Consider the following 46728-nt stretch of genomic DNA (forward strand, 5'->3'; position numbering starts at 1 on the left):
TAGAGAAGTGTCTCAGGTTGCATTTCCGCTTCGGGTGGAGGCCGTGTTGAAACGCGAAGCGACGTTAGCGCTTAGAATTTCGTTCTCCGAGGATACTGCTGACGGTGCAATCGGCGACCTGGCCACCGGTCAAAAGGAAAGCGATCGGGCGGCATAGGCCGTCGGTCAGGGCGTGGATTTTCGTGGTTCGCCCACCACGCGATCGGCCGATCGCCTGATTTTGTTCCCCCCCCTTGCCGCCTGAGGCGCAGCGATGCGCCTTCACCGCCGAGGAGTCGATGAGCACCTCCGCCGGTGTTCCGCCAGCCGAGACCAGGGCATGGAAGATGTCGACCCAGATGCCCTTGGCTGCCCATCGGACGAAGCGGTTGTAGAGCGTCTTGCGCGGGCCGTAGGCATCTGGTGCGTCGACCCAACGACCGCCTGATTTCAGGACATCCACGATGCCGCTGATTACCCGGTGATCATCAACCCGCCGCTTGCAGCGTGTGTCAGTTGCAACAGCGCCGCGAGTCGCCCGAACTGCTCCTCGGTCAGCCAGAAATAATTGCGATTCAACCTTGTAGTCTCCCGTTGCGGCGAAATCCCCGTTGATTCCGTGCCTCCTTTGGACCACTGTCCCTAAATCGGGCAAAAGGCCGCGCCCGGATGAAGGACTCAGGGGGAGCGCAATGCCCAACGCCTTCACCACTCTCGTCGGCATGGAAATTCCGATTGTCCAGGCGCCCATGGGTGGAGCTACTTCTCCGCAATTCGCCGCCGCGGTGAGCAATGCAGGCGGTCTCGGGATGCTCGCCCTCGGCTGGAGTCCGCCTGAAGCGGTACGCGCAGAAATTCGGGCCACCAAGGCCCTGACCAAACGGCCGTTCGGCGTCAATCTCGTGTTGACTTATCCGCAGGAGGAGCGCCTCGCGATCTGCTTGGAAGAAGGCGTGCCGGTAGTCTCATTTTTCTGGGGCCAGGCAGGTTCGCTGACGGCTGCGGCGCATCGTGGCGGGGCAAAGGTCCTGCATACGGCAGGAGGCGCCGAACAGGCTCGGATATCAGCCGCAGATGGTGCCGACGCAATCGTCGCGCAGGGCTGGGAGGCGGGTGGCCACGTTTACGGTACAGTTGCCACGATGGCGTTGGTTCCGGCGGTTGTTGACCAGGTCGCGCCAGTCCCCGTTCTTGCTGCCGGTGGCATTGCGGATGGACGCGGTCTAGCCGCGGTGATGGCACTTGGTGCCGCGGGCGCTTGGATCGGTACCCGCTTTCTCGCGAGCATCGAAGCCCCAATCCACCCGCGCTATCGCGACCGCATCCTCACAGCCAAGGAGACGGACACAGAATACGGGACTGTTTTCGATGTCGGCTGGCCCGACGCTCCGCACCGTAGCCTCCGCAACAAAACGATTGAAGCTTGGGAGGCAGCCGGACGCCCGCCGGCGGGTGGGCGTCCCCACGAAGGCGTGGTCGTTGCAAAGTCGCCATATGGCGACGTGGTTGCATACCAATCTCATACGCCGGGATCGGGTGACGAGGGCGATATCGACGCCCTTGCCCTATGGTCGGGCCAAGGCGTCAGCCTCGTCCGCCGCGTCCAGCCGGCCGCCGAGATCGTCCGCGAAATCAGCGACGAGGCGCGGGCAATCCTCGCACGGCTTGGGAACGATCCATCTTTCTAAGGCATGTGTGGGAAGTACCGCCGATCTCAATCGCGAACTTATGGGTCCGGATCCTTAAAAATTGGCGAGGCTGGATCACGGGCAGGAGTGCCACATTCCATTGGACCCATAGTAACTCGGGTTTACGGCATCAAACGAGCAGTAAGCAGCATCGGTATCGTAGTTCCACCAAGGCTGGTAGTGATAGCCTGGATCGCTAAGAAAAACCTTGCGGTGCTGGTGGTCTCGCTGTCGGTTGCCAATGCCGCCACCGCTAAAGTCTAGGACATGGCCGTCACTCCCGCCGCCGCGCGCCATGGAGATCGTCGCCGAGCCGGTCGCCAGCATTGCGCCCAAAACGAACGTCGCCAGAATTGTTGTTGATCGTCTCATAATACACTCCTAAAGGTTGACGCTTCCGGATTTGTCGAAAGCTATATCTAGATAGGTACAGCAGATACATCTCAGAATAATACACCTGGCTGAGATACATATACCTTCCCGCGGCAGTGCCGATGATGCGCTTTCAAAATCCCGATCACGCCACAGTTCGGCAGGCGTGCAAGCAAAGCCTTCGAGGTTCGAATCCGGGCCCCACTCGTGCTGTGAGCCCGGATTCGATGAGGCTATGGCGGATCACGGACAATATGGGAAAAGCCCGACGTATCCATGGTATGGGTACGGATAACCGCAGTAGCCGTCGTCATAGAAATCACTGCCGTAACCGCGGCCCCTTCTGAACCTATGACCGCCGACATGACTGCCGCTGACATGGACGCCGCCGACATGGACGCCACTGCCGATGCCTGCGTTATGGCTGCCAAAGCCTACGCCGCGGCCACCGCCAAAGTCGCCGCCCATGCTTGCGGCATGGCCGCCCCCGCCAAAGCCTCCGCCGTGGCCACCGCCAAAGCCGCCGCCCATGCTTGCGGCATGGCCGCCCCCGCCAAAACCTCCGCCGTGGCCACCGCCGCCACCACCACCGCCACCGCCACCGCCGTGCGCCATCGAGACCGACGCGGAGCCGGTTGCCAGCATTGCACCCAAAGCGATCGTCGCTAAGATTGTTGTTGATCTTTTCATACTACACTCCTATTGTTGAAGCTTTCTTGGTCATTGAAAGCAATTGTTATGTAGAGACAGGGCGCTTTTCTCAGTATAATACGCTTGGTTAATATGATTATATCTTATAAGGACAAATATTTACTTGTTGATTGAATGGCGCTGCCAGCAAATGCGCCTACGGGCGAGCCGCGATCGGGATCTGAGATGGAAGGCAAGGCCTCTGCAGCGCCCCGCATTCGCGGCATCCGGCGAGCCCCGGGTCATTAAGCTTGCAGGTTTCGATGAGTGGGTAGATGACGGCGCTCGCACCGTCACGCGGCGCCTAGGCCCTCCCAGGCACCGAGGATGACGTGGGATCACACGCCTTGATGCAAGCGCCCAAGGCAGTCCGCGATGAATGTCAGAATCTGATATCCTCTGCCTGAATAAGGCGCAGGATCGCCGCAGTTCAAAATCCCGGTCTCCAATTCACGCTGACAGCGGCCTGGGTTCGTCCCGTTTCGCGTAGACGACCTTCACTGCATGTTGTAATTTTTCGAAGGCGCGCATCTCAATCTGGCGCACACGCTCGCGCGAAACGCCGAATTCGCTCGAAAGATCTCCCAAACTCCTTGGGTTATCCGCAAGCCGACGCGCCTCAAGAATGCGCCGTTCGCGTGCATTGAGCACGCCAAGCGAGTCGATCAGCGCTCTATGCCGGCTGGAGGCCTCCTCGACCTGAACGAGCTTGTACTCCTGGTTGTCCTCGTCTTCGACCAGCAAATCCTGCCATTCGCCTTCGGCGTGACCTCGCAGGGGCGCGTTGAGCGAGGTGTCCCCGCCCATGCGGCCATTCATATAAACCACCTCCTGCTCGGTCACGCCAAGGCTGCTTGCGATCAGTCCCACCTGATCTGGATGCAGGTCACCATCGTCAAGCGCCGAGATGCGGGCCTTGAGTCGCCGCAAATTGAAGAACAGCTTCTTTTGATTGGGCGTCGTGCCCATCTTCACCAGCGACCAGGAGCGCAGAACATATTCCCGAATGGACGCCTTGGTCCACCACATCGCATAGGTGGCCAGACGCAGGCCGCGCTCCGGTTCGAAGCGATCGACCGCCTTGATCAGACCGATGCTGCCCTCCGAGATTACCTCCGACATCGGCAACCCGTACCCGCGGTAACGCATAGCAATCTTGGCAACGAGGCGAAGATGCGAGACCACCAGTTGGTGAGCGGCCTCCGCGTCATTATGCTCACGCCAGCGTCTTGCCAGTGCTTGTTCCTGCTCCGGCGTCAGCATGGGGAGATGTTTGATCCTTTCGAGATAGCGGCTAAGCCCGCCTTCGCTTGTCAAACTTGTTGCTGCTGCGCGTGCCATGAACACTCCTTACTTACGTCGCACGGATCAGTTGTTTTCCGACGCTTATCGATAGTCGATATTTCTCTGTTCGAGGCGCTAGGTCTTCCCGAGCGCCGCGTCGATGCATCTGATCATGGCCTGGCTATCGAAAGGCTTGCCGAGGAAGCCGATGACGCCCGTTTCCAGAGCGCGCTTCCGAACACGCCCCTCAGGGAAGGCGGTGATCAAAATGGTTGGTATCTGATAGCCGTTTGCGATCAGATGATCCTGTAACTCTATTCCTGTCATGCCGGGCATCTGGATATCGCAGATCAAGCATGACGTATTTTCCAGATGAGATGACCTCAGGAAATCCTCCGCCGACTCGAATGCAGTTGCGATGAAACCTAGCGATCTAGCGAGGCCTGCAATTGCAAGTCGAACGGATTCATCGTCGTCGACGATGGAGATCATCGTGTTGCGGATCAATGGACTGTTCCTTGGTACTAGCCGATGATCCAAGAATTGCTGTTTCAACGACTGTTTCTAGGCGATATATTGTGCCTATGATCGTGAAAGCAAAGTTATACAGAGGTGTAACAAATCTATTTATTGGGAGCACTTATCCCTAGGGCGGATGCCATTCTCACCAGGTCGGCTAGAGTTCTGGCGCCCATTTTTTTCATCAGACGACCCCGGTGGATTTTCACCGTGATTTCGCTGAGCTGCAGCTCGCCAGCGATTTGCTTGTTCATCAATCCGGTCGCGACAAACGCCATCACCTGGCGCTCCCGAGGAGTCAGGTTGCGCACAAGGGTCTGGAGCTCCGACAGCGCCCGGTCTCTCTCTCGCCGTTGCCTGTCGCGATCCAGAGCGCCGTTGACGGCATCCAGAATATCCTGGTCTCGAAAGGGTTTGGTGAGGAAATCGACCGCGCCGGCTTTCATGGCTCTCACGGACATAGGAATGTCGCCATGACCGGTCATGAAAATGATCGGAAGATGAATGCCTGCGTTTCCCAACTGCGTTTGAAATTCAAGTCCGCTCACCTCAGGCAGCCGGATGTCTAGCACAAGGCAGCTTGGACCGTCGGGAAGCTGGCCGTTCAGCAACTCGGGAGCAGAACCGAAAAGCTGGGCACGCATACCAACAGATCGGAAGAGGCTGCTTAAGGCTTCGCGCAACAACGGATCGTCTTCCACAACCAGGACAGTCGGAGGCACGGTGCTGCTCTTGACTTGTTGCTGGGAGGCGGGGCCTCGGGTCATGACTCGGCATCCTTTTCAAGGCGTGGCAGGGAAAACTGGAATATTGCGCCGCGACCCGGATTGGGCACGACCCATACACGGCCTCCATGTGCCTCAATGATCGACCGGCAGATCGACAATCCCATCCCTATTCCGTCCGCCTTGGTGGTAAAGAAGGCGTTGAACAACTGGCGCGCATTGTCGGGATCGATGCCCGGTCCCGAATCCTGGACCCTAACGTTCACTTGGTCCGAATCATCGACCGACGTCGCAACGATAATTTCACGTAACGCGTTGTCGGCGGTGGCCATTGCCTGAATTCCGTTAAGCAAGAGATTGATCAGCAGCTGTTGAAGCTGGACACGGTCGCCAAGTACGGGCAGCCGCCGGTTGGTCAGTTTCAGTTTTAGGGTGATGCGATTTGCAACGAGTTCACGCTGCAATAGCACGAGGGATTCATTGACGATCTCGTTCACTTCGATAAGAGTCATCTGGAGATCTCCCTTTTTGGACAACGACCGGATCCGACGGACGATATCGCTGGCGCGTTGCGCGTCAGCGATACTCCGCTTGACCGCGCTGCGGACCTCATCCAGATCTGGGTTGTCGCGATCGATCCACCGCAGGCACGCCTCGCCGTTCAAAACGATGCCGGCCAGTGGCTGATTCACCTCGTGCGCGATCGAGGCCGTCAATTCGCCCAATGTGGTGAGGCGTGTCACATGGGCGAGTTCGGCCTGTGCCTTCAGGACCTCGGCTTCTGCTTGCCTGCGCTCTGATATGTCTGTATTCGTTTCGAGAACCGCCAGCGGCTTGCCTTCGGCATCCGTCTTCAGCGCCCAGCGGCTGGCAACGACAACGGCGGATCCGTCTCGCTTCGTGTGCACGATTTCGCCTTCCCACCGGCCGGACCTGAACAGTTCCTGATTGATCTCATCCAGCGAAGTCGGAAAGACCGTCTGCAAGAGCTGATGGGTGGACTTCCCGGCTGCGTGTTCGGCTGACCAGCCGTAAATGGCTTCAGCACCACGATTCCAATAGGTGATCTGCTCGTCCGTACCGCGTACGAAGATCGAATCATGCGTCAAATCGAGCAGTTCGGCCTTTTCGGATAGATCGGTCGAGGTCGACTGATTTTTGAGGACAAGAAGGGTTGTAATGACAATGGCCGCGATGCTCATGAGGCAGCGGCTGAGCGCCCCCCAGTTGGCCCCGGTCCCATGAACAAGCCAGAAGCTCAATAGGGTGAGCGCTACACAGGCGAGTGAAGACAAGACAATGCCACGCCTGCGCAAGGCACCTGCTGCGAGCAGAGGAACGACCACATAGAGGACCGAGACAGCTCCAGAAAATGCATCGAGCGTATCGACAGCGAATATCCCGGCAGCCAGGAGGACGGCCAAAGGCCCCAGAAGCCGCGAGTTGCCGGATGCTCCCGGGGATAATCTATGCTGCATACGCTCTCTGTTCATTTTCCTGGTTGACGCTTGCGCTGCTGGTCGACTCTCCGTGTCACGCCGGTGTCCAGGTCCAACCTAAGCAACAAATCCTTTTCTGCTTGTTCGAAATTGCGGTCGTCGGCGTCTGATTGCACCTTTGTCACAGCAACACCTCGTCGAGACCCCAATCTTCAGAGATTGCCTTGGAGAACCAGGCGCTCCCGTCCAGCGGCTATGTCGAGATGATCGCCTCGTCGACCCTTTTCAACCGGATTGGGCCGCAACTCGCACAGGACGCTTGACCTCACCGATGAGAAATGAGGATGCCGATCAGCCGTCGCAGTACGATCCGCGGATCACGCTGCAGAAATTCCCACGGCGGAAATGCGGATCCTCGTCCGCAAGGACGTCGGCCTTGACATTGCCGAATGTGGTCGTCGGCCGCTCGCGGCATGCGGACGCAAAACCGCGACAATCGCAGCAACAGGGCTCAAGTCATTTCCACCCCTATTGATTAGGCTTTTTGGTCCCGTGTTCTGGCCAATACACTTCGGTTGAGGGCGACGCTGGGAGAACAAGGGTGACGCTGCCGCAGGCGGTCGCGTTGCTGGATTTCGATGTCCCACAGGAGACTATTTATGACCGACCGCGTCCCGCCAATGACCCATGCCACTGGTTCGCCCGTGGTGGACAACACCAACATTCAAACGGCGGGCCCGAGGGGCCCGGCTCTGCTCCAGGACATCTGGCTGATCGAGAAGCTCGCACATTTCGACCGTGAGGTGATTCCCGAACGCCGCATGCATGCAAAGGGTTGGGGCGCCCATGGCACCTTCACCGTCACCAAGGATATCACCCGCTACACCAAGGCGAAAATCTTCTCCGAGGTCGGCAAGCAGACGCCGATGCTCGTCCGCTTCTCGACTGTGGCCGGCGAGCGCGGCGCGGCGGATGCCGAACGCGATATCCGCGGCACTGCCCTGAAGTTCTATACCGAGGAGGGCAACTGGGACATCGTCGGCAACAATACGCCCGTCTTCTTCTTTCGCGACCCGCTGCGCTTTTCGGACCTGAATCACGCGATCAAGCGCGATCCGCGCACCGGTCTGCGCTCGGCCGACAACAACTGGGACTTCTGGTCGCTCCTGCCGGAGGCGCTGCACCAGGTGACCGTTGTGATGTCCGACCGTGGCATTCCGCGAAGCTTCCGTCACATGCATCTCTTCGGCAGCCACACCTTCTCGATGATCAACGCCGCCAATGAGCGTATCTGGGTCAAATTCCACTTCCGCTCGCAGCAGGGCATCGAGAACCTCACCGACGAGGAGGCGGCCGCGCTGGTCGCCAACGATCGCGAGAGCCACGGACGCGATCTGCTCAACGCGATCGACAGCGGCAATTTTCCGCGATGGACGCTGTCGATCCAGGTGATGAGCGAGGAGCAGGCCCGGATCCACAAGCACAGTCCATTCGACCTGACCAAGGTGTGGCCGAAGGCCGACTATCCGCTGATCGAGGTCGGGGTGATGGAGCTCAACCGCTATCCCGATAACTTCTTTGCGGAAATAGAACAGGCGGCCTTCTCGCCGGCCAACATCGTTCCCGGCATCGGCTTCTCGCCGGACAAGATGCTGCAGGGCCGGCTCTTCTCCTACGGCGATACCCAGCGATACCGGCTGGGGGTCAATTTCAACCACATCCCGGTAAATGCGCCGAAATGCCCGTTCCAGAGCTACCACCGCGATGGCGCGATGCGGACCGACGGCAATCTTGGTGCGACACCGACATATTGGCCCAACAGCAAGGGCTCGTGGATCGACCGCAACGAGGCCCTGATCGATCCACCGCTGCCGATCGAGGGTAGCGCGACCTATTGGGACCATCGCGTCGATGACGACCACTATGAGCAGCCCGGCAACCTGTTCAGGAAGATGAGCCCCGAGCAGCAGCGGCTTCTGTTCGAGAACACCGCCCGCGCCATGGGCGACGCGCGCCTCGAGGTCAAACAGCGCCATATTGCCAACTGCGCCAAAGCCGATCCCAAATACGGCGCCGGCGTTGCGAAGGCGCTGGGCGTACCTTTCAACCCGCAGACGATGGCCGCCGAGTAACCTCGCTCGCTTCCACGGCCGGCGGCCGCTCCTCCCGGGCCGCCGGCTATTCCCAGACAACTCAATACGAGCGCTGCACGCCAATGCGAGCGCTGCACGCTCGTCTCCGGAGATCAACCATGTCCAACCATATTGCACCCAAGCTCCTTGCCGAGTTCATCGGCACCTTCTCGTTCGTGTTCATCGGCGCCGGCGCCGCGGCCGTGGTCGGCAGCGGTGTCGGCCTGGCCGGCATCGCCGCGATTGCCTTCGCCCACGGCCTGGCCATCATGGCCTTCGCTTTCGCCTACGGCCCGGTGTCGGGGGGGCATTTTAACCCCGCCGTCACCGTAGGCGTGCTCCTCGCCGGCGCGATGCGCACTGGCGAGGCTGTCGGCTACATCGTCAGCCAGCTGGTTGGCGGTGTCATCGGCGCGCTCCTGTTGCGGGTTGTGCTGGGCGGTGCGTCGACCGGCCTCGGCACGCCCGCGCTCGCGCACGACCTCCATCTGGGCGCCACGATCCTCACGGTCACGCCCTCGGCCGGCTTCGTGATCGAGGCAGCGCTCGCCTTTTTCCTGGTCACGGTCGTGCTAAGCACGGCGGTCGCTGGCCGCGCCGGTAACCTCGCGCCGCTGGCGATCGGTATGACCCTGACTCTCAACATCATCATGGGTGGTGCCCTCACGGGCGCCCCCTTCAACCCGGCACGGGCACTAGGCCCAATGGTCGCGACGGGCAATTTCAATGATGCCTGGCTTTACGTGATAGCGCCGATCGTTGGCGCCATCATCGCCGCCATCGTGCATACGGGCCTCGCTCGGCTCGCCCACGAGCCGGCGACGGGGGGCGCTCATGCCCCGACCCCAGCCGAATGATCTTGGCTGCAACTCAGAGCCGACGGCGCCACTCCGCACTAAAGGATGCGGCGGACAAAAGCGCGGTCGGCCTGGCGCGGCAACAAGAGGCCATTCGCTTACGGATGGCCTCAAATATCAGGGGGCGATTTGCGGGCTGCCTTCGAGGCGTGCGCAGGAGAAGCGCGATGAGCAGTTCGAACGCTAGCCAGACAGCGATGGAGACACTGATGACCACGAAGACGCTCGTTCCGGCCAACCCGCTATCGCCACCGCCGGAGCACGTCGCCTGGGCCGGGCCGGGACAGGCAATCGACCCGGCGCACTGTCCGATCGACCACGCGCTCGGCGACCCACCACCCAACTATCTGAGTGCCAAGCCGACCGTTCCGTCGCATCTCCCGGACGGAACAATGAACTACGAGGGCTTCTTCCGGCAGCAGCTGCATGATCTCCATATGCAGGGCAACTACCGGGTGTTTTGCGATCTCGAACGCCAGGCGGGGAATTTCCCGCGCGCGACCCACTTCAACGGCCGGGTCCAGTCGACGGTGACGGTCTGGTGCTCAAACGACTATCTGGGCATGGGGCAGCATCCGTGCGTGCTGGCGGCGATGCGCGAAGCGGTCGACCGGTGCGGCGCTGGGGCCGGCGGCACCCGGAACATCTCGGGCACCACCCACTATCATGTGCTGCTGGAGCGGGAACTGGCGGATCTGCACAACAAGGAAGCGGCCCTGCTGTTTACCTCCGGCTACGTGTCGAACTGGGCGGCTCTCGGTACGCTTGCGTCCCGACTGCCGGGCTGTGTCGTCCTCTCCGACGAGGGCAATCATGCCTCGATGATCGAGGGCATCCGGCACAGCCGGGCGGAAAAGCAGATCTGGCAGCATAACGATCCGGAGGATTTGAACCGCAGGCTGGCGGCGCTCGATCCCGGACGGCCGAAGCTGGTGGCGTTCGAGTCGGTCTATTCGATGGACGGCGACATCGCCCCGATCGCGGAACTGTGCGATGTCGCGGACGGCCACGGCGCCATGACCTATCTCGACGAGGTCCATGCCGTCGGACTCTATGGCGCGCGCGGTGGCGGGATCGCCGAACGTGAAGGGCTCAGCCATCGCCTGACCGTCATCGAGGGCACGCTTGCCAAGGGTTTCGGTGTGGTGGGCGGCTATATCACCGGCAGCATGGCACTGTGCGATTTCGTGCGGAGCTTCTCGTCCGGCTTCATCTTCACCAGCGCGCTGCCGCCGTCGGTTGCGGCCGCCGCACTCGCGAGTATCCGGCATCTGAAGACGAGTGCCAGCGAGCGCCAGCATCATCAGGCGGTGGTCGCTTCGCTTCGCAAGCGATTGGACGCGGCTGGACTGCCCCACATGGCCAATCCGAGCCACATTGTCCCGCTGATGGTCGGCGACCCCGTACTGTGCAAGCGAGTCAGCGACGTTCTGCTCAGCGATTACGGAATCTACGTGCAGCCGATTAACTATCCGACGGTGCCGCCCGGCACCGAGCGTTTGCGAATTACGCCGTCACCGCTGCATACCGCACAGGATATCGACCATCTAGTACAGGCGCTCTCGGCAATCTGGTCGGAACTCCGGCTCAAACGGGCGGCGTGAGTCTCCGGAGTCCGCGACTGGAGCGCGCAGTAGCTCGAGAATCAAAGTGGGAACTCGGCGCTGACGCCAAGCCTCTATGCTGCGCCTTTATGCCGCCCTGGCCGAGAAGGAGCGCCACATGATCTCGGAACGCATCAAGGCGCCGGCTGATGTGGATCAGCGCGTCGCGAGATGGCTAACAGACCCGGCCGCGGCCGTCGGCTTGAACATACGTGGTGTAGCCATGGGGCCTTGCTTGCTCTCGCCGAGGCGACGGAGCGCTCTTCAGAAGCCCGCAGCCTGATTCTCCACGTCCGACTCGACCTCCAGATATGATCTCGTCGATGGCAGCGTCCAGCGCCGCCTCCGGCCAGTTTGTATGACAACCAGGAGACTCTTGCAGCGAGAAGACCGAAGGCGGTCCATAATTTTTTTCGAAGCGACGAGCCTCGCATTCCTCCGTTGCCACGCGTTCAAGTTGCCTAATGTCCTTCAGCCATGACGTGACGTCAATCATTGGGGCTGAATTCGGATCTGGCCTCTTGCAGGAGGGAGATGAGGTGACCGGCGAGAAGCATCGCGGTCTGGAGCTCGCATGCATCCAGGTGCGCGCGTCCGGAGTTGAGCTTTTGGTTGAAGCGATGCGAGCCTTCGTCCCGGTAAACAAATCGTGGATGATCCGCCCCCGGAGCAGTGCGATCGAAGCCACGCGCCGCTCCCCGAGCGTGCTGCGGCACGGAGCGGCAGCGTGAACAGCGATCCTTGAGCCGCGCTCACTTCTGGCAGCCCAATCATCGTGCGGTTCAGTCAAAGGGCGTGTCAACGCGAAAGACGTCGTCTGCGCCAGATCGATATCGTGTGGGCTGTGCGACAGGAGGACGCTCATGCGGTTCACTCTCGTTACGCGGTTCAGAGCGGCCTAGCCAATTTGCACCGTTTGAAAGCGCCCCACGGCAAGGAGTAAAAACGACATGGGTATTGTCTCCAACAAGTTGTCACGTCGAAGCATGCTGGTTGGGACGGCGGCCGGCGGGTTGCTCACGGCAGCGACACTTGCCCAGGCGCAGAAAGGTGACCCGATTGCCAACGGCCGCGGCGGCACCAATCCTGGTCCGATGAATCCTGCGCGGATTGACCAGAATCCGGACTTGATGGTCCCACCAGTCACCGACAGTGGCACGCTTCCGAACCTGCGTTTCTCGTTTGACGATGCCCATATGCGACTGACAGCGGGCGGTTGGACGCGGCAGGTCACGGTGCGCGAACTCGGCATCTCCACGACCATCGCCGGCGTGAACATGCGTCTGAATGCCGGCAGCGTGCGCGAGTTGCATTGGCACAAAGCTGCCGAATGGGCGTACATGCTCTCTGGCACAGCGCGCATCACCGCGATCGATGCCAATGGCCGCAATTTCGTCAACGACGTTGGCGTCGGCGATCTATGGTATTTCCCGCCGGGCATTCCGCACTCGATCCAGGGACTTGATCCGGACGGGACGGAATTCCTGCTGGTGTTCGACGACGGCGATTTCGATGAGGACAACACGTTCCTGCTGACCGACTTCATGAAACACATGCCACCGGAGGTACTCGCCAAGAATTTCGGCGTCCCGGCTTCGAGCTTTGCCAGCGTTCCAGAGCCCAGCCAGATGTACATCTTTCCAGCGCCGGTTCCGGGACCGCTCGGCGCAGACAAAATCGCGGGCGCGGTCGAAGTCCCGCAGAGCTTCAGCCACCGCATGATGGCGCAGACTCCGATCAAGATGAAACACGGCTCGGTGCGGATTACCGACAGCAAGGTGTTTCCGGTTTCCAAGACTATCGCGGCGGCGCTCGTCGAAGTCGAGCCGGGCGGGATGCGCGAGCTGCATTGGCATCCGAACGCGGACGAATGGCAGTATTACATTTCGGGTCAGGCCCGCATGGGCGTGTTCGGGGCGTCTGGCCAGGCCCGCACATTCGATTATCAGGCCAACGATGTTGGCTACGTGCCCTTCGCCATGGGGCACTACATCGAGAACACGGGCGACACGACGCTGCGATTCCTGGAAATTTTCAAGAGCGATTACTTTGCCGATGTCTCGCTGAATCAATGGCTGGCTCTCACGCCGCCTGAGCTGGTCCGCGTGAGCTTGCACGCCGACCCGCAGCTTTTGCATGCCTTCAACAAGGTGAAGTCGCCGGTGGTGCCGGCCTGAACTTCCATCGACAAAGACCTTGGCCGCATGACTGCCGCTCGCACCGAACCCATCTGACTGGGGTCGAATTGGTTGCCTGGAAATGGAGGATGCCGCGATGCTTAAACCTGCGTGGCACATTACGGTGCCCGGCTTAGTACTCGTGGTTGCGCCATGTTCGGAAGCGTCGGCCGCCTATGTCGGTGACCGCTTCTTTCCCTCGACCCTGGCAACCGGACACGCGCGAGTACGACTTCCCCTTCACCTACAGCAAGCTCATTACCAAGGACTGGTCGGTGTTTTTCACGGAGACCTTGCGCGTAATTGATGCTGCGAACGGAGACACGCGTGCGCGCTTCGAGAATTTGGTGATCGGCACCCAATATGCCCTCTATACCAATCCCGAACACCAGTTCACCTTCACGGTCGGCGGTACGGCGGCGTTGGGCGGCACCGGATCGTCCGAGATCGCCTCCTCGTATTCCACGCTGACGCCGATCATTTACATGGGCAAAGGCCTTGGCGACTTGCCGGATTCGGTGGCGTGGCTCCAGCCGGTCAACATCACTGCCAACCTCGGCGTCGCCCTGCCGACGGAAAAGACGACGGCCACCGGCGCGACCATCCCGGACGTCCTGAATTGGAGCTTCGCGGTGGAATATACCATGCTCAAGGACAACTATACGTCGGCTGGTCACCGCTATCCCACGGGGTGGGTTCCGTTGGTGGAAGTCGCACTGACGACGCCGCTCGACGGGCCGGACGCGGGATTTACCACAGGGACCATCAATCCGGGCGTCATCTGGGTGGGAGAGCAATTCCAGTTCGGGCTGGAGGGGATCGTGCCGGTCAACTCGCGCTCGGGCGAGGGTCTTGGCGTGCGTGCCCAGATCCACTTCTACCTCGGCAATATCTTTCCCAACAACATCATGGGCAAGCCGATCTTCGACTGAGAAACATGGCGAAATCAATCAACCGACATGTCTCGGTTGGGCAGCCTATCGCTTTTCTCAAAGAGGTTCTCGAAGCATGAAGAGCACGGGCGAGACGGCGGTCGAGATCGCTCGGATGGCGACAGCGGCCCTGGACTGGTTCGCTCCCAGCATAGCGACAGGGATCGGATTGGTTGCGTTCGATCTCCATACCGCGCCACCCCTTTGTTGCCCGCGGATCCCTTCCGAGTGAGTATCCAACTTGTTGCTTACGGCAGCCTTCGGTTTCGATAGCCATGCTCCAGCGCAAACCGGCACCAATCACCGCAAACCCGACAAAGCGTTTGCTCCTCTCCACAAGTAGCGTCGCTACATTGATGAGCCCGCAGCACCTGCAGGGTGTTCGCAAGGGTGAGGAGTGCGGCGATGTCCACCAGACCAGACGGACTGCCAGACGGGCCTTGTCATCGGTCTGCGAGCGCCAAGGCGGCGCGCTGTGCCGTTTTCGTGGCACCAATCATCCTGACGGCATGTCAACCGGCCGTGCTCGATCCGAAAGGGGTCGTCGGGATTGCCGAAAAGACGATCCTGATAGATTCGCTGGCCATCATGCTGGCCATCGTCGTGCCGACAATCGCCGCTACCTTCGCCTTTGCATGGTGGTTTCGAGCCTCCAACACGAGAGCGACCTATCTGCCGGATTGGGAGTATTCGGGCCGTATCGAGCTTATCGTCTGGTCCATTCCCCTCCTTGTGATCATGCTCCTCGGCGGTGTGGCCTGGATCGGATCCCACGAGCTCGATCCGGCGAAACCGTTGGCGTCCAACACGCCACCGCTGGAGGTCCAGGCGGTGGCGCTGGATTGGAAATGGCTCTTCATTTACCCGGATCAGCGCGTCGCGAGCGTCAACCAGCTTGTGGTTCCCGCCGGCACACCCATTCATTTCTCGTTGACGTCCGCAAGCGTGATGAATGCGTTCTTCGTACCGCGGCTCGGCAGCATGATCTACACGATGAACGGCATGACAACGCAGTTGAATCTGCGCGCGGATGCTCCAGGCACTTTCCGCGGCCTTTCAAGCCACTATAGTGGCGATGGTTTCTCGGACATGCATTTCGACGTGCAGGCGGTGCCGGCGGAGCGGTTCGCCGCCTGGATCGATGCCACGCGCAACTCGGGCCCCAGCCTCGACGCCGAGAGCTACGCTGCCTTGGCCAGGCAAAGCGTGAACACCACTCCTTTCACCTTCCGTGCGGCCGATCCTGACCTCTTCCAGCAGATCGTCACACAGCAACTGCCGCCTGGACCTGGCCCGCAGACCGGCCGGCCCGACCCGAGCGTATCCCCACGGACGGAGCATTAGCATGTTAGGCAAACTCAGCTGGGCTGCCATTCCCTTCGACCAGCCGATCCCGCTGTTTACGGCCGCTCTCGTGGGTGTGGCGATTATCTGCGTCCTCGCGTGGGTGACGCTGAAGGGTTGGCTTCCGTATCTTTGGCGCGAATGGATCACCAGTGTCGACCACAAGCGGATCGGGATCATGTACATTCTGCTTGCGATGGTGATGCTGCTGCGCGGTTTTGCCGATGCAATCATGATGCGGTCGCAACAGGCTCTGGCGTTCCAGTCCGAGGGCTATCTGCCACCCGAACACTACGACCAGATTTTCTCGGCCCACGGCACGCTGATGATCTTCTTCGTTGCCATGCCCTTCGTGATCGGGCTGATGAACTTCGTCATGCCGCTGCAGCTTGGGATCCGTGATGTGGCGTTTCCGACTCTCAATTCGGTCAGCTTTTGGCTCACCGCCACTGGCGCGTTGCTCGTCAACATTTCCCTCGTCGTGGGCGAGTTCGCGCGCACCGGGTGGCTGCCCTATCCCCCGCTGTCAGAGCTGACCTACTCGCCCGGTGTCGGCGTCGACTATTATCTTTGGTCTCTGCAGATCTCGGGTGTGGGGACCTTGCTGACCGGCGTCAATTTCGTCACGACGGTCCTGAAGATTCGTGCACCCGGCATGACCTTGATGCGGATGCCGATGTTCTGCTGGACGACGCTCGCCTCCAACCTGCTGATCGTCGCGGCATTTCCCATCCTTACGGCGACTTTGGCGATGCTGCTGCTGGATCGCTACCTAGGCTTCCACTTCTTCACTAACGAAGCTGGCGGCAACCTGATGATGTTCATGAACCTGATCTGGGCGTGGGGACATCCTGAAGTTTACATCCTGATCCTGCCCGCCTTCGGCATATTTTCGGAAGTCATCTCGACCTTTTCCGGCAAGCCGCTGTTCGGTTACCGGTCGATGGTCATGGCGACGATGGCAATCTGCGTGCTTTCCTTCACTGTGTGGTTGCACCACTTCTTCACCATGGGCGCCGGTGCCGACGTCAACGCCATTTTCGGCATCGCTTCAATGATCATCGCGGTGCCCACAGGCGTGAAGGTCTTCAACTGGCTTTTCACGATGTATGGTGGCCGGGTCGTCTATTCCCCACCGATGTTGTGGTCGATCGGCTTCATGGTCACATTTGTCATCGGCGGGATGACCGGTGTCCTGATGGCGGTGCCACCGGCGGACTTCGTTCTCCACAACAGCCTTTTCCTTGTGGCCCATTTCCACAACGTCATCATTGGAGGCGTGCTCTTCGGCGCGTTCGCCGGCTACACTTATTGGTTTCCGAAAGCCTTCGGCTTCCGGCTGCACGATGGGCTCGGCAGAGCGTCGTTCTGGTGCTGGATCGTCGGATTCTACGTCGCCTTCATGCCGCTCTATGTCGTAGGCCTCATGGGTATGACGCGTCGAATGCAGCACTACGACGTCCCCGAATGGCGTCCCTGGCTGCTGATCGCGGCTGGCGGCGCGGCCATCATCCTGGTCGGAATAATCTTGCAGATCGCGCAACTCGTCGTCAGCATTCGCCGGCGTGAGGAACTTCGCGACGAGACCGGCGATCCCTGGAATGGACGCTCCCTCGAATGGGCGACACCTTCTCCGCCACCAGCCTTCAATTTCGCGGTGCTCCCGAGCGTCGAGGGCGACGAGGCTTACTGGGGCATCAAGCAGCGCACGCGCCAGCAGGCCAGGTTGGGCGAGGAACCCTCCTATGCGGACATCGAGATACCGAGGAATAGTCCAACGGGTTTCACCTGCGCCTTCTTCGCCACCTTCATGGGCTTCGCACTGATCTGGCATATCTGGTGGATAGTGGCCCTGGCCGCATTGGGCGCGTTCGCAACCTTTGTTATCTTCGCCTGGCGGGACGAAGTCGAGTACGTGATTCCGGCTGACGCGGTCGCACGCATCGATCGGGACAACCGAACCGCGCGCGGCGAGTTCGCCCTATCGGGGGCGGTGTCATGAGCGCGTTCGACGCGGCCGTCGGCCAGGAGGTCTCGAACCGTCTTGAGCGCGCCCAAGGTCACATAGCGAGGCATGCGGCCGGTGCGCTAGCGTCGAAGCGCATCATCGCAGGCTACGGCTTCTGGATTTTCCTGCTGAGCGACATCGTCATGTTCTCCGCCTTCTTCGCGGCCTACGCGGTGCTGGTCGACGCGACGGCCGGCGGGCCGAGCGGGCAGTCGCTGTTCAACCTGGGCAATGTCGGCATCGAGACGACCTGTCTTCTCCTGTCGAGCTTCACCTGCGGCCTCGCAAGCATCGGCGCCCGGACGCACAACGGATTCTGGTTCTATGGCGCGATGGCAGCAACCTTCATACTGGGGGCTACATTCGTCGGCATCGAGATACGCGAGTTCACCGGCATGATTGCGCTCGGGGCAGGCCCAACGCGAAGCGCGTTCCTATCGGCCTTTTTCACATTGGTCGGCTGCCATGGCCTGCATGTGACCATCGGCTTGCTATGGCTGCTTACGATGATGGCGCAAGTGTTCGCCAAGGGCTACCGGGCCGACATTCTCCGGCGCCTGCTTTGCTTCAGCCTGTTCTGGCACGCTCTTGATATTATTTGGGTTGGGTTGTTCACAATGGTGTATTTGATGGGAGTCGCGCAATGAGCCACACCGAACAGGATAAACACTCGCATTACGCGGACACCGCCCCGGGCGACGAGAGCCTCGACGGATACGAGGCTGCCGAAGATGTCGGGACTTATCTGATCGGGCTAGGGCTGGCAACGCTGCTTACCCTGGTGTCCTTCTTCATCTCGCGCACCACGCTGGTTTGGGAACCGAGCATTCCTGTCGCACTGGCCGTCCTCGCGATCGCCCAGATGGGCGTTCACCTCGTCTTTTTCCTCCACATCACGACCGGCCCCGACAACGTCAACAACGTCCTGGCGCTTGCCTTTGGTGTGTTGATCGTTCTGCTGGTCATCGTCGGTTCGCTCTGGATTATGGCACATATGAACCACAACATGATGCCCATGGATCAGATCATGCAGATGCAGAGCTGACCCCGAGCGAGACCGAGGCGATCGATCGCGACGAGCTACAGGATGCCAGAGCGCGCAGCTGTGCGTCGTCGGAATAATTGTCTCAGCTCGCCCTTCGTCATCTTCTCATGACATTGCAGCGGCGTTCGCCCTCTGAGAAAAGCCGAGCCTCGCGAGCCCGGCCCGGGTCTCCGGACAGCTCATGAACAGGCGCCACAGGAGCCCGCTCCGGTAGTTCTCGATCATGGCTACGATCGGGCCCTGATCAATGGCGAGGTAGGAGTCCGCGTACCAATCCATTGCCGGACTGAATGCGTCCCTGAAGCCATATTCCCCCCAGAGCCGGTCGCCTCGCGAAGCGAAGTGGCGTAGCGCCCGTTTGCTCTCCGCCGGGGCGTAGGGAAAGCAGCCGAGGGCACCGGTCGGAGCGATCACGCCGCAGTCCCGATCGGGAGCGTGCGCGACGTAGCCGTGGATACTATCGCTCGCGGTCAGACCCCAACACTCGGCGCTATAACCGTCGAATTTCTCGGGATTGCGGATGCAGTGCGCCTGGTTGATGCGCGTAAAGGCGACGTTCTGCTGCCAATAGTCGGCGTAGCAGTCCCGAAGCCGCCTTGGATCGAGGCCCAGGAACGAATAGTGCCCAAAGAAAAGGGGCCCTCCGTGATCGGGTCCGAGGGGGAGCGTGACGCCATCGAAGCTTCGGCCGTTGGCGAAGGCTTGGCCTGCCGTCCAGCCGCAGTGATAGACACTCGGCGCGATTGGATACCGTGGCGCCGCCGCCGCGAGGACGAATGTGATCAGGCACTCGTTCCAGCCGTTGATCGGGTGTTCCATCGCCCATCCGTGCACCGGGCTCCAATGCCAAAAGAGCGAGTCGGAGCCGCGGGCGAACCAGTCCCATTCGACATCCTGCCACAGTGCATTGATAAGACTGCGCAAGAAACACTCCTTGGCTTCCGTGCCTCGGAAATATTGCCGCGCTGAAAGAAGCCCCACCATCAAATATGCTGTCTCAACAATGTCGCCACCGTCGTCGTGGTGACTGAACGGTATGGTTCGGCCGCTGTCGCCATCCATCCAGTGAGGAAAGGCACCGTGGTGGCGCTCGGCCTCGCAGAGAAAGCATACCATTGTAGTCAGGCGATCCAGAGCAGCTTGCCGGTCGATCCATCCGCGCTCCACGCCAGCAAGTATCGCCATGATGCCGAAGCCGGAACCACCGGTCGTGACGATATGCGGTGTCGCATTGCTCCGCTCTCTCGCGAGGCCGCTCGTCGGATGGCCAAAATCCCAGAAATATCGGAGCGTCTGTTGCTGCACGATGTCGAGGAGTTCGTCCAGACGCGCGTCCGGGTGGGGGGTACCGGTATGCTTGCGGCCGATGGAAATCCTGGGCAGTGTTTCGGTCCTGACCACAACATGCGCGCCTCTGCCGCCAACGCCGCGGGCGAGGGAGCTCGGTCCTTGATCGGGAGACAGCCACTCGCTCTTCGCGCTGAGCGCACGCAATGCCGTGTTCGGCAAGCGGCCGTGTGGTGTTGATGTCCTGCCCTTGAACACGTTGCCAGGAGTTTCGAAGAGCGCGAACGGGTCAGTGTTTGTCAGGAGCGACTTCGTCAACATGGTTTCGCACCGTCAGATTTTCGCTCCTCCGCCCGTTATCGGGCGACCGGCTCCTCTTTTGATGTCAGTGTAGTTCCCCGGTGACGAACCACTCCATCGTACGTGGGTAGGCGGGGATCGTACGTGCGTAGGAGGGGATAAAGTGTTGGTCTGGAAGGCTCATACCTTGGTGTGACGCCGACGCCGCGCGGGAATGCCGCTGCCACCTCCAACTAGGCGTCTGGTTGATCGACTACATTGCTGCCGCGACTGATCGCGCTATCTTTCTATCGATGATTACGAAATCCCATAGGAAGGAGCAGTGCTGGTGCTAATGCTGGCCATTCATAAGTTGGCTTGATGGATCGAGACTCCCGCATGACCATCGGGAAAACACCCGGCTTGACCGTTTGATCACCGGAGTACTTTAGGAACGCATGCTGGTAGGGAATTTGACGATCACCGCCAGGCCGGGGTGGCGGTCTCCCAGCGCAATGGATGCCCCGTGCAGATCGGCGATCGCATGGACAAGGCTAAGACCAAGACCGCTCCCGGGCGTCGAGCGGCTGTTGTCCAGCCGATACAGCCGTTGAAATACCTTCTCGCGCTCCTCGGCTGGAATCCCTGGGCCATTATCGCCGACTTCGGCAACGATGCGGTTGCCCTGCCGGGTCACCGACAAGTCGATGGCGGTGCCCGGCGGACAATGCCGCAGGGCATTTTCCACCAGGTTGGCGAACATCTGCGTCAGCAGTTCCCAATCGCCATGGATTTGGCATTCCGCGCCCTGAAAGATCTTTGCCGAGAGCGACATTCCGTCATCTTCGGCGACGCTCGCATAGATTTCGGCAATGGTTTTGACAACGCCATTGACGTCCAGATCGATGAAGCGCGCCTTCCGTGCTCCGGCCTCGATCTGGGCGATGCGCAGAAGGGCATCGAACGTCTCGTTGATTTGAAGTCCCTCGGCGCGCGCTTCCGCCAGTTCATCGGAAACGTCCTGGCCTGATGCGATCTTGTCGGCGGCGCCCTCCAAAATCATCTGCAGGCGGTTCAGCGGCGTCTTCAAATCATGTGCAATGTTGGAACTAACCTGTTTCATGCCTTCGACAAGCGCCGACAGCCGATCGAGCGCGGCATTCACCTGGGCAGAGACCTCATCGATATCGTCCCCGTTGCCAATGAGGGGAATGCGGGCGTCAAGCCGCCCATGGGAGACGTCGACCATCGTAGCGGCGATTCCGTCGAGGCGACGCTGGACGCGGGAGGCGAGCAAGGCGCCGCCGGTTACCGCCAAGCCAGCAATAATGAAGGTTGCCCAACCGAAGCTCATCAGGATGATGGTTTCCAGTTCCTCGGTTTCGGACAGGCTGAACGCAACCGTAAGATTGTTTCCCCCAACCGAACCGGAATAGGCCCGATACATGGTATCGGCAGGTACACCCGGCAGTGCGGCATTGAACATCGAAAAGCCGTCGGGAAGGCCTGCCGCAGTGACGTTTCCGGCCAGATGATCGCCAGCCGGACCGGTCAGCGAGAACAGCTGCTCTTTTTTCGTGCTGAGCTTGGAATGGCTGTCGACCGCGGCAACCAGGTCCTCCAGATCGTGTTCGGCGTACGTCGCCGCCACGACCGAAAAAGTGTCCCTGACGGATTCATCGAGCCGCTCGGCAAGATCGGCGCTCATCAGCTGATAGGCAATGGCGCCCGACAGGACAAAGGCAAGCACGAACAGGAAGGCGAAGGTCAATGCGAGTCGGAAAGGCGTGCTGCGAAGCAGGTTGAAACGCGGTCTAAAGCGGCGCATGCAAACTGTAGCCAGTGTTGCGGACAGTGTGGATAAGCTGGGTTTCGAACGGCTTGTCGATCTTGGCCCGCAGCCGGCTAATATGGGTCTCGACCACGCTGGTCTTGGGATCGAAATGGAAGTCCCAGACGCGTTCAAGCAGCATGGTTCGGGTGATGACGCGCCCTTCGCCGCGCATCAGGACTTCGAGGAGGCTGAATTCCCGCGGCTGGAGGTCGATCGCCTGGCCCTGCCGCGTAACACGGCGCATGATCAGATCCATTTCGAGATCGGAGACCCGCAAAGTGGTCTTCTGCTCCTGTGCAGCAGGCCGGCGGCCAAGGGCGTTGATGCGGGCGAGCAACTCGGAAAAGGCGAATGGCTTGACGAGATAGTCGTCGCCGCCGGCCTCAAGGCCTTCGACCCGGTCGTCGACGCCGCCGACCGAGGTCAAGAAGATCGCCGGTGTCCGCACCCCGGCGGCGCGGACCGCCTTGATCATCGACAGGCCGTCCAGGCCGGGGATCATTCGATCCGCAACGATCACGTCATAGGCGCCGCGTGTCGCCGCGAAAAGCCCGTCATGCCCATCGCGCAGCAGATCGCAAACATGCCCGGCCTCGGTCAATCCCTTGACGACATAGTCGGCCGTCCGTCGGTCGTCCTCAACAAGCAGAAGTCGCATCGTTGTTCCGGTCTGTTGCCGAGACTTTATCATAGCACGCTACCACCGGCGGCGATCTGTTCCTAGAATGTACGGAATCACGAGCCGAGAAACCCCAGCAACCTCCGCGTCGTACCATGGCTGACCGGGCGTTTCGCAGCGCAAATTGATGATCGTGGCAATGTGGTACTTGTTGCGGTAGGCCCTGATCTCGTCTGCCGACGGCTGAGCCGATCGATAGACCTCACTGGCAACGATCGCGTGAAATTGTTGCTCAGGTGAGACGCCGGCCAGGGCGCAACCGGCAAAAGCAAGCACGCAAACCAGAGCCACCACCCAAGCTTTGATCGAAACTCGCCGCGAACTTGTCATTGGCTGCCTTTCCGTCACGGCTTGATGCCTTTGCATATGGTCCGAATTCATCTGGCCGGATCTCGCGCGGGGATGAGCATCTTGCGCAGCACGGCGTCCTTCAGAACAAAATGATGGAAGAGTGCGGCACCGGCATGAACGCAGATCAGGACGATGAACACCGGCTTTGCCCAGCCATGAATATCGCCCATCCAGCCCCAGACATAGAAGGCCAGAAGCCCGGAAACGGGGACGGCGACAAGAAGGCAATAGAAGAGCACATGCGTTGTGCGTGAGGCGAAAGCCATCCATTTCGGCATTGTCGATTGGGCCTTGGGCGCGCCGACGAAGAGCCGGACGGCCGGACGCACGAAGACCAGCAACAGGATCGACAAGCCGACCCAGTAGTGGGCGGATTCCATAGTCTGCTCGTAGGACGACAGTTGGCGCACGTCCGCCGCCGCATCGACATAAGTCGTCATGCTTTCCCCGAACAGGAGCTGGAACAGGACAAGCACGGCTATCGTCCAATGCAGGCCAATCTGGAGACCGCTATAACCGGATTTCTCGGAATTCATTTCTTATGTCCATGAGGGGAGTGCAATCGCCACCAATGGCAACGCCAAGGCAGGGGGCGGTTGGAGTTTTGGCGCGTTCTCATTGCGTGCGGCCACTCAAGTGGACTTCGTCGACCCCGCCGGCGTTCTTCTTCAGGGTCATGTAGAGGACAAGAGCGACGATGCAGCCCAGGAAGATCGTGCTGGTCAAGGTGGTGCCAAAGCCCAGCCCGCCATATTCGGCCGGTTGCGAGAGAAGGTCGCCGAACGAGGCGCCAAGCGGCCGGGTCAGGATGTAGGCGAGCCAGAAGGCGAGGATGCCGTCCAGCTTGAGCACATAGTAGGCAAAGGCGATGAGCGCGATCACGCCGCCAAACAACAGGCCGGTGGTCAGGTAACCCATGTCGAAGGTTTCAGCGGCCAGATCCCCTGCCGCGGTTCCCAGCGAGAAGGTGAAGAGGATGGCCAGCCAGTAGAAGATCTCACGCTTCGTCGTGAAGATGGTGTGGATCGACAGGGTTCTTTCGCTGGCGTACCAGACCGCGAATGTCGCGGCGAGCGCAACGCTGAACGCGATCGTCGTCGTTTGCAGCCGCACACCGAAATTGTCGACGAGATTGTCGCTAATCAGCGTGCCGACCACGCTGATTAGCACGACCGCCAGCCAATACGCCCACGGCACGTAGCGTTTCCGCGCGAACTGCAGGATGAGGACGACGATCAGGATGCCGGTCATGATCAGCGACGTGGCCGTCAAGCCGAGGCCGAGATTGACGGCGAGATAGTCGGCCGCCGTTTCGCCCATGGTCACCGCCATTAGCTTGATTAGCCAGAAATCGACGGTGACATCAGGCACCCTGTTGAGGGCTGGGGGAACCCTGTTGAGAGCAGGTGCGGCACGTTGGATGGTTGGCGAGAGCATCGCGGTATCCTGTCATTGAGGGGCGGACTTACTTGCCCATGACCTTCATGGCCTGAGCGAAAAAGTCGTCGTCGGCGTTGCAGCGCTCGATGCCCTTGGTCTCCAGCTCGGAAACCTCTGTCTTATCCGCATCACTGAGTTTCGCCGCGGCCTCTGCTGCGCGCAGGCTCTTGAGCGTATCTTCGCAGGGCGCCGTGGCGGCGGACGCAGATGAAATCGGGTTGGCGATGCAACCGCACCGAGCGCGAGGGCGAAAACCAGTCTGTTCATGTGATGTTTTCCCTGTTTGGCGCCGGTCTGCCGGCAGCTCGATCAAGCTCCGACCGGCATCAGGACGGTAGGGATGCGATTTCACCGGCATCTGTCCGGTGTCTTACATCTTTGTAAGAATGGGCAAATCCGTAAGAATGGGCGCGGAGGCGACAAAATCCCGACGAACGCCTCGTCATGAACTCGCCATGAATCGGCAGAAAGGATTGTGGCTTGCAATGGGCAACAACGTCCCTGCCGAATTCACAGGCTTGCCGGAGTGAGGGAAAACGCTAATGGCCAATGTTTTTCCCAACCCAGCACTAAAGGCGTTCGACCAGCGCAAACGCCTGATCGTCGTTCGGATCGTCGCAGTCGTGGCCATAGCCCTGCTGCTCTTTGGAAAGCCCCTCTTGACCGAGGGATCGGAAGGACACGAGCTCATTGAACAGCTCGGTTTCATCCTCATCCTGATCTGCGTCGGCGGGCGCCTGTGGAGCATTCTCTACGTCGGTGGCAAGAAGAACGACGAGCTGATTTCCGTGGGGCCATTTTCGATGACCCAGAACCCGCTATATTTCTTCTCCACGATCGGCGCGGTGGGCATCGGATTGATGTTCGGATCCGTGTTGGCGGCCGTCGCATTGGGCTTGGCCAGCTACATCGTTTTTCGGGTGACTGCGCGCAAGGAAGCCGACTATCTCCTGGGGAAATTCGGCATCGCCTATGGTGCCCATGCAGAGCGGACGCCACGGTTTTGGCCGAACCCGTTTCTGTTTCGCGACCAGGCCGAATGGCAGTTCTCAACCCATGCGTTGAAGCGGACATTCTATGACGGGCTCTATTTCCTCGCCGTCTTCCCGGCGATCGAAGTGATCGAGTACTTCAGGGCCAGCGGCATTCTGCCGACATTGTTCACCCTCTATTGATGAGAGCCTGACCGGGTTCCACCTCTCGTTTACGCGGACTTCGGGGTCATGGTCTAGCGTCCGCGCGTCGCGCGGCGGACGCTGTGGGCTAAGATAGCGAGGCAGCCGACCAGCAGCAGGATGCCACCAAGCAATGGCGGTATGGCAAGAAACTTTACCGCCAATGTCACCGCCGCAGTCAGGATCAGCGTTAGCGATGCCAGATTGCCGTCGTCGACGAACATGCCGACGACTTCCTTGATGGCCAGCCTGGCAACGTTCATCGGGCAAACCCTCCGGTGGGTGCGGTGCTGCGCAGCCAGCGGATGAAGGCAAAGGACGCAAGCGAGACGACAGCGAAGATGGCCAGCAGAGCCAGATCGGCGCCCGGCCAGTCGGCACCGATGCCCTCGCCGGTCCAGAAGATGCCGAAGCTGGTCAGCATCAGCCCGACCACGAATTTGAGCGCATTTTCCGGCACGCGCGCCAGTGGCCGGTGCACCGCCAGACCGATCAGCATCACCAGGATGAACGCCGCCAGGGCGCCCAGGCTGGCGTAAAGCGTCTGCCCATGGGCAGCACCCACCGCAATGACGATGAACACCACCTCGACACCTTCGAGCAGCACCGCCTTGAACGACGCCACTCCCGCCAGATAGTCGGCCCGGCGGTCGTTGGCCTGCTGGTGCAGGGCGGTGGTTTCCCTGGAAAAGGCCGCCTCCTCGTCATGCAGCGCAAGGACGCCGACGGCGCGCAGAATGGCCTTGCGCAGCCAGCGCATGCCGAACAGGATCAGCAGCACACCGACGACGAATTGCAAAATGGTAATTGGAACCAGCGCCAGCAGCGGTCCGAATGCCAGCACAAGTGCGGCCAGCAGCACCAGCGCCAGCGCCGCGCCAATGAGGGCCGGCCGCCAGCTGCGCGTCACCCCCACCGCGAGCACGATGGTGAAGGCTTCGACGACCTCGACGAAAGAAGCCAGAAAGGCGGCGATGATGGTCGAGAGTATCGGTGTCAGACTGTGCATCAGGCATCCTGTGTTCCTTGACTGCGGGATCCCACGTAGGCACGGTCAAACTGGAATTTGCCGACCAATTTCGACAAGCCGGTCGTTGGGCACTTTCAGATAATCGCTCATCTGCGCTGAATTACGACTCATGGCGGCGAATGGCTCCCTTTGCCATGATGGCAGGCCTTGGCCATCCTCGCGGGGTACAATGCTCGTGCGGCCGACGTAGTAGGTGACGTCGGTCAGATCGATTGCGCGGTCCGCCGTCATGCAGGATGCAAGAAGCTTTGGAACATCCGGCATTTCCATAAAACCATACCTGGCTTCGACAATCCAAAAATTGGGAATTTTCTGCGCGATAGTGAAGCGATCTGCTTCTGCAACCCGTGGCACGGGTAGAATAGACCAGCGCAGTACGAAGACGCGTTCTTGCAGGGCGCGATTAAGTCCCACATGCCAGACCATGACGGGTGGCACACCTTTGTCCGAAAGCGTCAAGAATACCGCCGTACCAGGCACGCGCGCCACCGTGCCGGATTGTAGTTCCGTGAGGAATCTGTCGGTCGGAATCAGCGTTTTCTGGACGCTGTTGTGCATGGCTTTCGTACCGCGGTGCCAAATCCACATGATTGCATAGACCGCTATCGCCATCGCAAGTGGTACATAACCGCCCTGGAAAAACTTTGTCATATTGGCTGCAAAAAATGCGCTGTCGACGATCAAAAACAGTCCAGCGACGGCGCTAGCGGTGACGATGGTCCACTGCCAGATCTCGCGCATGGCGATGAACAACAAAACGGAGGTCATCAGCATTGTCATCGACACGGCAATGCCATAGGCAGCGGCGAGATTGTCGGATTTGCCGAAGCCTATGGTAAGGGCCACGGTGGTAATCATCAGCAACCAATTCACAGCGCCGACATAGATCTGGCCAAAACCTTCAGCCGATGTCTGCCTGATGTTGAAGCGCGGCATCCACCCGAGCTGAATCGCCTGGCGTGTCATGGAAAAGGCACCAGTGATGATCGATTGGCTGGCAATGATCGTTGCGACGGTTGCCAGGACAATCAGAGGCGCCAGCAGCACTGGCGGGCAGAGACGATAGAAAATACTGCCCTCTGTTGGCGAGCCATTCAAAACAATGGCGGCTTGGCCGATATAGTTGAGGATGAGGCTTGGAAAAACCACGAAGTTCCAGGCGAGCCGGATCGGCGCGGGACCAAAATGGCCCATATCGGCGTAAAGCGCTTCGGCACCTGTGACGCAAAGAAACACGCCGCCAAGAACGAGGAAGCCCGCCAATCCACCTGAAGCGAGATACTTCAGCCCGTAGCAGGGATTGATTGCGACGAGAACGCCTGGATATTGCAAGATGCCGTAGATACCCATGGCGGCCATCACACAAAACCAGATCAGCATGACCGACCCAAAGCTCTTGCCAATCCGAGTTGTCCCCAACGGCTGAAGGGCGAACAAGGCGACCAAGATGGCAACCGCGCCACAAATCACCCATGGCGTTAGACTGGGCATTACCTGTTCAACGCCTTCAAGCGCCGAGAGAACCGAAATGGCTGGCGTGATCGCACCGTCACCGTAGATCAGCGCTGCGCCAAACAGGCCTGCTCCGACGATGACAGGGCGGTTCTGCTTCTTCAGGCCGAGCAACGACATCAAAGCCAGGATGCCGCCTTCACCATCGTTGTCGACGCGCATAGCGAAATTGACGTATTTGACGGTGGTAATGATGATGAGTGTCCAAAGGATCAAGGAAACCGACCCCAGGACGTCGGGCTTGCCACCTGTCAGGGCAAGGACGGTCTTGAACGTATAAAGCGGGCTGGTTCCGATATCACCGAAAACGATGCCCAGAGCCGCAAGACCGAGTACTGGGATGCCTTCTTGGGCGGTGACCTTTTCGGACAATGAACATCCCTTCCGTGGTCATAATACCCCTTTGCCCAGAGGTATTTGGTAATTGCTTTGAACTCCTCGATCGGCGCCGTTGCCGCTTGTGAATGCCGTCAGCCGGAATTTGCGTAGTGGAAACCGGCGCCGCGGTGTCTTGCTCAGGCGAGCGGAGAGTTCTTCCAGAGATGTTGCCCCGAGCGGCAGCAGGGATGCCCCGGTCGCGGTCGCCATCCCAGAACGCAGCGCGGCAAGGCCGGCCGCACCGACGGTAACACCGACTACCATCGTCATGAGCGCTAGGCGACGGCCGGGCAATGTATCCATGATACTTTCTCCAGAGATACGGCTTTCGCGTATGGGTTGAAGCCGGCCGGCTTTGCTCGCAGCATCTGGCACGATCAAAGCTGTTCCTGCTTGTCCGAAATTGCTGTCGTTGCTGTCGCTTGCGCCTTTTGCGACAGCAGCACGCAAGAGAGCGTTGGGAGCGGCAAGGAAACTTGCGCGACTGCGGTGAAGCAGATGCAACAGGATCTGCCACCAACAGGATCGCCTACATTTCCTGCGTCCCTTTCGAGAATGCTGATCACGTCGTCCGCCAGTAACTCGGCCAGACGCGAGCCGACTATTCACGCCATCCAGCACGGCAAGGGTGGGTTTGCAGGCTGAGCTGCGCGCTTTGCCACGGGGATCTTGCCGACCGGAGTTAGTTGCAGGCAGGGCCGGCAATCCTAGACGCAGTGCCGCCGCAAAACCATTGTGATCGGCAGTGTGCAGGCGTTCATTGCTGGTGCGATCGTTCTGGCGTGGCTTGGCCCTGCGCTCTACAGCACCGGCAGCGCTACCAGGGCGAGTTCACCTTCCTCGCACGACTGGAAAAGCCGCTCGCGATCGTTGAGCCGCCCAAGCTCAAAGAATGGCTCCAAAACCACCCTTCAGGATATTCCATGACCAAGGCGATACGATATCCCGACAACACCCGAAGCGTTGCGCCCAACCAACTTGTCAAGAATGGCTACCTTGTCGTTCTAAGTGGCAACCACCCGGCGAAGGTCAGCATGCGATGGCCCGTCCTGCGCGATGGATATTCATCCACTATATCAGCCCGCCGAGTTCGTGCGAAAGCTTAGTCGTGTGTCGCATGGCTATATCGCGGAGCGCCTCCAGCTTATCGAGATCAAAGCGGCTGGCGGGGCCGGAGATGGCGATGCCGCCCGGCACCTCGCCGCCATTCTCGAAGACGGGCAACGCTACACAGCGCATGTCGGGCGCGAATTCGAGATCGTCGAAGGCGCAGCCCTCGGCACGAATGCGGGCGAGCGAACGGCGCAATTCGTCCGGATCGGTGATGGTGTTGGGCGCGACCTTGGTCAGCCCGGCGGCGATGACCGCCTCGGTGGCGCGCACATCCCGGAAGGCGAGCAGCACCTTGCCGATCGAGCTGCAATGCAGTGGCGAACGGTCGCCGATCTGGAAATCGACGGCAACCCGTTGCGTGCCCTTGGCGCGATATACAAGTACGGCCGCGTCGCGTTCCAGCACCGAGTAGTGCACCGTCTCGCCGGTTTCTTCGGAGATGGCGCGCAGGCAGCCGAGGATGCGGCCGGCGCGCTCATCCTCGCCGACCAGATGGCGGGCGAGAGACAGCACCTTGAAAGTCAGTCTGTAGTGCTTGGCGTCGGCGGCCTTCTGCACATAGCCGGACTGAACCAGCGTCATCAGCATGCGGTAGGCCGTGGCCCGGTCGGCGCCGATTCCGGACGCGACCTCTGCGACGGTGACCGGCCGGCGTTGCTCGCCGACGAAATCGAGTACGTTCAGCGCCTTGAGCGCGGTGGCGCTAATGTTAGTGTCGAGTTCGCGCATTTGGCAGGGCCCGATTGTTCAATATTCGTATATCTATCCGAAATTCTACCGGCAAGTTCAAATATCGTTGACGCACTTCTATTTCTGAACTACGCCTGCCTCCATAACGATACGCGGCGCGGCTGCGCATCGACGGGAGGATTCTCATGGACATGCTGATCGACGGCGGCTGGACGGGCGCATCCGACGGGTCGGTCGACTCGGTGCTCAATCCCGCGACCAACGACCAGATCGACACCGTGCCGCGCGCGACCACTGCCGATGTCGCGCGCGCCGTCTCCGCTGCACAGCACGGCAAAGTCGCTATGGCGGCGATGCCCGCGTGGCGGCGCTACGAAATTCTTGAGGCCGTCGCCCGGCGCATCGAGGAAAACCAGACCGAACTTGGAAAGCTGCTCTGTCGGGAGAACGGCAAGCGCATCGGCGAGACGACCAGCGAGGTCGGCGTCGCCGCGCGCATCTTCCGCAGTTATGCGGAAGAGGCGAAGCGTATCTTCGGCCGCTCGGTGCCGCTGAACTCCATACCCGGCCGCGAGAAGTCGCTGGCGATCACAACGCGCGAACCGCTCGGCGTCGTCGCGGCGATCGTGCCGTTCAACTATCCGGTGGAACTCTGGAGCCACAAGGTCGCCGGCGGCCTTGCGGCGGGCAACGCCGTCATCACCAAGACGCCGGAAGACTGCCCGCTCGCCGTCATCGAGATCAGCCGCTACCTGGAGGACACTGGCCTGCCGCGCGGCGCGCATCAGCTGCTGACCGGTGGGCGCGAGGTAGGCGAGGCGCTGGTCAGGGCCGAAGGCGTTCAGATGATCGCCATGACCGGCTCGATCGCAGCCGGCAAACGCATCCTCGAAGTCGCCGCGCAGACCCTGAAGAAGGTGCATCTGGAGCTCGGCGGCAACGACGCGACGATCGTCTGCGGTGACGCCGTTGTCGAAGCCACCGCCGACGCGCTGATTGGCGGACGCTTCACCTCCGGCAACGGCCAGATATGCTGCGCGGTGAAGCGCGTCCTGGTCGAGAAGCCGATCTATCAGAAGCTGCTCGAGGCGGTTTCTGACCGGGCGAGAAAGCTCAAAGTTGGTGATCCCATAGACCCTGCGACCGATGTCGGTCCGTTGATCAACCGGCGCGGCGCAGAACGAGTCGAGGCGCAGGTGCGCCAGGCCGTCGCCGATGGCGCGGCAATCGTTACCGGCGGCAAGCGCCGCGACAACTTTTTCGAGCCGACCATCCTCACCGGGCTCACGCCGGGCACGCCGGTCTTCGCCGACGAGACCTTCGGGCCTGTCCTGCCGCTCATTCCCTATGAGCGGTTCGAGGATGCGCTGGCGCTGGCCAACGACAGCCCGTTCGGTTTGCAGGCGGCGATCTTTACGCATGATCTGCGCAAGGTGATGCGCGCCTATCAAGCGCTCGACGTCGGCACTGTAGTCGTCAACCACACGACGGCGGTGCGGGTCGAAACCTTGCCCTTCGGCGGCAACAAGGGCAGCGGCAACGGCCGCGAAGGCATCCACGACACGCTGCACGAGATGAGCAAGGAAAAGACTCTGCTGCTGCACGAAGTGTTCGGAGCGGTCGTCTGATGCCCCGTCTCGCGGTCAGCCATATCGCCAAGAGCTACGACGGCAATCCGGCCGTGCGCGACATCTCGTTCGAGGTCGCAGCGGGCAGGGTGTTGGCGCTCTGCGGAGAGAACGGCGCCGGCAAGTCGACGCTGATGAAAGTGCTGTCCGGCGCGACGCGTCTCGACAGTGGCGAAATTCTGCTCGATGGCAAGGCGGTCGCGATCGGCGGACCATCCGACGCGATGGCGCTCGGCATCTGCACCGTCTACCAGGAACTGAGCCTCCTGCCGCATCTCAGCGTCGCAGAGAACATGCTGCTGGGCAGCATGCCGACGCGCGCGCTTCCGTTCGTGGTCGACTGGCCGCAAGCGAACCGCATCGCAGCGCGTGTGCTCGCCGATTTCGGTTTCCCTGAGATCGATCCGGCAGCGCTTGTCAGCTCGCTCAGCGTCGCCCGCCAGCAGATCGTCGAGATCGCCAAGGCGCTGGTCGCCGAACCTCAAATCTTGATCCTCGACGAGCCGACGGCGGTGATCTCGGCCGCCGAAGCCACAAAGCTGTTCGACAAGGTGCGCAGCCTCGCCGCCTCCGGCACCACGGTGCTGTACATCTCGCACCGGCTGGAGGAGATCTACGCCATCGCAGACGAGATCGTGGTGCTGAAGGACGGGCGTAGCGTGCTTGCAGGCCCCGCCGCCGAGCTCGACCAAGGTCGCCTGATCCACGCAATGGTCGGCCGTCCGCTTTCGGCGATCTTCCCGGACCGCAAGGGCGAGGCCGGCAAGCCGGTGCTCGAGGTGGAAAACCTTGCGCTTGGCGACGTCTTCGAAGATGTCAGTTTCAGCGTCAGGGCCGGCGAGATTGTCGGCATGTTCGGCCTTGTCGGCAGCGGCCGCACCGAGATCGCCAAGGCGATCTTCGGCGCAAGGCCCGCCGACGGCGGCACGGTCCGGCTGAACGGCGTCGCCGCCGATTTCGCGACACCGTTCCATGCGGTACATGCGCATGTCGCCATGCTGACCGAAGATCGCCAGGGCGACGGCCTAGCGCTCGACGCCAGCGTCATCGACAACGCCGGTTTGGCCAGCTTTCCGCGGTACGCGCCAAACGGCGTCATCGACGGCGCCAAACGCCGCCAGCTTGTGGGCACGAAGATCCGTGAACTGTCGATCCGGCTTGCCGATCCGGCGCAACCGGTGCGCCAGCTTTCAGGCGGCAACCAGCAGAAGGTCGTTCTGGCAAAATGGCTGCTGGTCGAGAACATCCAGCTCTTCATCTTCGACGAGCCGACCCGCGGCATCGACATCGCCACCAAGGTCGAGATTTACCAGATGATCCGCGACCTCGCCGACAGCGGTGTCGCGGTGCTGCTGATTTCCTCGGAAATGCCGGAGGTGCTTGGCATGGCCGATCGTCTACTTGTCGTGCGTGACGGCCGTATCGTCGCCGAATTCGTCCGTGAAGCGTTCCGGCCGGAAACCGTATTCGCACATGCGGCCGGCCTGGCCTCCCAGGATGCACGTCCGGAGCAACTGCATTGACCGAGACTGTGACAGCGACTCCCCATGCGCAGTCTGCCATACTCCAGCGCTTTAGCCGCGCCGATCTGCTGTTCGCGGCTGCGATCCTGCTGCTTGTCATCTTCGCGGCGATAGCCTCCGATGCTTTCCTGACCCAGCGCAACATCGTCAACATCTCGCGCCAGATCGTCACCAACGGATTTCTGAGCCTCGGCATGCTGATGGTGATCCGCACAGGCGGCATCGATCTGTCGGTTGGCTCGGTTCTGGCGCTAGCCGGGCTTCTGGCCACCGGCCTGCAGGAGCAGATGCATTTCTCCGCGGCGATCGCGGTCGCATTGGCGATGGGTGCGGCTGTCGGCTTCCTCAACGGGTGGCTGACCGCGCGCTTCAACCTGCAGCCCTTTATCGTCACGCTGGCGACGATGGGCAGCCTGCGCGGGCTAACCTATGTCTATGCCGACACGCCGCGTTACCCGGTCGACGAGATGTTCCGCAGCCTGATCGGCGGCGCGTTCGTCGGCCCGGTCCCGGCTAACTTCATCATCTTCGCGCTCGCCGTGCCGGCCGTCTGGTTCTACCTGAACCACACCGTCTCCGGCCGTGCCGCTTTCGCGCTGGGCGTCAACAAGGAGGCCGTGCGGCTCGCCGGCGTCGACGTCAACAAGCACCTGATCTTCGCTTATGTCGCCTGCGGGCTATTCGCGGCGATCGCCGGCGTGCTGCTTGCCTCGCGACTCGGCATCGCCCAGCCGAGCGTCGGCGTCGGCTACGAACTCGACGCCATCGCTGCGGTGGTGATCGGCGGCGGGTTGCTGGGCGGAGGGGGTGGCACTGCGATCGGCGTGCTCGGCGGGGTGCTGGCACTCGCCGTCGTCGACAACGTGCTCAACCTCTTCAACGTCGATTCCTATTACCAGCAGCTTCTAAAGGGCTTGATCATCCTGGTGGCGGTGCTCGCCAGGCGCAAGAAGGTCTGAAAACCGCCGGCGTGGGCCGGCTCATCAAGGGAGGATGGAATGACACTATTCGGGAAATTCAGAAACGCCGCGCTGGTGGGCCTCGCCTGCGCGGCGCTTGGTTCCTCACCGGCTTTAGCGCAGGACAAGGAGATCAAGGTCGGCATGGTGAACCTGTCGCTCTGCTGCGCCTATTTCGTTGGCATGGACGCCGCCGTGAAGGATGAGGCGAGCCATTTCTCGAACGTCAAGGTTTTGTCGACCGACGCCAAGGGCGACGTTGCCAAGCTGACCTCTGATGTCGAGGATCTGCTCAACCAGAATGTCAATGTCTTCATCATCTCCGGTGCCTGGATAGAAGCGGCCCCCGCCGCGCTTGAGGCGATCAACCAGGCGGGCGTGCCGATCGTCATGGTTGACCGGCTGCTCAAGGGTGGCGATTACACCGCCTGGGTCGGCCCGGACAACCGCGCCATCGGCGAGGGTATCGGCGATTACATCGTCAAGCGCCTGAACGGCAAGGGCAAGGTGGCGGTCATCCGTGGGGGCCCCGCCGACAACACGATCGGATCGAACCGTTCGGAAGGCGTTCAGTCGAAGTTCCAGGGCACTGAGATCCAGGCCGTCGTGGCGCCGGGCTGGGGCGAGTGGAGTGCCGACGGCGGCTTCACGCAGATGGAAGACCTGCTCTCCAAGAACGACGACCTCAATGCGGTCTTCTGCGAGAACGACTCCATGTGCCTCGGCGCGCAGAAGGCAATCGGCGACGCCGGCAAAGCCGAGCAGATCTTCATAACGTCGGTCGACGGCGAGATGGGCACGCTCAAGGAGATCATGCGCGAGGGCAGCAACTACGGCGCAACCGGCCGCAATTCGTCCGACCAGATCGGCCGCGCCGGCTTCAACCGCGCCATTGCGATTGTCGCCGGCGGCTCGCCGGAGAAGGAGACAGCGCTGCCGTCGCCGATTATCACCAAGGACAACGCCGTCAAGTTCTACGACGAGAACAGCAAGTTCTAGTGTACCCTTAGCCGCAGCTCGGGCCTGGCGTTTAGCGGGGCCTGAGCTTTTCTTCACATCCCCCACAATGTTCTACGCGGCCGTTAGGCTCTGGGTCCTGTGCCGGCCGCGCTCGCCTATTCCACCAGGATAGTGGCGGTAGTATCGATGATTAGCATTTGTGGCTCCGTTGGCGCAGCGGGCTGACGGTGCATCGAGAACCGGATGGGGCATGGTCACACTCCTTGTTGAAGAAGCCTGTGATGCTCTGCCCCCGCAAGGCAGTCGTCCTTTCTGTCCATGCTCGTTCGTTCGTATGCCGGGTACAGGGTCGTCTACGCGGTCGATGCAAAGCTGATCGCCGCAGGATGAGTTTCGCAGGTGAGATCTTCCTATGTTCGTTGCGCAATCTGCTAAACGATGGCAGTTGCTTCCCGCTTCGCGGAATGATCTCAGCCACGTCCCGGCAGGGACGGCTCGGTGCGTCCTGTAAGAACGCTATTGGTTGAATGGCCTGAAGAAATCGTCGTAGTCGAGCGTCTGCAGGATCAGGCAGCGGCGGGCGTTCCTCCGTGCGGATCGAACAGCTCGCCCGTCCGGAGCATCGCATGCATGATCACTGCCAGCTTGCGCGCCAGGGCCACGGCGGCTCGTTTGAAGCCGAGCCGTTCTTTGAGCTCCAACGCCCAGGTTCGCAGGGTGCTGGTATCCGTCGACCGGTTCAGGATGACCGCGGCCGCTTCGTATAGCAGTCCGCGCAACTGATTGTCGCCACGGCGCGAGATATGGCCGTCATTATCGACTTCGCCGGACTGGTAGCGTCTCGGGGTCAGGCCTACCCATGCGCCCACGGCGCGCGAGTTTCTGAAGTTCGCCGGATCCTCCACGGCCGCGGCAAAGGCGGTGGCTGTGACGGTGCCGACACCGGGCACCGACATGAGCAGACGGCAGTGCTGGTCTTCACGAGCCATCGCGGCCAGTTGCTTGCTCAGCTCTGCTATCTGGTATCGAATATCACTCCATGCCCGAAGCATTGGCACGACGATGCGCGCCAGCTTTGCTTGGCCCTGCAGAAGATCGTGAACGTTGCGCTCGAACACGCTGCCGGCGCCCTTGGGCACGACAAGGCCGAACGTCTTCATCAATCCGCGGATTTGGTTGGATATCTGCAAACGCATCTTGAGAAGCTGGCGCCGCGCGGTGATCAGCGTGCGGATCAGCATGCTGTCGAAACCTTTGACCCGAACCTCTCGGTAGAAGCCGACCTCGGCCAGATGTGCCAGGCCATCGGCATCGTTCGCATCGGTCTTGTTCGCGGCCATGTCGAGCGCGGCCTTGGCATGCCGCGCGTCGATGCAGATCACCGGCAGCCCCTCTGCCATCAGCGCATGGTAGAACCACACCGACAGCGGCCCCGTCTCGAATACCACCCGCCGCACATCGGGTGCGCGCTTGCGGATCAGCGCCGCGAGTAGTTGCGGGTCGGACGCGCACTTGCCCCGCCACATCCTTTTGCCGTCCTGCCGGATCGAAATTGCCGTCTCTTTCATGGATAGTAGAGTAGGCGGTAAGCGCCGCGCCGCCCTTTCAGCGGCCGGTTTCTCACCGCCTCTCCCCGAACCGGGCATGCGCCTTTCGTTACGCACCCAGCTCTCCAGAAGACATGGCAAAGTCAGGCGTATCCATCCATGCGAGACGGAAGCGGCAAACGGGGGTCCAGGCGAGCATATGCTGCTCGACCATTCCCTCGCGCCAAAGCCGTCTCGTTGGCCGTCGACCACTGGGCTGGCATGAGGCCCAGATGTCACGCGACCGCGCTTTGGGGCGTTTCTTCCGCAGCCATCGCGCTATCCTCATGCCGACGTACCAGTCGAGACTGGTGAACATCCGACCAGCATAAGCGCAGTGGCGGTAGTAGTTCGCCCACCCACGCAGGATGGGATTGAGCTCCTGAAGCTTGGAGGCCAGACTGCACGGGGTGGAACTCGTTCCCGTACGTGCCTTGACCTTTCGACGCAGGTTGGCAGCCTTTGCTTTGGGAATCTCAATGCGCGGGCCATAGCCGTAGCGCTTGTCCCAATGCATGATGAAGCGGAATCCGAGGAATTCGAACCCCTCCGTCATGGCTGTGACCTTCGTCTTTTCCGGCGACAACTCAAGGCCCATGGTCTGATGCAGGTAGTCCGCCAGCGCGGCCTTCTCCGCGATGGCATCCTCCCGTGTGCCAGACACCAGCACCACGAAGTCATCGGCGTAGCGCACCGGCAGAAACGCACAGCGACCAGCCATGCGATCCCAGTAGCGCGCTCTGCCTACCGCGGTCCTCCCGTCACATTTGCGGTCGGCATGGGCCTTGGTGCGTTGATACACCCACTGTTCATACCGCTCTTCGATCGCGCTGAGCGCGATATTGGCGAGCAGCGGTGAGAGAATCCCGCCCTGAGGCGTGCCGGCGTCTGTGCGAAGGAACTGCTCCTCCGACAAAACACCGGCTTTCAGGAACTGCCCGACCAGCCTCGTCACCCGCCGGTCAGCCACGCGCTGGCGCAGCCGCTCTAACAGATGATGATGACTTAAATTATCGAAGCAGCCCTTAATGTCGCCCTCTATGACCCATGGATACGGCATCCGGTTCCGACGTGTGTCCTTGTCGCGTTTATGCGGCAAGGCAGCTCGTCGGATGTGCTCCAAGGCGCCATGCGTACTCCGTCCGGGTCGAAACCCATAGGAGACATGCCAAAACTGCGCCTCGAAGATCGGCTCCAGAAGTGTTTTGACCGCGCCTTGAACGACGCGATCCTTGATCGTGGGAATGCCCAGGGGCCGGAATTGCCCTGGTTTACCGGCCTTGGGGATGAGCTTGCGCCGCGCAGGGCTGGGTCGATATGCGCCGGAGCGCAATTCGGCCTGAAGCCCTTCGAGGAAGCGTTGCTCACCGATCCCATTCCGGATGCGGCCCACGGTCATCCCGTCGATCCCAGCCGTGCGTCGGCCTCGATTGGAGACTACGCGCTGCCAGGCGTGACGCAACACGCGCAGGTCGGTGACCCAACCCCACATGTCCCGCCACGCGTCTTCGGGATCCATGTCCACAGATCACTCCTCCGTCATGCAAGTCTACCGTCTTCCTGCTTCCCTTCGCCCTGTGCACGGCTTTCCCGCGCTCCGACTACTACGGAAGCTCCGCCCTTGGTGCCGTCCATCTCCGGCCGTCGCGGCGAGCCCAGTTCCATGCTGGGCAGACAGTCCAAGTTCCCGTGTTCCGATTTCCAACCTTCATGCCCTTAGGCGGTGAGCTTTACCCCAGGCGATGCGGAAGACAGGGCAATGAGAGCTTTCCCCGTCTCGAACGCGTTGTCCGCGCCCTGCAGTGAGGATAGACGAGCCCCACCGCGTCTGATCGCTTCTTACCTCCCACGCCATCGCGCGACTTGGAGGCGTTACCGGTTGAATCCGAGGCTTCCAGCGCTCACTTCGTTATCTCGCCATAGACATTGCGGTAGCCCGGCCTGCGGCCGATGGTCCGCACCCGGTACAGTTCAGGCCGATCTGCTTATGACACCCAACCGGCGACGCCCGGCCGGGCTTCTCGGCACCCTTCCGCCCGCTGCTCCTGCGGGCGGGGCGGCATTACAGCCGCCGGTCGAAAACCAGCAAGCTTGAGAGGTGGCTATTCCATGTTCACCTCCCGCGCCGTCACGGCGCACCGTCGAGACCGATATACTGCTCCATGGCTGTCCTCCGTTCGATGCCTGGGCCCGGTGTCCATCGTGAGCCCGTTCTTCATCGTGAGCCCGTTCTTCATCCTATCGGGGGACAGCCAGCCGGCTAGAGCTCCGAACATCGCCGCCCACAGCTTTGGTGGCCACCGCTCCCGCGATTACGTCATGTTCGTTCTCCGTGACGAAGCACCAATTAAGCTGCCATTCGGCGCCCGACCCATTTGCGGACTCAAAAGTAGGGTTTACAGACGAAGTGAGAACGATAGCGTGGATCCTCTAAGCGTGCCAAAGCCGAGAAGAAATGCTCCCTGTGCGAGCACAACTGCGACAGCCATGATGCCAACTCCTGAAGCCAGTTTGCAAGCCAAGCCGACCGATAAGAAAAGTGCCAAGGGCGTATCAATGCAACGATCGCGGCTGATGACAGAAGAATAAGCGCTGGAACGCCTAAGACCACGGCATGCATGTCCAGCATAAGGGCGAACGGAGTATCTGCTTTTATCATCGGCTTAATCTCCCCTAAAACCCTGAAGGTATTCAAGATCGCGACTCCAATGACTGAAGGGTTAGCTTTCCACCATTTGTAACCTGCCATTGACGCTGTACGCGGGATTTAGGCTGCCGCGGATCGGACACCGCCGGCACCGGCGAGTCGTCCAACGATCTTGCTCAACGTCCGCAGCGTCCAGGCCAGCGGCGCCAGAACCATCCTCAGCAGAAAAGCGAGGACAAGACAGAGTATAAGGTAGGCCGCAAAGGCGCCGAGCCAGGCCGGGAGACCTGCTTGCTCGGCTATCCAACCGGCCGCGTTTGTCAGAAGGTGAGGTCGCGTGATCGCCACATAAGGAAGTGCGACGACAGCGGCGACACCGGCTGCGGTACCGACGGCGGAAAGCGATTGGAACACACCTTTGCCAGCAGCCCTCAGATTTGCTATCCGCACCGTTCCGCGACCAGCCGCGGCCACCGGTGCCCTCGCAACGCGCAATGCCTTGGCTGCGGCGCCCACCCCCCCGACGACGATTACCGCATCGAAGGCCGCCCAACCCATCTCGCCCCAAGTCGGAAGCCGCTCGCCGCGGGTGATCACCCCTTCCAGATCGGAAACGCCGCCCAGGACTATGTTCTTCGCACCAAGCAGTGTGCGGGTGAACTGTCTGCGGACTGCTGTTCCGTCAACAATCTCGAACTCCGACAGCATCTCATGCCCGCGATCCTTGAGCTCGTGAATGGCAATAAGCCCATATTGCTCCGGCGAAATCTCGGCGAGGCCGAATCCCACCTGGCGGTCGTCCCACAGGCTCGAGAGGCTCTGACCGACGGTTTCCTGCAACAAGTACTGCGACGATCCATTCTTCACGAAATAAGCAATCACCGGCACGACCGGATGGCCGAGACGGTCGAAAACCTCCACGAAATCCGCATCCTCGCCATAGACGAGGAACACTCTGGCTGCATCGTCGCCATATTTCGCCGCTGCCTCATGCCAGCCGAGCCCGCCTGCCGCGCAGGCTGCAAGAACCCATGGCCGAGCCTGCTCCACAGCTTTGCTGCTGAGCGGGCAACGGGTGTCGTCCCGGCGAACTTCCTCCGCCAGCGCGGCTCGCATGACCTCATCCTCGAAATGATGGGGCTCCCGCCATTCCCATCTGAGCGTCAAAACGATCGCCACAACGAGTGAGGCTGCTAGCAGATATCTCATTCTCAAGGGGGCATCCTCCCGCAGTCATGTCAGGCCAAGACGTGCCGAAGCTATCAGCCAATCCCGATGAAGCGATCGTTAGTTCTGGGATGTGGTGGAAATTTGCTGGAGGGTGCGGCCGCCGACAGAGGCATGGAGGCAAACAAGTGAAATAGAATCAAACAGTTATTGGCATCGTGTGGAAAAACTGCACACGAAAGTTCTCCTTCTCTTCCATATTCGTTCCTACGACTGAGTGTCCGTTTGGCCTCATTGGGCACCTTATGCTGCCGGCTCGTGCCTATCCGACGAAGCTAGTCGCCGGCGCTTGCGCAAGCGCGACGTAATCGCCTTAGAGATCGAAGGAATGTAGTCCCAACTTCGGTGCAAAGATCAGGTCCTCGATGTAGCTGATGAAGGGACGGCGAGGGAGGTCTTCGACTGGTGAGGTTTGCACAAAGGGCTTCTCTGTCGCGGGCAATGTGGATGCCGGGCGGTGAGCTTGCGAGCGGGGAGGCGGCCGTAGGGCGGACAGGAGAGCCCGATGGCGATATCGGCTTCGCGCTTCGACAGGCTGAAGCTACTTGGCATCGCCACAACCCGCTTGGATAAACAGGCCGCGCTAATAGCTGGACTGCGCCATCGCTAGCAGATGCTCGGGTCGGATCGGAACTTCGCGCACGCGAATTCCCGTTGCGTGGAAAACCGCGTTGGCTATCGCCGCGCCAACGCCGATTGCGCCGAGTTCGCCAATGCCGCGTGCGCCGAGCGGGCCGACGTGCTCGTCGAAATCGTCGACGAAGGAGACGTCGATCTCAGGCACGTCGGCGTTCACGGGCACCAGGTAGCCAGCAAGGTTTTTCGACAGGAAGCGCCCGTGCTGCTGATCCATCTCGGATTTTTCGAGCAGCGCCTGGCCGATGCCCCAGACGACGCCTCCGGTCATCTGGCTACGCGCGGTCTTCGGGTTGATAATCCTGCCGGCGTTGTAGACACCGACGACACGGCGAACGCGCGGGATCGGGATGTCCTCGTCGACGCCGACCTCCGCAAAGATTGCGCCGAAGCTGTACATGGCGTGGGTCGCTTCCTCCGGCGGCGTCCAGTCGCCTTCGGCCTCGATCCTGTCAACCCCCTGTCTCGCGACCGCTTCGGCATAGCCGTCTGGCGTCGTCGCCCCGGCCTCTGCGAGCTTCGCCTTCAGCTTTGCCGCGGCGTCCTGCACGGCCGAGCCGGTGCTCAACGTTGCCCGAGAGCCGGCGTTCATCGGCGATTCCGGCAGGTTGGTGTCGCCGAGCGACAGGCTCACCCGCTCAACCGGCATCTGCAGCACGTCGGCAGCAATTTGCGGGAAGATGGTATAGACGCCCGTGCCGATCTCCTGCGTGCTGGTCTCGATCAGCACTTCTCCGCTTTGATCGAGGCCGATCCGCACCTTGGCCGGGCTGCGGAACGTCCGGAACAGGGCGGTCGCCATGCCCTGGCCTATCAGGTTGCGGCCGTCGCGCATCGAGCGAGGCTCAACCGTGCGGCTGGACCAGCCGAAGCGGCGCGCGCCTTCCGCATAACACTCACGCAGTTTCTTCGACGAGAACGGCTTGCCCTCGGCCGGGTCGATTTCGGTGTAGTTCCTTAGCCGGAGTGCGAGCGGGTCGATGCCGAGCTCGTAGGCGAGTTCGTCCATGGCGATCTCGACGGCGATTAGCCCGACGCCTTCGAGCGGCGCGCGCATCGGCGTCGGGTTGCCCCGGTTGAGGCGCACCACGCGGTGGGTCGCCTGGGTTGCCGGGCTGGCATAGAGCGCTGGCGTGCCCCAGCCGGACGGCTCGACATGGTCGCCGGAGAGCGAGCCGGCGAGCACGCTCTGATGACGTATTCCCGTCAGCGCGCCGTCGGAGCGGGCGGCGAGCGTCACCGTTTGGCGCGATGCCGGCTGGTAGCCGTGGCTCGTATAGGATTGCGCACGCGTTAGCACCAGCTTGACGGGACGTGAAAGCTCCCGCGCAGCCAAGGCTGCGAGGACCTCGTGCGGCCACAGCCAGCCCTTGCAGCCGAAGCCGCCGCCGACGAAGTCGTTTCGCACGCGTATGTTCTGCGGCTCCATCTGCAGCGCCAGTGCAAGCGTGTTGCGCGTGTCGACGACGCCCTGCACCGCGTCATAAACTTCCAGCCGGCCGTCCTGCCAGAGGGCGGTGACGGCCGCTGGCTCCATGGGGTTGTGATGCCGGTCGGCAGTGCCGTAGACGCTCTCGACCCGCACATTGGTGCCGGACAATGCGGCCTCGATGTCGCCCACACTGGAATCGGGCGGAAGGCCGAAGAGCGGGCGCGCTTCCGCTCTGTCGAGGCCGGCGATGAAGTCCGTCGCGAACGGCTCGTTCCGATACGTGACCTGGACGCGTCTGGCAGCTTCGGTCGCCCTTTCCAGAGTATCCGCAATGACCATCGCCACTGGCTGTCCCTCATAGAAGATGCGGTCGCCCTGCAAAGGCATGATCGTCTGACCGGCGGGCGGATTGGTCATCTCGGCGAGTTTCGGTGTGTTCAGATGGGTGAAGACGCGCACCACGCCGGGTGCGTCTTCCGCTGGCGCTGCGTCTATCGCCGCAATCGTGCCGCTCGGGACCGTGCTCGGCACGAGGACGGCGTGCAGCGCGCCCTCGACCTCGACGTCCGCGGTGTATTTCGCCCGTCCGGTGACCTTCCGCGAGCCGTCGAGGCGGCTGATTGCTTGTCCGATGCTCATGCGATGTCTCCTGCGGTCTGCAGCGCGCGCACGATCGCGCGCTTGACCAGTTCGACCTTGAAACCATTGTGACGGCGCGGGCGGGCGTCGCCGAAAGCGCCGTCCACCGCCCGGCGCAACGCGGCCGCGTCCGATATGGCGATACCATGCAGTGCCTGCTCGGCGGCGGAGAGGCGCCACGGCTTGGCGGCCATGCCGCCCAGCGCGATACGGACATCGCTGATCTCGCTGCCTTCGAGTTCGAGGCCGACCGCCGCCGAAACGAGCGCGAACTCGTATGAGGCGCGCTCGCGGATCTTCAGATAATGCGAGCGACGCGCGGCGGGCGAGGCCGGCACCTCGATCGCCGTGATCACTTCGCCGGGTTCGAGGACAGTCTCACGCTCCGGCGCGTCATCCGGAAGGCGATGGAAGTCCAGAAACGGGATATCGCGGGCGCCGTGCGAGCTTGCTACTTGCACCACCGCGTCGAGTGCGGCGAGCGCCACGGCAACATCGGAGGGGTGGGTTGCAAGACAGGCTTCGCTCCAGCCGAAAATCGCCATGCCGCGGTCTTCGCCCGCGAGCGCGGAGCAACCGCTGCCTGGACGGCGCTTGTTGCAGGGCAGTTCTATCTCGGCGCGAAAATAGGGGCAGCGTGTCCGCTGCATCAAATTGCCGCCCATCGAAGCCATGTTGCGGATCTGCTGCGAGGCGCTTTTCAGAAGCGCCTCTGCGATCACAGGATAGTCCCGAGCGACCGCTTCATGCCCGGCGACGTCGCTCATGCGGGCGAGCGCGCCGATCCTCAGCCCTCGGTCGGCGGTTTCGATCCGGTCGAGGCCGGAAATGCCGTTGATGTCGACCAGCCGCTCGGGCGCGACGATGCCTTCCTTCATCCAGTTCAACAGTTCGGTGCCGCCAGCAAGGATAATCCCGCCGGGCTGCGAGATCGCTGCCAAGACGTCGGGAAGCGCTGACGCACGCGCATAGGTAAAACTCTGCATTATCAAATCCCCTGGATTTGCGCGGCCGATTTCACGGCGGCCACGATCTGCGGATAGGCGGAGCAGCGGCAGAGATTGCCGCTCATGAATTCGCGGATGTCGGCTTCTGTGCCGGCATGGCCTTCGCGAATGCAGGCCACCGCCGACATGATCTGCCCCGAGGTGCAGAAGCCGCACTGGAAGGCGTCATGCCCGATGAAGGCGGACTGCACCGGATGCAGCGTGTCGCCGTCGGCTAGGCCCTCGATCGTGGTGATTTCCTTGCCTTCGGCCGCGGCAGCAAGCGTCATGCAGGCGAGCACACGGCGCCCTTCGATATGCACGGTGCAGGCGCCGCATTCGCCGCGGTCGCAGCCCTTCTTCGTGCCCGTCAGCCCGAGCCGTTCGCGCAGCGTGTCGACAAGCGTCGACCTTATGTCGAGGTCGAGGGAATGGGTTTTGCCGTTGATCTGCAACCGTACCATGAGCTCGGATTCTCCCGCCCCGCCAGTAGGGGTTTGTTGTGCAGAAGCACCGTGATCGGGAAGGGCCGTGATCATTGCCGTCGCAGCCGTTCCTTCCAACAACGCACGCCGAGTGATTTCGATCGGGCTCATCACCGTCTCCCTTGGACTTCTGTGCTAGATTTTTCCCTCGCTGGCGCTTCAGGCCGGCGGTCGTCTCAGTTCAGAGTCGCATTGTTGCGGCCATGCAGATTTGCGTCGTCCTCGTAGCTGATCCCGAAATGGGCGCGGTATCCGTTCCGGAAATGGCTGAAGCTCTCATATCCGATGTGCTCGGCCACGCTTCGCGGCTTGAGGCCAACCACCAGTAGTTTGCGCGCCAGCTCGAACCTGCGGGCCTTTACGTAGCGGTGCGGCGTCATGCCGAACGAACGCCCGAACGCGCGGACGAAATGGAAGGGGCTCAGCGCCGCGACGTCGGCGAGGCTCGCTATCGTCAGGCGGTCCTTGAGATGCGCCTCGACGAAGTCGACAACACGGTTGATCCGGGTCTCGTCCAGGCGGCCGTGTCCGCGCGAGGCGTCGCGGCCGCCAAACCTCGTTTTCAGCACGCGTGCATAGAGACGCCGCAGCAGCAGATCGCGTTCGAGATCGTCGAGCGAGACGGCGCTGCGGGCGGCAGACCGGAAGCGTGTCGCGATCGCCCAGACGACCGGGTCGTCCCAGCCGTGCATGTCATCGAGATCGGCATGTCCTGGCACCCGCAGTTCGTCGGCGATCCCGCGCCGGAAATCGGCGCTTGCCGTGATCTCTATGTAGTCGCTCGCTCCCGTTCCGGTCCCGCCTAGCCAACGAAGCGGCTCGCCCCCGCAAAGCATGACGCTGCCCGGAAATATCCGATAGGTCTGCGCCGTACCTCCGTTGCCGAGAAAGGCCTCGCAGTGGCCGACGAAAGCCAGGCTGATCGAGGACGGATCGGTCACCGCCAGAAAATCGTCGCCTGGCGCGTCCGACGTCGCGGCGCCGGAGGAATAGTGCATGAGCTTGGCCTGCGCCCACTGCATTCGGGCGATGCCGGGAGACTCCTGCATCAAACCTGCCTCCACATCCGTTTCGGTAGAAAAAGGCTAGCACACCGGACTTCATTCTCAAGTGCCCGAAATTGCTCACTTGCGGGCGCCGCAAAAGGCTCGTCCGCGAAGCGTACAGGTTTTCAGCAATTCCGGCGTGTTACAGCAGGTGCTGTTCACGGTGGGACATTCCCCGTAAGAATCGCCTCAGAAGAAGACCCGGACGACGCCGCGAGGCACGTTGCATCTCGGTGTCGAGACGATCGGTCTTGGCGCGGCGGTGCTCGCGCGACACCGCAACGCTGGCGGGGTGGATGGCGTAAGCCTCGATGCCGCGCGCCCGCAGCCAGCGCGCCAGCCAGAAGCCATCGCCGGCCGCCTCATAGGCGACGGCGATCCGCTGGATCTTCTGCCCGGCCGCCAGCGCTG

General features: G+C 61.2%; 42 protein-coding genes and 3 pseudogenes. 17 read left to right on the forward strand and 28 right to left on the reverse strand.

All coding sequences use genetic code 11. The features are described 5' to 3' along the window. Window positions 1-79 precede the first annotated feature (79 nt). A pseudogene (locus NMG80_RS25460) lies at window positions 80-558 on the reverse strand (IS5 family transposase); the annotation flags it as partial. 113 nt (window positions 559-671) lie between these two features. Between NMG80_RS25460 and NMG80_RS25465 the strand changes: the two are divergent. After that, the gene (locus NMG80_RS25465; RefSeq protein ID WP_254020662.1) at window positions 672-1667 is read left to right on the forward strand and encodes an NAD(P)H-dependent flavin oxidoreductase; all 996 of its coding nucleotides are present in this window, start codon (window positions 672-674) and stop codon (window positions 1665-1667) included. A gap of 75 nt (window positions 1668-1742) precedes the next feature. Here NMG80_RS25465 and NMG80_RS25470 read toward each other — a convergent pair whose 3' ends face one another. Next, on the reverse strand, window positions 1743-2039 hold the full coding sequence (locus tag NMG80_RS25470) for a hypothetical protein (RefSeq protein WP_254020663.1): 297 nt from the start codon (window positions 2037-2039) through the stop codon (window positions 1743-1745). A 351-nt stretch (window positions 2040-2390) separates the two neighbouring features. On the opposite strand from NMG80_RS25470, the gene NMG80_RS25475 reads away from it, so the two are divergent. Beyond that, a complete protein-coding gene (locus NMG80_RS25475; RefSeq protein WP_254020664.1) occupies window positions 2391-2708 on the forward strand; it encodes a hypothetical protein in 318 nt (105 codons plus the stop codon). Between the two features lie 471 nt (window positions 2709-3179). Here NMG80_RS25475 and rpoH read toward each other — a convergent pair whose 3' ends face one another. From rpoH to NMG80_RS25500, 5 genes and pseudogenes are all read right to left on the reverse strand, one after another. Then, on the reverse strand, window positions 3180-4070 hold the full coding sequence (gene rpoH / locus NMG80_RS25480) for an RNA polymerase sigma factor RpoH (protein ID WP_254020665.1): 891 nt from the start codon (window positions 4068-4070) through the stop codon (window positions 3180-3182). A 78-nt stretch (window positions 4071-4148) separates the two neighbouring features. Continuing rightward, a complete protein-coding gene (locus tag NMG80_RS25485; protein WP_254020723.1) occupies window positions 4149-4505 on the reverse strand; it encodes a response regulator transcription factor in 357 nt (118 codons plus the stop codon). Window positions 4506-4636: 131 nt separating this feature from the next. Further along, complete coding sequence (locus tag NMG80_RS25490; protein ID WP_254020666.1) at window positions 4637-5299, reverse strand: response regulator transcription factor; 663 nt, start codon at window positions 5297-5299, stop codon at window positions 4637-4639. After that, entirely contained in the window at window positions 5296-6681 is a 1386-nt protein-coding gene (locus NMG80_RS25495) for a sensor histidine kinase (RefSeq protein ID WP_254020667.1), read from the reverse strand. The genes NMG80_RS25490 and NMG80_RS25495 overlap by 4 nt, the downstream gene beginning before the upstream one ends. A gap of 366 nt (window positions 6682-7047) precedes the next feature. Then, window positions 7048-7158 (reverse strand): annotated as a pseudogene (locus NMG80_RS25500) (phosphohydrolase); the annotation flags it as partial. 197 nt (window positions 7159-7355) lie between these two features. Between NMG80_RS25500 and NMG80_RS25505 the strand changes: the two are divergent. From NMG80_RS25505 to cyoD, 10 genes are all read left to right on the forward strand, one after another. Then, on the forward strand, window positions 7356-8828 hold the full coding sequence (locus NMG80_RS25505) for a catalase (RefSeq protein ID WP_254020668.1): 1473 nt from the start codon (window positions 7356-7358) through the stop codon (window positions 8826-8828). A gap of 119 nt (window positions 8829-8947) precedes the next feature. After that, window positions 8948-9685 (forward strand): MIP/aquaporin family protein, encoded by a 738-nt coding sequence (locus tag NMG80_RS25510; protein WP_254020669.1) that lies wholly within the window; start codon window positions 8948-8950, stop codon window positions 9683-9685. Window positions 9686-10077: 392 nt separating this feature from the next. After that, the gene (gene hemA, locus NMG80_RS25515) at window positions 10078-11289 is read left to right on the forward strand and encodes a 5-aminolevulinate synthase (protein ID WP_254020724.1); all 1212 of its coding nucleotides are present in this window, start codon (window positions 10078-10080) and stop codon (window positions 11287-11289) included. 539 nt (window positions 11290-11828) lie between these two features. Continuing rightward, window positions 11829-12020, forward strand: coding sequence for a hypothetical protein (locus tag NMG80_RS25520; RefSeq protein WP_254020670.1), 192 nt, complete (start codon window positions 11829-11831; stop codon window positions 12018-12020). A gap of 219 nt (window positions 12021-12239) precedes the next feature. Beyond that, entirely contained in the window at window positions 12240-13466 is a 1227-nt protein-coding gene (locus tag NMG80_RS25525) for an oxalate decarboxylase family bicupin (protein WP_301943388.1), read from the forward strand. Between the two features lie 176 nt (window positions 13467-13642). After that, window positions 13643-14398, forward strand: coding sequence for a hypothetical protein (locus tag NMG80_RS25530; RefSeq protein ID WP_254020671.1), 756 nt, complete (start codon window positions 13643-13645; stop codon window positions 14396-14398). A 405-nt stretch (window positions 14399-14803) separates the two neighbouring features. Beyond that, window positions 14804-15742 carry a ubiquinol oxidase subunit II gene (gene cyoA / locus NMG80_RS25535; RefSeq protein ID WP_301943389.1) on the forward strand — a complete coding sequence of 313 codons (939 nt, stop codon included), beginning with the start codon at window positions 14804-14806 and terminating at the stop codon, window positions 15740-15742. A 1-nt stretch (window position 15743) separates the two neighbouring features. Continuing rightward, entirely contained in the window at window positions 15744-17744 is a 2001-nt protein-coding gene (gene cyoB / locus NMG80_RS25540) for a cytochrome o ubiquinol oxidase subunit I (RefSeq protein ID WP_254020727.1), read from the forward strand. Further along, window positions 17741-18397 carry a cytochrome (ubi)quinol oxidase subunit III gene (locus NMG80_RS25545; protein WP_254020672.1) on the forward strand — a complete coding sequence of 219 codons (657 nt, stop codon included), beginning with the start codon at window positions 17741-17743 and terminating at the stop codon, window positions 18395-18397. Before cyoB ends, NMG80_RS25545 begins: the two co-directional genes overlap by 4 nt. Further along, window positions 18394-18795, forward strand: a complete 402-nt coding sequence (gene cyoD, locus NMG80_RS25550; RefSeq protein ID WP_254020673.1) for a cytochrome o ubiquinol oxidase subunit IV — start codon at window positions 18394-18396, stop codon at window positions 18793-18795. Before NMG80_RS25545 ends, cyoD begins: the two co-directional genes overlap by 4 nt. 105 nt (window positions 18796-18900) lie before the next feature. Here the strand turns inward: cyoD and NMG80_RS25555 are convergent, their stop codons facing one another. The 7 genes from NMG80_RS25555 to NMG80_RS37440 form a co-directional block, all read right to left on the reverse strand. Next, complete coding sequence (locus NMG80_RS25555; protein ID WP_254020674.1) at window positions 18901-20403, reverse strand: glucoamylase family protein; 1503 nt, start codon at window positions 20401-20403, stop codon at window positions 18901-18903. A 406-nt stretch (window positions 20404-20809) separates the two neighbouring features. Further along, a complete protein-coding gene (locus NMG80_RS25560) occupies window positions 20810-22189 on the reverse strand; it encodes a sensor histidine kinase (RefSeq protein ID WP_254020675.1) in 1380 nt (459 codons plus the stop codon). Continuing rightward, entirely contained in the window at window positions 22176-22853 is a 678-nt protein-coding gene (locus tag NMG80_RS25565) for a winged helix-turn-helix domain-containing protein (protein WP_254020676.1), read from the reverse strand. The genes NMG80_RS25560 and NMG80_RS25565 overlap by 14 nt, the downstream gene beginning before the upstream one ends. Before the next feature lie 39 nt (window positions 22854-22892). Continuing rightward, the gene (locus NMG80_RS25570) at window positions 22893-23204 is read right to left on the reverse strand and encodes a protein-tyrosine phosphatase family protein (RefSeq protein WP_254020677.1); all 312 of its coding nucleotides are present in this window, start codon (window positions 23202-23204) and stop codon (window positions 22893-22895) included. A gap of 47 nt (window positions 23205-23251) precedes the next feature. Next, window positions 23252-23761 (reverse strand): cytochrome b, encoded by a 510-nt coding sequence (locus NMG80_RS25575; RefSeq protein WP_254020678.1) that lies wholly within the window; start codon window positions 23759-23761, stop codon window positions 23252-23254. A gap of 79 nt (window positions 23762-23840) precedes the next feature. Then, the gene (locus tag NMG80_RS25580) at window positions 23841-24662 is read right to left on the reverse strand and encodes a COG4705 family protein (RefSeq protein WP_254020679.1); all 822 of its coding nucleotides are present in this window, start codon (window positions 24660-24662) and stop codon (window positions 23841-23843) included. Window positions 24663-24690: 28 nt separating this feature from the next. After that, window positions 24691-25023: a hypothetical protein gene (locus NMG80_RS37440; RefSeq protein WP_367186008.1), complete on the reverse strand. Its 333-nt coding sequence runs from the start codon at window positions 25021-25023 to the stop codon at window positions 24691-24693. Window positions 25024-25207: 184 nt separating this feature from the next. Between NMG80_RS37440 and NMG80_RS25590 the strand changes: the two genes are divergently transcribed. After that, window positions 25208-25840, forward strand: coding sequence for a methyltransferase family protein (locus NMG80_RS25590; protein WP_254020680.1), 633 nt, complete (start codon window positions 25208-25210; stop codon window positions 25838-25840). A 53-nt stretch (window positions 25841-25893) separates the two neighbouring features. Here NMG80_RS25590 and NMG80_RS25595 read toward each other — a convergent pair whose 3' ends face one another. The 5 genes from NMG80_RS25595 to NMG80_RS25615 all read right to left on the reverse strand — a co-directional run bounded on the left by NMG80_RS25595 (window position 25894) and on the right by NMG80_RS25615 (window position 30602). Next, window positions 25894-26103: a hypothetical protein gene (locus tag NMG80_RS25595; protein WP_254020681.1), complete on the reverse strand. Its 210-nt coding sequence runs from the start codon at window positions 26101-26103 to the stop codon at window positions 25894-25896. Then, complete coding sequence (locus NMG80_RS25600) at window positions 26100-26849, reverse strand: COG4280 domain-containing protein (RefSeq protein WP_254020682.1); 750 nt, start codon at window positions 26847-26849, stop codon at window positions 26100-26102. Before NMG80_RS25600 ends, NMG80_RS25595 begins: the two co-directional genes overlap by 4 nt. A 45-nt stretch (window positions 26850-26894) precedes the next feature. After that, window positions 26895-28754, reverse strand: a complete 1860-nt coding sequence (locus NMG80_RS25605) for a potassium transporter Kup (RefSeq protein ID WP_254020683.1) — start codon at window positions 28752-28754, stop codon at window positions 26895-26897. An 18-nt stretch (window positions 28755-28772) separates the two neighbouring features. After that, on the reverse strand, window positions 28773-29264 hold the full coding sequence (locus tag NMG80_RS25610; RefSeq protein ID WP_254020684.1) for a hypothetical protein: 492 nt from the start codon (window positions 29262-29264) through the stop codon (window positions 28773-28775). A 567-nt stretch (window positions 29265-29831) separates the two neighbouring features. After that, complete coding sequence (locus tag NMG80_RS25615) at window positions 29832-30602, reverse strand: IclR family transcriptional regulator (protein ID WP_254020685.1); 771 nt, start codon at window positions 30600-30602, stop codon at window positions 29832-29834. A 146-nt stretch (window positions 30603-30748) separates the two neighbouring features. Here NMG80_RS25615 and NMG80_RS25620 point away from each other — a divergent pair, with 146 nt between their 5' ends. From NMG80_RS25620 to NMG80_RS25635, 4 genes are read left to right on the forward strand one after another with little or no spacing between them, the layout of a single operon-like run. Next, entirely contained in the window at window positions 30749-32191 is a 1443-nt protein-coding gene (locus NMG80_RS25620; RefSeq protein ID WP_254020686.1) for an aldehyde dehydrogenase family protein, read from the forward strand. Next, a complete protein-coding gene (locus NMG80_RS25625; protein ID WP_254020687.1) occupies window positions 32191-33714 on the forward strand; it encodes a sugar ABC transporter ATP-binding protein in 1524 nt (507 codons plus the stop codon). Before NMG80_RS25620 ends, NMG80_RS25625 begins: the two co-directional genes overlap by 1 nt. Beyond that, window positions 33711-34673: an ABC transporter permease gene (locus NMG80_RS25630; protein ID WP_254020688.1), complete on the forward strand. Its 963-nt coding sequence runs from the start codon at window positions 33711-33713 to the stop codon at window positions 34671-34673. The genes NMG80_RS25625 and NMG80_RS25630 overlap by 4 nt, the downstream gene beginning before the upstream one ends. 39 nt (window positions 34674-34712) lie before the next feature. Further along, window positions 34713-35672 carry a substrate-binding domain-containing protein gene (locus tag NMG80_RS25635; RefSeq protein ID WP_254020689.1) on the forward strand — a complete coding sequence of 320 codons (960 nt, stop codon included), beginning with the start codon at window positions 34713-34715 and terminating at the stop codon, window positions 35670-35672. A 527-nt stretch (window positions 35673-36199) separates the two neighbouring features. Here NMG80_RS25635 and NMG80_RS25640 read toward each other — a convergent pair. The 9 genes and pseudogenes from NMG80_RS25640 to NMG80_RS25680 form a co-directional block, all read right to left on the reverse strand. Beyond that, window positions 36200-37201, reverse strand: coding sequence for an IS110 family RNA-guided transposase (locus NMG80_RS25640; protein WP_254020690.1), 1002 nt, complete (start codon window positions 37199-37201; stop codon window positions 36200-36202). 88 nt (window positions 37202-37289) lie between these two features. Next, window positions 37290-38738, reverse strand: a complete 1449-nt coding sequence (gene ltrA, locus NMG80_RS25645; RefSeq protein WP_254020691.1) for a group II intron reverse transcriptase/maturase — start codon at window positions 38736-38738, stop codon at window positions 37290-37292. Window positions 38739-39602: 864 nt separating this feature from the next. Beyond that, window positions 39603-39914, reverse strand: coding sequence for a hypothetical protein (locus NMG80_RS25650; RefSeq protein ID WP_254020692.1), 312 nt, complete (start codon window positions 39912-39914; stop codon window positions 39603-39605). 72 nt (window positions 39915-39986) lie between these two features. Further along, window positions 39987-41075, reverse strand: coding sequence for a hypothetical protein (locus tag NMG80_RS25655; protein WP_254020693.1), 1089 nt, complete (start codon window positions 41073-41075; stop codon window positions 39987-39989). Window positions 41076-41676: 601 nt separating this feature from the next. Next, complete coding sequence (locus tag NMG80_RS25660) at window positions 41677-43800, reverse strand: xanthine dehydrogenase family protein molybdopterin-binding subunit (protein WP_254020694.1); 2124 nt, start codon at window positions 43798-43800, stop codon at window positions 41677-41679. Beyond that, on the reverse strand, window positions 43797-44786 hold the full coding sequence (locus NMG80_RS25665; protein ID WP_254020695.1) for an FAD binding domain-containing protein: 990 nt from the start codon (window positions 44784-44786) through the stop codon (window positions 43797-43799). The genes NMG80_RS25660 and NMG80_RS25665 overlap by 4 nt, the downstream gene beginning before the upstream one ends. A gap of 2 nt (window positions 44787-44788) precedes the next feature. Continuing rightward, complete coding sequence (locus NMG80_RS25670) at window positions 44789-45250, reverse strand: (2Fe-2S)-binding protein (RefSeq protein WP_254020696.1); 462 nt, start codon at window positions 45248-45250, stop codon at window positions 44789-44791. Between the two features lie 197 nt (window positions 45251-45447). Further along, window positions 45448-46320: an AraC family transcriptional regulator gene (locus NMG80_RS25675; RefSeq protein WP_254020697.1), complete on the reverse strand. Its 873-nt coding sequence runs from the start codon at window positions 46318-46320 to the stop codon at window positions 45448-45450. A 223-nt stretch (window positions 46321-46543) separates the two neighbouring features. Beyond that, window positions 46544-46728 (reverse strand): annotated as a pseudogene (locus NMG80_RS25680) (IS110 family RNA-guided transposase); the annotation flags it as partial.

This window comes from Mesorhizobium escarrei (assembly GCF_935825525.1).
Classification (GTDB): Bacteria; Pseudomonadota; Alphaproteobacteria; order Rhizobiales; family Rhizobiaceae; genus Mesorhizobium; species Mesorhizobium escarrei.

Coding starts and splice junctions, on each gene's coding strand:
- NMG80_RS25465 (WP_254020662.1), top strand. CDS start 672: ATGCCCAACGCCTTCACCACTCTCGTCGGCATGGAAATTCCGATTGTC.
- NMG80_RS25470 (WP_254020663.1), bottom strand. CDS start 2,039: ATGAGACGATCAACAACAATTCTGGCGACGTTCGTTTTGGGCGCAATG.
- NMG80_RS25475 (WP_254020664.1), top strand. CDS start 2,391: ATGACCGCCGACATGACTGCCGCTGACATGGACGCCGCCGACATGGAC.
- rpoH (WP_254020665.1), bottom strand. CDS start 4,070: ATGGCACGCGCAGCAGCAACAAGTTTGACAAGCGAAGGCGGGCTTAGC.
- NMG80_RS25485 (WP_254020723.1), bottom strand. CDS start 4,505: ATGATCTCCATCGTCGACGACGATGAATCCGTTCGACTTGCAATTGCA.
- NMG80_RS25490 (WP_254020666.1), bottom strand. CDS start 5,299: ATGACCCGAGGCCCCGCCTCCCAGCAACAAGTCAAGAGCAGCACCGTG.
- NMG80_RS25505 (WP_254020668.1), top strand. CDS start 7,356: ATGACCGACCGCGTCCCGCCAATGACCCATGCCACTGGTTCGCCCGTG.
- NMG80_RS25510 (WP_254020669.1), top strand. CDS start 8,948: ATGTCCAACCATATTGCACCCAAGCTCCTTGCCGAGTTCATCGGCACC.
- hemA (WP_254020724.1), top strand. CDS start 10,078: ATGAACTACGAGGGCTTCTTCCGGCAGCAGCTGCATGATCTCCATATG.
- NMG80_RS25525 (WP_301943388.1), top strand. CDS start 12,240: ATGGGTATTGTCTCCAACAAGTTGTCACGTCGAAGCATGCTGGTTGGG.
- NMG80_RS25530 (WP_254020671.1), top strand. CDS start 13,643: ATGTCGGTGACCGCTTCTTTCCCTCGACCCTGGCAACCGGACACGCGC.
- cyoA (WP_301943389.1), top strand. CDS start 14,804: ATGTCCACCAGACCAGACGGACTGCCAGACGGGCCTTGTCATCGGTCT.
- cyoB (WP_254020727.1), top strand. CDS start 15,744: ATGTTAGGCAAACTCAGCTGGGCTGCCATTCCCTTCGACCAGCCGATC.
- NMG80_RS25545 (WP_254020672.1), top strand. CDS start 17,741: ATGAGCGCGTTCGACGCGGCCGTCGGCCAGGAGGTCTCGAACCGTCTT.
- cyoD (WP_254020673.1), top strand. CDS start 18,394: ATGAGCCACACCGAACAGGATAAACACTCGCATTACGCGGACACCGCC.
- NMG80_RS25555 (WP_254020674.1), bottom strand. CDS start 20,403: ATGTTGACGAAGTCGCTCCTGACAAACACTGACCCGTTCGCGCTCTTC.
- NMG80_RS25560 (WP_254020675.1), bottom strand. CDS start 22,189: ATGCGCCGCTTTAGACCGCGTTTCAACCTGCTTCGCAGCACGCCTTTC.
- NMG80_RS25565 (WP_254020676.1), bottom strand. CDS start 22,853: ATGCGACTTCTGCTTGTTGAGGACGACCGACGGACGGCCGACTATGTC.
- NMG80_RS25570 (WP_254020677.1), bottom strand. CDS start 23,204: ATGACAAGTTCGCGGCGAGTTTCGATCAAAGCTTGGGTGGTGGCTCTG.
- NMG80_RS25575 (WP_254020678.1), bottom strand. CDS start 23,761: ATGAATTCCGAGAAATCCGGTTATAGCGGTCTCCAGATTGGCCTGCAT.
- NMG80_RS25580 (WP_254020679.1), bottom strand. CDS start 24,662: ATGCTCTCGCCAACCATCCAACGTGCCGCACCTGCTCTCAACAGGGTT.
- NMG80_RS37440 (WP_367186008.1), bottom strand. CDS start 25,023: ATGCCGGTGAAATCGCATCCCTACCGTCCTGATGCCGGTCGGAGCTTG.
- NMG80_RS25590 (WP_254020680.1), top strand. CDS start 25,208: ATGGCCAATGTTTTTCCCAACCCAGCACTAAAGGCGTTCGACCAGCGC.
- NMG80_RS25595 (WP_254020681.1), bottom strand. CDS start 26,103: ATGAACGTTGCCAGGCTGGCCATCAAGGAAGTCGTCGGCATGTTCGTC.
- NMG80_RS25600 (WP_254020682.1), bottom strand. CDS start 26,849: ATGCACAGTCTGACACCGATACTCTCGACCATCATCGCCGCCTTTCTG.
- NMG80_RS25615 (WP_254020685.1), bottom strand. CDS start 30,602: ATGCGCGAACTCGACACTAACATTAGCGCCACCGCGCTCAAGGCGCTG.
- NMG80_RS25620 (WP_254020686.1), top strand. CDS start 30,749: ATGGACATGCTGATCGACGGCGGCTGGACGGGCGCATCCGACGGGTCG.
- NMG80_RS25625 (WP_254020687.1), top strand. CDS start 32,191: ATGCCCCGTCTCGCGGTCAGCCATATCGCCAAGAGCTACGACGGCAAT.
- NMG80_RS25635 (WP_254020689.1), top strand. CDS start 34,713: ATGACACTATTCGGGAAATTCAGAAACGCCGCGCTGGTGGGCCTCGCC.
- NMG80_RS25640 (WP_254020690.1), bottom strand. CDS start 37,201: ATGAAAGAGACGGCAATTTCGATCCGGCAGGACGGCAAAAGGATGTGG.
- ltrA (WP_254020691.1), bottom strand. CDS start 38,738: ATGGATCCCGAAGACGCGTGGCGGGACATGTGGGGTTGGGTCACCGAC.
- NMG80_RS25655 (WP_254020693.1), bottom strand. CDS start 41,075: ATGAGATATCTGCTAGCAGCCTCACTCGTTGTGGCGATCGTTTTGACG.
- NMG80_RS25660 (WP_254020694.1), bottom strand. CDS start 43,800: ATGAGCATCGGACAAGCAATCAGCCGCCTCGACGGCTCGCGGAAGGTC.
- NMG80_RS25665 (WP_254020695.1), bottom strand. CDS start 44,786: ATGCAGAGTTTTACCTATGCGCGTGCGTCAGCGCTTCCCGACGTCTTG.
- NMG80_RS25670 (WP_254020696.1), bottom strand. CDS start 45,250: ATGGTACGGTTGCAGATCAACGGCAAAACCCATTCCCTCGACCTCGAC.
- NMG80_RS25675 (WP_254020697.1), bottom strand. CDS start 46,320: ATGCAGGAGTCTCCCGGCATCGCCCGAATGCAGTGGGCGCAGGCCAAG.